Origin of the sequence: Micromonospora sp. AKA38 (genome assembly GCF_027925725.1) — a bacterium.
Lineage (GTDB): Bacteria > Actinomycetota > Actinomycetes > Mycobacteriales > Micromonosporaceae > Micromonospora.
This window is the reverse complement of the sequence record NZ_BNEI01000010.1, coordinates 115,343-171,605: the sequence shown is the minus strand read 5'-3', so window position 1 is coordinate 171,605 and position 56,263 is coordinate 115,343. Positions and strand designations below refer to the sequence as shown.

The 56,263-nt window shown below is 73.3% G+C and carries 55 protein-coding genes (2 of these 55 cut by a window edge); 39 read left to right on the top strand and 16 right to left on the bottom strand.

From position 1 onward, the window contains the following. On the top strand, positions 1-78 hold the 3' portion of the coding sequence (locus tag TPA0908_RS31250; protein WP_281944074.1) for a mannose-1-phosphate guanylyltransferase. It extends 1,014 nt beyond the left edge of the window; 78 of the gene's 1,092 nt are visible here — the last part of the coding sequence; the start codon falls outside the window, past its left edge; it ends in the stop codon at positions 76-78. A 25-nt stretch (positions 79-103) separates the two neighbouring features. On the opposite strand, the gene TPA0908_RS31245 is transcribed toward TPA0908_RS31250, so the two are convergent. Then, positions 104-682, bottom strand: a complete 579-nt coding sequence (locus TPA0908_RS31245) for an NUDIX hydrolase (RefSeq protein WP_374709285.1) — start codon at positions 680-682, stop codon at positions 104-106. A 39-nt stretch (positions 683-721) separates the two neighbouring features. On the opposite strand from TPA0908_RS31245, the gene TPA0908_RS31240 reads away from it, so the two are divergent. Beyond that, positions 722-1,762 carry a hypothetical protein gene (locus tag TPA0908_RS31240; RefSeq protein WP_281944072.1) on the top strand — a complete coding sequence of 347 codons (1,041 nt, stop codon included), beginning with the start codon at positions 722-724 and terminating at the stop codon, positions 1,760-1,762. Positions 1,763-1,968: 206 nt separating this feature from the next. Continuing rightward, positions 1,969-2,988 (top strand): ArsR/SmtB family transcription factor, encoded by a 1,020-nt coding sequence (locus TPA0908_RS31235; protein WP_281944070.1) that lies wholly within the window; start codon positions 1,969-1,971, stop codon positions 2,986-2,988. Between the two features lie 36 nt (positions 2,989-3,024). Here the strand turns inward: TPA0908_RS31235 and TPA0908_RS31230 are convergent, their stop codons facing one another. Further along, positions 3,025-4,110, bottom strand: a complete 1,086-nt coding sequence (locus TPA0908_RS31230; protein WP_281944068.1) for a coenzyme F420-0:L-glutamate ligase — start codon at positions 4,108-4,110, stop codon at positions 3,025-3,027. Beyond that, positions 4,107-5,108 carry a 2-phospho-L-lactate transferase gene (gene cofD / locus TPA0908_RS31225; protein ID WP_281944066.1) on the bottom strand — a complete coding sequence of 334 codons (1,002 nt, stop codon included), beginning with the start codon at positions 5,106-5,108 and terminating at the stop codon, positions 4,107-4,109. The genes TPA0908_RS31230 and cofD overlap by 4 nt, the downstream gene beginning before the upstream one ends. A gap of 99 nt (positions 5,109-5,207) precedes the next feature. On the opposite strand from cofD, the gene TPA0908_RS31220 reads away from it, so the two are divergent. The 6 genes from TPA0908_RS31220 (at position 5,208) to TPA0908_RS31195 (ending at position 11,845) form a co-directional block, all read left to right on the top strand. Next, positions 5,208-6,218: a hypothetical protein gene (locus TPA0908_RS31220; protein ID WP_281944064.1), complete on the top strand. Its 1,011-nt coding sequence runs from the start codon at positions 5,208-5,210 to the stop codon at positions 6,216-6,218. A gap of 132 nt (positions 6,219-6,350) precedes the next feature. Further along, entirely contained in the window at positions 6,351-8,864 is a 2,514-nt protein-coding gene (locus tag TPA0908_RS31215; RefSeq protein WP_281944062.1) for a bifunctional FO biosynthesis protein CofGH, read from the top strand. Positions 8,865-9,016: 152 nt separating this feature from the next. Further along, positions 9,017-9,307 (top strand): hypothetical protein, encoded by a 291-nt coding sequence (locus tag TPA0908_RS31210; protein WP_107157760.1) that lies wholly within the window; start codon positions 9,017-9,019, stop codon positions 9,305-9,307. 71 nt (positions 9,308-9,378) lie between these two features. Further along, the gene (locus TPA0908_RS31205; protein WP_281944060.1) at positions 9,379-10,776 is read left to right on the top strand and encodes a DUF4331 domain-containing protein; all 1,398 of its coding nucleotides are present in this window, start codon (positions 9,379-9,381) and stop codon (positions 10,774-10,776) included. Between the two features lie 14 nt (positions 10,777-10,790). Beyond that, complete coding sequence (locus TPA0908_RS31200) at positions 10,791-11,129, top strand: phospholipase (protein ID WP_281944058.1); 339 nt, start codon at positions 10,791-10,793, stop codon at positions 11,127-11,129. 455 nt (positions 11,130-11,584) lie between these two features. Next, positions 11,585-11,845 carry a WhiB family transcriptional regulator gene (locus TPA0908_RS31195; protein WP_013284161.1) on the top strand — a complete coding sequence of 87 codons (261 nt, stop codon included), beginning with the start codon at positions 11,585-11,587 and terminating at the stop codon, positions 11,843-11,845. Positions 11,846-11,914: 69 nt separating this feature from the next. Here TPA0908_RS31195 and TPA0908_RS31190 read toward each other — a convergent pair whose 3' ends face one another. Further along, positions 11,915-12,364 (bottom strand): metallopeptidase family protein, encoded by a 450-nt coding sequence (locus TPA0908_RS31190; RefSeq protein WP_107157758.1) that lies wholly within the window; start codon positions 12,362-12,364, stop codon positions 11,915-11,917. A gap of 155 nt (positions 12,365-12,519) precedes the next feature. Between TPA0908_RS31190 and TPA0908_RS31185 the strand changes: the two genes are divergently transcribed. Beyond that, positions 12,520-12,897, top strand: coding sequence for a DUF3499 domain-containing protein (locus TPA0908_RS31185; protein WP_107157757.1), 378 nt, complete (start codon positions 12,520-12,522; stop codon positions 12,895-12,897). 8 nt (positions 12,898-12,905) lie between these two features. Here TPA0908_RS31185 and TPA0908_RS31180 read toward each other — a convergent pair whose 3' ends face one another. Further along, on the bottom strand, positions 12,906-14,282 hold the full coding sequence (locus TPA0908_RS31180; RefSeq protein WP_281944051.1) for an NAD(P)/FAD-dependent oxidoreductase: 1,377 nt from the start codon (positions 14,280-14,282) through the stop codon (positions 12,906-12,908). 3 nt (positions 14,283-14,285) lie between these two features. Beyond that, a complete protein-coding gene (locus tag TPA0908_RS31175) occupies positions 14,286-15,632 on the bottom strand; it encodes an aspartate aminotransferase family protein (RefSeq protein ID WP_281944050.1) in 1,347 nt (448 codons plus the stop codon). 529 nt (positions 15,633-16,161) lie between these two features. Between TPA0908_RS31175 and TPA0908_RS31170 the strand changes: the two genes are divergently transcribed. After that, positions 16,162-16,905 (top strand): helix-turn-helix domain-containing protein, encoded by a 744-nt coding sequence (locus TPA0908_RS31170; RefSeq protein ID WP_281944196.1) that lies wholly within the window; start codon positions 16,162-16,164, stop codon positions 16,903-16,905. After that, entirely contained in the window at positions 16,896-17,093 is a 198-nt protein-coding gene (locus TPA0908_RS31165) for a DUF397 domain-containing protein (protein ID WP_281944049.1), read from the top strand. Before TPA0908_RS31170 ends, TPA0908_RS31165 begins: the two co-directional genes overlap by 10 nt. On the opposite strand, the gene TPA0908_RS31160 is transcribed toward TPA0908_RS31165, so the two are convergent. Next, on the bottom strand, positions 17,072-17,584 hold the full coding sequence (locus TPA0908_RS31160) for an Lrp/AsnC family transcriptional regulator (protein WP_281944047.1): 513 nt from the start codon (positions 17,582-17,584) through the stop codon (positions 17,072-17,074). The genes TPA0908_RS31165 and TPA0908_RS31160 overlap by 22 nt on opposite strands. A gap of 205 nt (positions 17,585-17,789) precedes the next feature. On the opposite strand from TPA0908_RS31160, the gene TPA0908_RS31155 reads away from it, so the two are divergent. The 9 genes from TPA0908_RS31155 (at position 17,790) to TPA0908_RS31115 (ending at position 26,237) form a co-directional block, all read left to right on the top strand. Then, positions 17,790-18,974, top strand: coding sequence for a polyamine ABC transporter substrate-binding protein (locus TPA0908_RS31155; RefSeq protein ID WP_281944046.1), 1,185 nt, complete (start codon positions 17,790-17,792; stop codon positions 18,972-18,974). Positions 18,975-18,979: 5 nt separating this feature from the next. After that, positions 18,980-20,134, top strand: a complete 1,155-nt coding sequence (locus TPA0908_RS31150) for an ABC transporter ATP-binding protein (RefSeq protein WP_281944044.1) — start codon at positions 18,980-18,982, stop codon at positions 20,132-20,134. Further along, the gene (locus tag TPA0908_RS31145) at positions 20,131-21,039 is read left to right on the top strand and encodes an ABC transporter permease (RefSeq protein ID WP_107157750.1); all 909 of its coding nucleotides are present in this window, start codon (positions 20,131-20,133) and stop codon (positions 21,037-21,039) included. Before TPA0908_RS31150 ends, TPA0908_RS31145 begins: the two co-directional genes overlap by 4 nt. Next, on the top strand, positions 21,036-21,866 hold the full coding sequence (locus TPA0908_RS31140) for an ABC transporter permease (RefSeq protein ID WP_281944041.1): 831 nt from the start codon (positions 21,036-21,038) through the stop codon (positions 21,864-21,866). Before TPA0908_RS31145 ends, TPA0908_RS31140 begins: the two co-directional genes overlap by 4 nt. Next, positions 21,863-23,284 (top strand): NAD(P)/FAD-dependent oxidoreductase, encoded by a 1,422-nt coding sequence (locus tag TPA0908_RS31135; RefSeq protein WP_281944039.1) that lies wholly within the window; start codon positions 21,863-21,865, stop codon positions 23,282-23,284. Before TPA0908_RS31140 ends, TPA0908_RS31135 begins: the two co-directional genes overlap by 4 nt. Then, on the top strand, positions 23,284-24,486 hold the full coding sequence (locus TPA0908_RS31130) for a saccharopine dehydrogenase family protein (RefSeq protein ID WP_281944037.1): 1,203 nt from the start codon (positions 23,284-23,286) through the stop codon (positions 24,484-24,486). Before TPA0908_RS31135 ends, TPA0908_RS31130 begins: the two co-directional genes overlap by 1 nt. Beyond that, the gene (gene speB / locus TPA0908_RS31125; protein WP_281944035.1) at positions 24,483-25,496 is read left to right on the top strand and encodes an agmatinase; all 1,014 of its coding nucleotides are present in this window, start codon (positions 24,483-24,485) and stop codon (positions 25,494-25,496) included. Before TPA0908_RS31130 ends, speB begins: the two co-directional genes overlap by 4 nt. Positions 25,497-25,758: 262 nt before the next feature. Beyond that, a complete protein-coding gene (locus TPA0908_RS31845) occupies positions 25,759-25,929 on the top strand; it encodes a type II toxin-antitoxin system RelE/ParE family toxin (protein WP_374709284.1) in 171 nt (56 codons plus the stop codon). After that, positions 25,926-26,237, top strand: coding sequence for a helix-turn-helix domain-containing protein (locus TPA0908_RS31115; RefSeq protein WP_281944033.1), 312 nt, complete (start codon positions 25,926-25,928; stop codon positions 26,235-26,237). The genes TPA0908_RS31845 and TPA0908_RS31115 overlap by 4 nt, the downstream gene beginning before the upstream one ends. 16 nt (positions 26,238-26,253) lie before the next feature. On the opposite strand, the gene TPA0908_RS31110 is transcribed toward TPA0908_RS31115, so the two are convergent. Further along, on the bottom strand, positions 26,254-26,712 hold the full coding sequence (locus TPA0908_RS31110) for a hypothetical protein (protein WP_281944031.1): 459 nt from the start codon (positions 26,710-26,712) through the stop codon (positions 26,254-26,256). Positions 26,713-26,920: 208 nt separating this feature from the next. Between TPA0908_RS31110 and TPA0908_RS31105 the strand changes: the two genes are divergently transcribed. Continuing rightward, a complete protein-coding gene (locus TPA0908_RS31105; RefSeq protein WP_281944029.1) occupies positions 26,921-27,580 on the top strand; it encodes an RlpA-like double-psi beta-barrel domain-containing protein in 660 nt (219 codons plus the stop codon). 79 nt (positions 27,581-27,659) lie between these two features. Here TPA0908_RS31105 and gabT read toward each other — a convergent pair whose 3' ends face one another. Then, complete coding sequence (gabT, locus tag TPA0908_RS31100; RefSeq protein WP_281944027.1) at positions 27,660-28,931, bottom strand: 4-aminobutyrate--2-oxoglutarate transaminase; 1,272 nt, start codon at positions 28,929-28,931, stop codon at positions 27,660-27,662. Between the two features lie 3 nt (positions 28,932-28,934). Next, complete coding sequence (locus tag TPA0908_RS31095) at positions 28,935-30,371, bottom strand: gamma-aminobutyraldehyde dehydrogenase (RefSeq protein WP_281944026.1); 1,437 nt, start codon at positions 30,369-30,371, stop codon at positions 28,935-28,937. A 142-nt stretch (positions 30,372-30,513) separates the two neighbouring features. Between TPA0908_RS31095 and TPA0908_RS31090 the strand changes: the two genes are divergently transcribed. Continuing rightward, positions 30,514-31,953: an aldehyde dehydrogenase family protein gene (locus tag TPA0908_RS31090; protein ID WP_281944024.1), complete on the top strand. Its 1,440-nt coding sequence runs from the start codon at positions 30,514-30,516 to the stop codon at positions 31,951-31,953. Between the two features lie 4 nt (positions 31,954-31,957). Here the strand turns inward: TPA0908_RS31090 and TPA0908_RS31085 are convergent, their stop codons facing one another. Then, the gene (locus TPA0908_RS31085) at positions 31,958-33,193 is read right to left on the bottom strand and encodes an SUKH-3 domain-containing protein (protein WP_374709283.1); all 1,236 of its coding nucleotides are present in this window, start codon (positions 33,191-33,193) and stop codon (positions 31,958-31,960) included. Between the two features lie 135 nt (positions 33,194-33,328). Between TPA0908_RS31085 and TPA0908_RS31080 the strand changes: the two genes are divergently transcribed. The 15 genes from TPA0908_RS31080 to efeB all read left to right on the top strand — a co-directional run bounded on the left by TPA0908_RS31080 (position 33,329) and on the right by efeB (position 50,414). After that, positions 33,329-33,685, top strand: a complete 357-nt coding sequence (locus TPA0908_RS31080; RefSeq protein ID WP_374709282.1) for a YbaB/EbfC family nucleoid-associated protein — start codon at positions 33,329-33,331, stop codon at positions 33,683-33,685. Between the two features lie 2 nt (positions 33,686-33,687). Then, entirely contained in the window at positions 33,688-34,044 is a 357-nt protein-coding gene (locus tag TPA0908_RS31075) for a hypothetical protein (protein ID WP_281944018.1), read from the top strand. Between the two features lie 24 nt (positions 34,045-34,068). Continuing rightward, a complete protein-coding gene (locus tag TPA0908_RS31070) occupies positions 34,069-38,313 on the top strand; it encodes a toxin glutamine deamidase domain-containing protein (protein ID WP_458575203.1) in 4,245 nt (1,414 codons plus the stop codon). Continuing rightward, complete coding sequence (locus TPA0908_RS31065) at positions 38,310-38,750, top strand: hypothetical protein (protein WP_281944014.1); 441 nt, start codon at positions 38,310-38,312, stop codon at positions 38,748-38,750. The genes TPA0908_RS31070 and TPA0908_RS31065 overlap by 4 nt, the downstream gene beginning before the upstream one ends. Positions 38,751-38,766: 16 nt before the next feature. Then, the gene (locus TPA0908_RS31060; RefSeq protein WP_281944013.1) at positions 38,767-39,333 is read left to right on the top strand and encodes a DinB family protein; all 567 of its coding nucleotides are present in this window, start codon (positions 38,767-38,769) and stop codon (positions 39,331-39,333) included. Positions 39,334-39,386: 53 nt separating this feature from the next. Then, positions 39,387-40,064 (top strand): deoxyribonuclease V, encoded by a 678-nt coding sequence (gene nfi / locus TPA0908_RS31055; protein WP_374709286.1) that lies wholly within the window; start codon positions 39,387-39,389, stop codon positions 40,062-40,064. A gap of 112 nt (positions 40,065-40,176) precedes the next feature. Next, positions 40,177-41,145 carry a hypothetical protein gene (locus tag TPA0908_RS31050; RefSeq protein ID WP_281944012.1) on the top strand — a complete coding sequence of 323 codons (969 nt, stop codon included), beginning with the start codon at positions 40,177-40,179 and terminating at the stop codon, positions 41,143-41,145. Between the two features lie 159 nt (positions 41,146-41,304). Further along, positions 41,305-41,511: a Trm112 family protein gene (locus tag TPA0908_RS31045; RefSeq protein WP_107157732.1), complete on the top strand. Its 207-nt coding sequence runs from the start codon at positions 41,305-41,307 to the stop codon at positions 41,509-41,511. Then, the gene (locus TPA0908_RS31040) at positions 41,508-42,704 is read left to right on the top strand and encodes an SIS domain-containing protein (RefSeq protein ID WP_107157731.1); all 1,197 of its coding nucleotides are present in this window, start codon (positions 41,508-41,510) and stop codon (positions 42,702-42,704) included. The genes TPA0908_RS31045 and TPA0908_RS31040 overlap by 4 nt, the downstream gene beginning before the upstream one ends. Positions 42,705-42,732: 28 nt before the next feature. Beyond that, on the top strand, positions 42,733-43,773 hold the full coding sequence (locus TPA0908_RS31035) for a cation diffusion facilitator family transporter (RefSeq protein ID WP_281944008.1): 1,041 nt from the start codon (positions 42,733-42,735) through the stop codon (positions 43,771-43,773). 3 nt (positions 43,774-43,776) lie between these two features. After that, a complete protein-coding gene (manA, locus tag TPA0908_RS31030; RefSeq protein ID WP_281944006.1) occupies positions 43,777-44,937 on the top strand; it encodes a mannose-6-phosphate isomerase, class I in 1,161 nt (386 codons plus the stop codon). Positions 44,938-45,211: 274 nt separating this feature from the next. Further along, on the top strand, positions 45,212-46,711 hold the full coding sequence (gene ahcY / locus TPA0908_RS31025) for an adenosylhomocysteinase (RefSeq protein WP_281944004.1): 1,500 nt from the start codon (positions 45,212-45,214) through the stop codon (positions 46,709-46,711). Positions 46,712-46,954: 243 nt separating this feature from the next. Further along, positions 46,955-47,935 carry an iron uptake transporter permease EfeU gene (gene efeU / locus TPA0908_RS31020; RefSeq protein WP_281944002.1) on the top strand — a complete coding sequence of 327 codons (981 nt, stop codon included), beginning with the start codon at positions 46,955-46,957 and terminating at the stop codon, positions 47,933-47,935. Between the two features lie 29 nt (positions 47,936-47,964). After that, a complete protein-coding gene (efeO, locus tag TPA0908_RS31015) occupies positions 47,965-49,095 on the top strand; it encodes an iron uptake system protein EfeO (RefSeq protein ID WP_281944000.1) in 1,131 nt (376 codons plus the stop codon). Next, the gene (efeB, locus tag TPA0908_RS31010; protein ID WP_281943998.1) at positions 49,092-50,414 is read left to right on the top strand and encodes an iron uptake transporter deferrochelatase/peroxidase subunit; all 1,323 of its coding nucleotides are present in this window, start codon (positions 49,092-49,094) and stop codon (positions 50,412-50,414) included. The genes efeO and efeB overlap by 4 nt, the downstream gene beginning before the upstream one ends. A 33-nt stretch (positions 50,415-50,447) precedes the next feature. Here the strand turns inward: efeB and TPA0908_RS31005 are convergent, their stop codons facing one another. Continuing rightward, positions 50,448-51,431: an RDD family protein gene (locus TPA0908_RS31005; protein WP_281943996.1), complete on the bottom strand. Its 984-nt coding sequence runs from the start codon at positions 51,429-51,431 to the stop codon at positions 50,448-50,450. On the opposite strand from TPA0908_RS31005, the gene TPA0908_RS31000 reads away from it, so the two are divergent. After that, entirely contained in the window at positions 51,402-52,364 is a 963-nt protein-coding gene (locus TPA0908_RS31000) for a stage II sporulation protein M (RefSeq protein WP_281943994.1), read from the top strand. The two genes, TPA0908_RS31005 and TPA0908_RS31000, sit on opposite strands and share 30 nt — an antisense overlap. 85 nt (positions 52,365-52,449) lie before the next feature. Here TPA0908_RS31000 and TPA0908_RS30995 read toward each other — a convergent pair whose 3' ends face one another. The 4 genes in view from TPA0908_RS30995 to TPA0908_RS30980 are tightly spaced (at most 11 nt apart) and all read right to left on the bottom strand, a layout consistent with a single transcriptional unit that may run on beyond the window. Next, positions 52,450-53,760, bottom strand: a complete 1,311-nt coding sequence (locus TPA0908_RS30995) for a DUF58 domain-containing protein (RefSeq protein ID WP_281943992.1) — start codon at positions 53,758-53,760, stop codon at positions 52,450-52,452. Next, positions 53,757-54,731: an AAA family ATPase gene (locus TPA0908_RS30990; protein WP_458575202.1), complete on the bottom strand. Its 975-nt coding sequence runs from the start codon at positions 54,729-54,731 to the stop codon at positions 53,757-53,759. Before TPA0908_RS30990 ends, TPA0908_RS30995 begins: the two co-directional genes overlap by 4 nt. A gap of 11 nt (positions 54,732-54,742) precedes the next feature. Further along, positions 54,743-56,035 (bottom strand): DUF4350 domain-containing protein, encoded by a 1,293-nt coding sequence (locus TPA0908_RS30985; RefSeq protein ID WP_281943988.1) that lies wholly within the window; start codon positions 56,033-56,035, stop codon positions 54,743-54,745. After that, positions 56,032-56,263 carry the final stretch of a DUF4129 domain-containing protein gene (locus tag TPA0908_RS30980; protein ID WP_281943986.1) on the bottom strand. The gene runs 410 nt beyond the window's last position, so only the last 232 of its 642 coding nucleotides appear in the window; its start codon lies off the right edge, out of view; it ends in the stop codon at positions 56,032-56,034. The genes TPA0908_RS30985 and TPA0908_RS30980 overlap by 4 nt, the downstream gene beginning before the upstream one ends.

The following is a 56,263-nucleotide window of genomic DNA, read 5'->3' as shown; positions in this document are numbered from 1 at the left end:
TGCCCCCGGGACCGGGCACAGGACGTGAAGAAGATCGTCGACCAGCTCAAGGAGCGCGGCGAGGAGGGCCTGGTCTGAGCCGCCGCGCCGCCGGCCCGTCCCGTCACCCGGTGGCGCGACGGGCCAGCGCCGCGAGCGCCGGCGCCACCAGTTGGGCGGTCCCGCCGGCCAGCGGTTCCGGCAGCCGGTCCGGTGGGAACCAGCCCAGCGCCTCGGACTCGTCGCTGACCCGTTCGACCGCGCCGGCCGGGGCGAACACGGCGTACCGGACGTCGTAGTGCAGGGAGCCGCCCTGGCAGGCGACCGGGTGGACGTCCACGTCGATCGGTTCCGGGTCCAGGGTCAGGCCGGTGATCCCGGACTCCTCGGTCGCCTCGCGCAGCGCCGCCGCCGCCAGCGTCCGGTCGCCGGGCTCGCAGTGCCCGCCGAGCTGCACCCACTTGCGGAACCTGCCGTGCAGGCAGAGCAGCACCCGGGCGCCGGTCGGGTCGAGGACCAACGCGCTGGCGGTGACGTGCCCGGGTCGGTGCGCGCGGCTCATCGCCACCGGCCCGGCGGCCAGCAGCGCCAGCGTCCGGTCCCGGTTGGCGGCGGCGGCCGGGCTGGTCGCCGTCCATCGGCTCAGCGTCGTCGTGGCGTCGGCGTGCAGGTCGGCGTACGCGGTGTGATCGGTGTCGGGCACCCGGACACTGTACGAGCGCGGCCTCCGTACCCTGACCCGGTGACCCTTCGACTCGTCGAGTTCCTGGTGGCCGGCAACGAGGCAAGCGACCTGCTGCCGGTCCGTTCGCCGACGCTGCTGCGGGCGTACGGCGCGCGGCGCGGCTTCTGGACCGTGCTGGACGAGGGGCCGGTCGAGCAGTGCCTGGCGCTGCTGCTGGAACGCGACGACGGTGAGTGGGTGGCGCACCACGTGCCCGCCGACGCGGGCCCGGAGAACGGCCGCACCGAGGACGGCGAGGCGCTCGCCCACCACGACGGCTGGGTGTACGTCTTCGGCTCGCACTTCGGGTCCAAGGCCGGGCCGTTGCGGCCCCGGCGCGCGTTCGTGGCCCGGTTCCGGGAGGACGACGCGGTGTCCGGGCCGCTCGCCGTGCACGTGGTACGCAACCGGTTCCGGCTGCACCGGGCGATCAACGACGCGCTCGTCGCCGCGCCGCTGGCCACGCTGCCGCCGGGCGAGCGGGTCCGGCAGCGGTTCGTGACGGAGACCGTGGCGCGGGGCACCGCCCGGGCCAAGGGCTGGGTGAGTCGGCTGGCCGAGGACGACCTGCCGCTGAACGTGGAGGCGGCGGCGTTCACGCCGGCCGGGACGGCGCTGCTCGGGCTGCGTTTCCCGGTGACCGCCGCCGGTGAGCCGATCTACGTGGAGCTGGCCGGGGTGGCGGGGATGTTCGACCGGACCGCGCCGAGCTGGCCCCGGGCGCTCGGGGCGTACGCGCTGACCGGGGTGACGCCGGCCGGCGCGCTGGCCGGCTTCCGCGCGATCACGCCGACAGACGACGGCGGCTACGCGGCGGTGATCGGGTCGATCGACGCGCTGGGCAAGGGTTCGGTGCTGCTCGACGACCACCCGCACGGCGGGAGGGTGACGTCCCGCCACGTGCGGTTCCGCCACTGTGCCGCGGACGACGCCCGGGTGGGCGCGGAGCTGGTGGCGGAGCTGGCCCCGTTCCATCACGTGGAAGGGCTGGCGGAAGAGGCGGGACGCTGCTATTACGTGACCGACGAGGACCACCGGGTGGCGCTCTGGATCGGATGAGCGAGGGCCGGACGGCACCCCTGCGGAACGAATCCGCAGACCCTCGTGGTGCCGTCCGGCCACGCCCGTCAGCCGGCGCCCGGGTCGACACTGCGCCCCGGCGTCGGCGGGCAAGGAAGAGTCTGCCGAACCGGCCGCCCTACCGTCGAGGTTTTTCACGTCACGCTTAAAGATGGAGATTACTGCCGGCGGGTAAAGTGCCAGGGGTGGCGGGCACCTCCGCCGTCCACCCGGGAGCGCTCTCCATGCTGAAGATTATTTTCTCGAGTGAGGACATTCTGCGGACCCGGGTCGCCCCGGCCGCGGACCCGCTCTGGGAACTGGTCCTCAGCCTGCACCTGCTTCAGGGGCGCGGCCGTGACCCCATGATGACCACCTGGCGGCGCGCCGTCGCGCAGGGGCTGCGGGCCGACAACAGCGCCGAGCGCTACCGGTTGCTCCTCGCGCTCAATCCACCGCGCGGCTACTTTCCCGACTTCCTCACGCCGTCCGCCAGCAAGGACGGCATCGAAGCGGGGTTGGAGGCGGTCCGCGGCACCCCGCGCGGCATGCTGCGCCGTGACCTGACCATGCTGGCCCCGGAGACCCCGCTGCCGCCCTCGGCGACCACGCTCGCCCGGGGCGAACCCGAGGTGTTGCAGAACCTCACCGACGCCATGGCGCGCTACCAGTCCCTGGCCGTCACGCCCTACTGGGCCCGGGTCCAGGCCGCCGTCGAGGCGGACCGGGCCCGCCGTGCCCGAGCCATGCTCGACGGTGGCGCCGAGGGGTTGCTCGCCAGCCTGCGACCCGCCATGCGGTGGGGCGGCGGGGTGCTCGAGGTGCTCGACTACCCGGACAGCCGGGAGCTGCACCTGGACGGCCGGGGGCTGCTGCTCGTCCCGTCCTTCTTTTGTTCCCGCACTCCGGTGGCGCTTGTCGATCCGACGTTGCCCCCGGTGCTGGTCTACCCGGTCGACCGGCTCGGCGGCCTCACGCCCGGCCTCGGCGCCGGGCAGAGCGAGGCGCTCGCCGCGCTGCTCGGCCGCACCCGCGCGGCGGTGCTCCAGGTCGCCGACGAGGGCTGCACCACCGGCGAGATGGCCCGGCGGCTGCGTATCTCCGCCGCCGCGGCCAGTCAGCACACCACCGTGCTGCGCAACGCCGGGCTGCTGGTCAGCCACCGGGACCGCAACACCGTGCTGCACACGCTGACCCCGCTGGGTCGCGCCGTCCTCGACGCCTGACCGCGCCGTCCTCGACGCCTGACCGCGCCGGGGCGGTCAGAGTGCCAGCGTGGCGCTGGCGGTGCTGCCCGCCGGCGGTGGCAGCAGCACCGACCCGATGCCCTCGGCGGCCAGCGCGGTGCGTAGGCGTTGCAGGTCCGCGCCGAACCGGACCAGGTCCGGCCGGTCGACAGGCGTCGGCGCCGCGCCGAGCAGTAGACCGGTGGCGGTGGCCGGCCAGTCGGGCACCGTGGCGGCGAACCCGGCGCGTACCTCGTCGTCGGTGACGTGGGTGAACACGGTGCCCGGGGCGACCACGTCGGCGACCGCGGCGATCGCCCGGTCCACCGCGGCCGGGTCGGGGGGCGTCGGGCCGGTCCCGTCGGGGAGCGTGGCCGCCGCCCGGAGGCCGGCGGCGTGCGCCTCGGCGGTGCCCAGCGAGAAGAGGTCCAGCGAGGCGTCCCGCACCAGCGCGCGGGCGCCCTCGTCGTCGTCCCGGGTCGTGCCGAGGTAACCGCGGACCACGGCGACGGGCACCTGGTCGCACTTGCCCTTGATCAGCTCACCGGCGGCGGCCAGTTCGTCGACCACCGCCATCTGGGTGAGCTGGAGTTCGTTGCCGTACGGGTCGACCTCGCCCCGGTGGTCGCGGATCGCCGGGATGCCGGCCACGCCGAGCGCCACGTCGGTCAGGCCGTTGCGCCACGGGCGGCCCATGGTGTCGCTGACGATGACCGCGACGTCCAGACCGTGCCGCTCGCGCAGCGCGGCCCGCAACGCCCGGGCGGACGCGTCCGGGTCGACCGGCAGCAGCACCAGGCGGGTCTTGTCCACGTTGGACGCGTCGATGCCGGCGGAGGCCATCACGAAGCCGTGGTGGGTCTGCACGATCCGGGTAGCGCCCCGGGTGGCGACCACCCGGGCGGTCTCGGCGGCCAGCACCCGGTCCCGCGCGGCGAGGCGCTCCGGACCGTCGGCGGGCACGTCGACCAGCCGGCCCTCCGCCTTCGACACGATCTTGCTGGTGACCACCAGCACGTCGCCGTCGCGCAGCCAGGGTGCCGCGCCGGCGATCAGCGCCGCCAGGTCGTCGCCCTCGGTCACGTGGCCGATGCCCGGCACCGGCAGGATCTCCAGCCTCACATCAACTCCATCGCGGCGCGCACCATCGCGGCGGTCGCCGCCTCGTCGGTCATCCGCAGCGGCGCGGCGCGGACGGTCACGCCCGGCACCACGGCGTCCTCGTCCTCCGGGGCGACCAGCCAGCCGTCGAGCAGCCCGCCGCCGGACCGGCTGCCGTAGAGGGCGCCCACCCCGGCCGCGCTGCACTCCACGCCGAGCACGGCCAGGCAGCGGTCGGCCATGCCGCGTACCGGCGCGCCGCCGATGATCGGCGACACCCCGATCACCGGGGCCGGACCACCGACCACCGCGTCGCGCAGACCGGGCACGGCCAGCACCGGGGCGACGCTGACCACCGGATTGCTCGGCGCGATCAGCACCACGTCCGCGGCGGCGATCGCCTCGACCACACCGGGTGCGGGCTTCGCCGCCTCCGCGCCGACGAAGACGAACTGCTCGGTCGGCACCTCGGCCCGGTACCGCACCCACCACTCCTGGAAGTGGACCGCCCGTCGCCCCTGCTCGTCGGCGACAGTGCCGGCGCTGTTCGCGACTGCGGGGCTCGCAAGCTCACTCCTCCCGCTCACGATCGCGTGCGTCTCCAGCCGCTCGTCGGTGGCCGGCAGCAGGCGTACGCCGGGCTGCCAGCGGGTGGCCAGCGCCTCGGTGACCTGGGACAGCGGGTAACCGGCGTTGAGCATGGAGGTGCGCACCAGGTGGGTGGCGAGGTCCTTGTCGCCGAGGCCGAACCAGCTCGGCTCCGCCCCGTACGCGGCCAGCTCGGTCTTCACCGTCCAGGTCTCACCGACCCGCCCCCAGCCACGCTCCGGATCGGCGCCGCCGCCCAGCGTGTAGAGCACGCTGTCCAGGTCGGGGCAGACCTTCAGCCCGTGCAGCAGCAGGTCGTCGCCGACGTTTACCACGGCGGTCACGTCGGCGCCGGTCTCCCGGGCGTACGCCCGGACGCCGAGCAGGAACCGGGCGCCCCCGATGCCGCCGGTCAGTACCACGATGCGCATGACGTCCATCCTTCCGCACGTGCCGCCGTGGATCGCCCGGTGGCCGGAGAGACTAGGCTCACGTCGCCAACTGTCCGCTTTCGTCCCCTGGGGGAGTCCGTGACCAGCCCCACCGAGCCCGCGTCCGGTGACGCCGCGCAGGCCAGCCAACTGACCAAGCCGCTGCGCGAACTGGCCGCGCTCGTTCTGCTCGGCGCGAACGCCGTATTGCTCTTCGTCGGCCTGCTGCGCCTGCTGGTGCCGGTCGACGACTACAGCACGTTCGGCGGTCGGGCCGGCAGCACCTACTTCACCTTCGTCGGGCTGGAGTCGACGGTCCTGCCGCTGCTGGCCGTGCTGCTCGCCACGCACATCCGTCCGGTGCTGCCGAAGGCGAAACTGATCACCCAGGTGGCGTTGATCGAGTTCGCCGTCTCCGCCGTCTTCGGTGCGCTGACGTTCCTGATCTGGCTGGTGAACCGGCTCGCCGACGGCGAGGTGCTTGACGCGTTCCTCGGGCTGCTCACCCGGGTGGCCTGGCTGGCCGTCTTCGCGATCGCCGGGTTCGTGGTGTTCAAGATCTGGCGCACGCTCTACTACGTGCCGAAGCCCAAGCCGCAGCCCGGCGTCTACGGTCAGGCCCAGCCGGGCTGGCCGCAGCAGCCCGGCCAGCCCGGCGGCTACCCCGCCCAGGGCGGCTACCCGCCGGCCGGGGTGCCGCCGCAGCCGGGCCAGGCCCCGGCGGGCTACCCGTCGGCGGGCGCGCCCCCGCAGCCCGGTTGGCCGCAGGCCGGTCCGTACGGCCAGCCGCAGTCGGCGCCGCCGTTCAACACCGCCCCGCCGCACGCCCCGCAGTCGGCCCCGCCGTTCGCCGGCCAGCAGTTCGGTGGGCCCCAGGCCGGCCCGCAGGCGGGGGGTCCGCAGTTCGGCGCCCCGCAGGCCGGCGCCCCGCAGTTCGGCGCCCCGCCGGCCGGTTCGGCGCCGTCGGCGCCGCCGTTCGGTCAGCCGCCGTCGGCCGACCCGACCCAGGCGATCCCGCGCCAGAGCGCCGAGCCGGGCCAGCCGGCGTCCCCGGCCGACGACGAGCGCACCCAGCGCTTCGACCGCGAGGACCCGAACCAGCCCCGGTGAGTCCCGGCGGCGGGCGGTGGATCCCATCGCCCGCCGCCGCGCCGCCGGAGGTGTCAGGAGGGGACCCTTCTCTACCCGAGGCGTTAAAAGGGGGCCCCGCCTTGCGTCGTCGGCAGCGCATAGGCTGGGCGGATGGTTGAGCGCAGCGAGTTCGTACCGACCGAGGCGAGCGTCCGGCGGGCGCTGGGCCGCGCCGCCACCGGTCGGGCGTTGGACGCGGACGAGGCGGCGGCCCTGCTCACCGCACGCGGCGCGGCGCTCGACGAGCTGTTCCGCATCGCCGGGGAGATCCGCGACGCCGGGCTGCGTGAGGCCGGCCGGCCGGGCGTGGTCACGTACTCCAAGAAGGTCTTCATCCCGCTGACCCGGCTCTGCCGGGACCGCTGCCACTACTGCACGTTCGCCACCGTGCCGCACCGGCTGCCCGCCGCCTACCTGGAGCGCGACGAGGTCCTCGCCATCGCCCGGGAGGGCGCGGCGCAGGGCTGCAAAGAGGCGCTGTTCACGCTCGGCGACCGGCCGGAGGAGCGCTGGCCGGCGGCCCGCGAGTGGCTGGACGAGCGGGGCTACGACTCCACGCTCGACTACCTGCGCGCCTGCGCGGTGGCGGTGCTGGAGGAGACCGGCCTGCTGCCGCACCTGAACCCGGGCGTGCTGTCCTGGTCGGAGTTGCAGCGGCTCAAGCCGGTCGCACCGAGCATGGGCATGATGCTGGAGACCACCGCGACCCGGCTCTGGTCGGAGCCGGGCGGCCCGCACTTCGGCTCGCCGGACAAGGAACCCGCGGTGCGGCTGCGGGTGCTCGACGACGCCGGTCGGGTCGGCGTGCCGTTCACCACCGGCATCCTGATCGGCATCGGCGAGCACCGGGCCGAGCGGGTCGACGCGTTGTTCGCGATCCGTCGCGCGATGCGGGAGTACGGCCACCTCCAGGAGGTGATCGTGCAGAACTTCCGCGCCAAGCCGGACACCGCGATGCGCGGCATGCCGGACGCGGAGCTGCACGACCTGGCCGCGACCGTGGCGGTGGCCCGGGTGCTGCTCGGCCCGAAGGCGCGCATCCAGGCCCCGCCGAACCTGATCGCCGGCGAGTACGACCTGCTGCTGCGCGCCGGCATCGACGACTGGGGCGGCGTCTCCCCGGTGACGCCGGACCACGTCAACCCGGAGCGGCCCTGGCCGCAGCTCGACGAGCTGGCCGCGCGGACCGCGGCCGCCGGGTTCACGCTGCGCGAGCGGTTGACCGTCTACCCGGAGTACGTGCGGGCCGGCGGGCCGTGGCTGGACCCGCGCCTGCTGCCGCACGTCACCGCGCTCGCCGAGCCGGCGACCGGGCTGGCGGTCGAGGCGGCCCGCCCGGTGGGGCGGCCCTGGCAGGAACCGGAGGAGGTCTTCGGCGGCCGGACCGACCTGCACGTCACCATCGACGTGACCGGGCGGACGGAGGACCGGCGCGGCGACTTCGACAGCGTCTACGGCGACTGGTCCGAGGTGGCGAACAAGGTCACCCGCCCGGTGCCCGGGACCGGCGGCGGGGACGCCGACCTGCGCGCCGGCCTGCGGCTGGCGGCGGACGACCCGGCCGCGCTGCTGACGCCGGCGCACGAGGCACAGGCGCTGGCGTTGTTCGGCGCGGACGGCCCGGCGCTGGACGAGTTGTGCCGGACCGCCGACGACGTGCGCCGGGACGCGGTCGGCGACGACGTGACCTACGTGGTCAACCGGAACATCAACTTCACGAACGTCTGCTACGTGGGCTGCCGGTTCTGTGCGTTCGCGCAGCGGGAGAGCGACGCCGACGCGTTCCGGCTCTCCCTGAAACAGGTCGCCGACCGGGCCGAGGAGGCGTGGACGGCCGGTGCCACCGAGGTCTGCCTCCAGGGTGGCATCGACCCGAAGATGCCGGTCACCGGCTACGCCGACATCGTCCGCGCGATCAAGGCGCGGGTGCCCGGGATGCACGTGCACGCGTTCTCCCCGATGGAGATCGTCACCGCCGCCGCGAAGGCCGGCGTGCCGGTGCGGGAGTGGCTGGGCATGCTGCGCGAGGCCGGGCTGGACACCATCCCGGGCACCGCCGCGGAGATCCTCGACGACGACGTGCGCTGGGTGCTCACCAAGGGCAAACTGCCGGCCGCCGCCTGGGTCGAGGTGGTCAGCACGGCCCACGAGCTGGGCATCCGGTCCAGCTCCACGATGATGTACGGGCACGTCGACCACCCCGGCCAGTGGCTGGCCCACCTGCGGGTGCTGGCCGGCGTGCAGGACCGTACCGGCGGGTTCACCGAGTTCGTGGCGCTGCCCTTCGTGCACACCAACGCGCCGATCTACCTGGCCGGCATCGCCCGGCCGGGGCCGACCTGGCGGGAGAACCGGGTGGTGCACGCGATGGCCCGGCTGCTGCTGCACGGCCGGATCGACAACATCCAGTGCTCCTGGGTGAAGCTCGGCGACGCCGGCACGGTGGAGATGCTGCGCGGCGGCTGCAACGACCTCGGCGGCACGCTGATGGAGGAGACCATCTCCCGGATGGCCGGCTCGGGCAACGGTTCGGCCCGTACCGAGGAGCAGTTGCGGTCGATCGCCACGGCGGCCGGCCGGCCGTTCCGCAAGCGGACGACCGCGTACGGTAACGCCCGCGCCTGACGTCGAACCTTTCGCCGCGCCGCGCCGTACCTGTGGGTGCCGGCGGCGGTTGCGGCGAGGACCGCCGCCGGTGACCCCCAGCCCGGGGATCCGGCGGCGTCCGGGTGCCCGGTCCCCGCGGCGCTGCGGCGCCGGTTGCGGAAAGGTTGCCGATGAGCACTGACGAGACCACCGACGCGCCGAAGCGGCGGCCCTGGCCGCGGCTGACCCGCCGGCAGACGCTGACCGCCGCCGCGAGCGCCACGCTGGGCGCGGCGGCGCTCACCGTGCCGGGCCTGTCCGCCGCGCAGAACGCCCCCACCGCGGGCCGGCGCGACGAGCCGATCGTGGTCCACCTGCGCGACGCCGCCACCGGCACGATGGACGTCTTCGTCGGCACGACCCGGGTCCAGGTGCGCGACCGTGGGCTGGCCGACCGTCTGGTGCGCGCCGCCCGCCGCTGACCCCGCTCCTCCCGGCGCGGGCTCCCGGCGCCGGTCCGACAGACGTTTCCCCGACGAAGGTGTGGTCCGCCATGTCCTCTCACCGCGAGGCCCCGGAGATCGCCAAGGATCCGGTCGCCGACAGTTCCGACCTGTACGCGTTCGTCAGCCCGACCCGGCCGGACACGGTCACGTTGATCGCCAACTACGTGCCGGTGCAGCTTCCCTCCGGCGGCCCCAACTTCTTCGAGTTCGGTGACGACGTCCGGTACGAGATCCACGTCGACAACGACGGCGACGGTTACCCGGACGTCACCTATCGTTTCGAATTCACCACCGAGATCACGAATCAGAACAGTTTTCTCTACAACACCGGGCCGATCGAGTCGCTTGACAGCAAGAACTGGAACCGGCGGCAGTTCTACAGGCTGACCCGGATCGCGGACGGCCGGGAGCACGTGCTGGCGAACAAGCTGCCCTGCCCGCCGTGCAACGTCGGCCCGCTGTCCACGCCGAACTACCAGAACCTGGTGAAGCAGGCGACGTTCAAGTTGTCCACCGGCGAGAAGGTGTTCGCCGGCCAGCGCGCCGACGGGTTCTTCGTCGACCTGGGCGCGGTGTTCGACCTGGGTACGCTGCGACCGTTCCAGCAGCTCCACGTGGCCGGCAAGAAGCTGTTCAAGACCGAGGGCGAGCCGGTCAACGCGTTGGACCGGCTGAACGTGCACAGCATCGCGGTCCAGGTGCCGTTGGGCAAGGTGCGCCGGAAGGCCGCCCGGTACGGCTACGCCGACCGCGCGTCGACGATCGGCGTCTGGACCACCGCGTCCCGGCAGCAGGTGCGGGTGCTCGGCGACCGGGTGTCCGCGGACACCGCCACCGGCCCCTTCGTCCAGGTGTCCCGGCTCGGCAACCCGTTGTTCAACGAGGTGATCGTGCCGATGTCGAAGAAGGACCTGTGGAACACGCTGCCGCCGTCGGAGGACAAGCGGTTCGCCGGGTTCGTCGAGCGCCCCGAGCTGGCCGCGCTGCTGCCGGTGCTCTATCCGGGTGTCTTTCCCAACCTGGACGCGTTGAACAAGGCGAAGAAGCCGCGCGCCGACCTGGTGGCGCTGCTGCTCACCGGCGTACCGGCCGGGCTGGTCGACGGCTTCGCGAACACCACCGGCGACACCCAGGCCGACATGCTGCGGCTGAACACGGCGATCCGGCCCAGCGCCCGGCCGGACCGTTTCGGGGTGCTCGGCGGCGACCTGGCGGGCTTCCCCAACGGCCGCCGGGTCACCGACGACGTGGTGACCATCGCGCTGCGCGCGATCGCCGGGTTGACCGTCCCGCTGGTCGACCGGACGTTCAAGCCGGACGCCGCGGCGGCAGCCGTCACGCCGGGTCTGGACGCGACGGACGTGACCGCGCCGTTCCTCGGTGACTTCCCGTTCCTCGGCACCCCGTACGACGGGTTCGGCAACCCGCCGGCGAAGCGGTCCTGAGGGGAGGGGGCGGCATGCACCGGCACCACGACCTCGGCCCGTCGTACCGCGGGACCGTGCTGCTCGACCTCGGCGGCGACACCGGCGCACTGATCATCCACACCGGCCGGGACCTGCACGGACGGGAGATCGAGATCAGCCGCGCGGACCGGGACGGCCCGCGTACCCACTCGGCGGTACGGGAGCGGCACGTCCTGGACGGGGTGTTCCACAGTGCCGTCTACCCGGACCTGGAGGCGGGCGTTTATACCGTCTGGTGGGACGATGACACATCGGCCGGCGCGATCTCCGTCACCGGCGGGGCGATCACCGAATTCGTCTGGCCGACCAGTTCACCACCGCGAACCGACTGACCGAACGCTCAGTGACCCACGCGCCCCGTCCACATGTTGGACGGGGCGCGGTCGGCGTTGGCGGGCTGGACGGGCGGTACCGCGCCGAGCGCGTTAACCTTTGCCCCACCATTAGTGATCTTGGGCGGCGGCCGACGGGGGCGTCCGGCCGGCCCGCCGGTGTTGCGCCACGGCAGAAAACTTGGGGCAACTCGCCGGGGAGGGCGTTACTCGCCCGGGGTCTGAATCGATAGGGCAGGTTGCGAGGCTACGGACGGCCGCAGCGGTCGCGCCGGACGTGTCGGGAGGGCGACTCCATTATCAAGTTTGGCTTGACGGCGCACGCATTACACGCGTGTAATTTGAATGGGGTTGTTCGCGCGGAACGCACTAATTGGGTCCGTACGGACAAGCACGCCTTTCGCGTGGGGGGTTGCAGCGGCGAATGACGCCGGTGCGCGACAAGGAGGCAATCGATGGACGGCCAGCTCGAGGTGGCCGACCTGCTCGGGAACGCGCCGGAGTGGCAGGAGCGGGCGCTCTGCTCGCAGACCGACCCGGAGGCGTTCTTTCCCGAGAAGGGCGGCTCGACCCGCGAGGCGAAGCGCATCTGCTCGCGGTGTGAAGTCAAGACGGAATGTCTGGAGTACGCGCTCGGCCACGACGAGCGGTTCGGGATCTGGGGCGGGCTCTCCGAACGGGAGCGGCGCAAGCTCAAGCGGCGGGTGGCCGCCTGACCCGACATGGACCGGGCGGTGGGGGCCGCCCGGGTCCGTGGGGTGCGCGGGGTGCGACGGGGCCGGCGATCAGGCCAGCTCGTCGGGGTCGACCCCGAGCAGGTTCGCCACCTGCTCGATGATCACGTCGTGCACGAGATCCGCGAGGTCCTCCCGGTCCATCGCGCGGAACTCCAACGGTCGCCGGTAGAGCACGATGCGCGGCGGCACCTCCTGCCGGCCGGGGCGACCCGGCAGCAGTCGGGCGAGCGGCACCTCGCCGTCCTCCAGCACGTCCGAGTCGTAGACGTTCAGATCCGGTGGGACGTCCTCGACGGCGAACTCCACCCCGGCCAGCTCCTTGGCGAACCGGCGTTCGAGCGTCTCCACGGTGTCGAGCACCAGGTCGTCGAAGACCTCGGCCTTGGTCCGGGCCAGCGGCACGGTGGCCGGCACCAGCCGCCCGCGCAGCCCGCGACCGTGCCGGTCGCGGTGGGTGCGCCGGCCCGAGCCGGGGCGGCTGTTCTGCGGGCTCGTCATGACGCACAGGGTAGCCCGGTGACCCGGCCGTCCCGCCGTCGCGCGGCGCGCCCGGCGCGCCGGTGCGCCGATCGGACGAATTGTGATCACCGTGACGGGCGTGTCGTAACGCGAAGCGGTGCGCCGGACCCGGTAATGGGGATACCCTGCCGCACGTGAGGTCACCACGGCGCTGCTCCCGTAACGGCTGCCCCCGGCAAGCGGTCGCCACATTGACCTATGTCTACAACGAGTCGACAGCGGTGGTGGGCCCGCTCGCGGCGTTCGCCGAACCGCACACGTACGACCTGTGTGAGCAGCACGCCCGCAGCCTGACCGCCCCGCGCGGCTGGGACGTGGTACGGCACGAGGGCGAGTTCGAGCCGCCGCCGCCCACCACCGACGACCTGGTCGCGCTGGCCGAGGCGGTCCGCGAGGCCGCCCGCCCGGCGCCGCCGCGTCCCCCCGAGGACCCCCACCCCAAGCCGAACTCCCAGCCTCCGCACCAGCAGGGCCGTCGCGGCCACCTCCGGGTGATCCCGCCCAACCACTGACCGTCGGGTCAGTGGCCCAGAAAACGGTTGAAGAGGGTGGCGCGGCGGGCCGGGCGATGGGTGCGGTTCTCGGTGGCGTCGGCCGACGACATGATCTTCAAGCCGGCGTTCATGGCCAGCCACCGCAGCGGCTCCGGCTCCCAGCGCGGCGAGCGGTGCCCGACCCAGGGCAACGCGGTCAGGTCGCTCGCCTCGCCCCGGATCAGGTCGGCAAGCGTACGGCCGGCCAGGTTGCTGGTGCCCACCCCGTCGCCGACGTACCCGCCGGCCCAGGCCAGCCCGGTGCGGCGGTCCAGCCCCACCGAGGCGGCCCAGTCCCGGGCCACACCGAGCGGGCCGCCCCAGGCGTGCGTCACCGGCACGTCCGGCCCGAGCGCGGGAAACAGCTCGCCGAGCGTGCGGCGCAACGCCGCGAACACCCGGGGCTCCCGGTCGAAGCCGGGGCGCACCCGGGAGCCGTAGTGGTAGGGGGCGCCCCGCCCGCCGAACGCCAGCCGACCGTCGGCGGTGCGCTGGCCGTACACGATGAGATGCCGGTGGTCGGCGAACGTCTCCCGGTCGGCCAGGCCGATCCGGGCCCAGGTCTCCGCCGGCAGCGGCGCGGTGGCCACCATCAGTGAGTACACCGGCGCGACCGCCCGCCGGTGCCCGGGCAGCCCCGGCGTGAAGCCCTCGGTGGCGCGGACCACCACCGGCGCCCGGACCACGCCCGCCGGGGTCACCGCCGCGCCGGGCCGCAGCGCGGTGACCGGGGTGCGTTCGAAGACGCGTACGCCCCGGCGCTCCACCGCCCGGGCCAGGCCCCGGACCAGCTTCGCCGGCTGCACGGTGGCGCAGTGCGGCGTGTACGTGCCGCCGCGTACCCCGTCGGCGGCGCAGCGGGCGGTGGCCTCGGCGGCGTCGAGCAGCACCAGGTCGTCGTCGGTGAGCCCGTGCGCGTGGGCCTGGGCGACCTCGGCGCGGGCCCGGTCGAGCTGCGCCCCGGTGCGGGCCAGTACCACGGTGCCGCCGGGCCGCCAGTCGCAGTCGATGCCCTCGGCGGCGGCCACCCGACCCACCTCGTGGACGGTGTCGTGCATGGCCCGCTGCATGGCCAGCGCCCGGTCCGGCCCGTGGCGTCGGGCCAGCGCCGGCAGCGAGGTGGGGAACAGCGCCGAGCACCAGCCGCCGTTACGGCCGGACGCGCCGTACCCGGCGATCTCCCGCTCCAGCACGACGACCCGCAGCGTCGGATCGGCCCGCGCCAGGTAGTACGCCGTCCACAGCCCGGTGTACCCGGCGCCCACGATCGCCACGTCGGCGTCCGTGTCGCCGGGCAGGCCGGGCCGTGGGGTCAGCGGCTCGTCCAGGTCGGACAGCCAGTGGGACAACTCCTGGTAGCGCACCGTCTACAGCCGGGACCACGCCTCGGTCAACACCGTGCGCAGGATCTGCTCGATCTCGTCGAACTGCTGTTGCTCGGCGATCAGCGGCGGGGCTAGCTGCACCACCGGGTCGCCCCGGTCGTCGGCCCGGCAGTAGAGCCCGGCCTGGAAGAGTGCGGTGGAGAGGAAGCCGCGCAGCAGCCGCTCGGACTCCGCCTCGTCGAACGTCTCCCGGGTCGTCTTGTCCTTGACCAGCTCGATGCCGTAGAAGTAGCCGTCGCCCCGGACGTCGCCGACGATCGGCAGGTCGGTCAGCTTCTCCAGGGTGGCCCGGAACGCGTCCTCGTTGGCCCGGACGTGCCCGACCAGGTCCTCCCGGGCGAACACCTCCAGGTTGGCCAGCGCCACCGCGCAGGAGACCGGGTGCCCGCCGAATGTCACGCCGTGGGCGAACATGCCGGTCTCGGTGAGGAACGGCTCCATCAGCCGGTCGCTGGCGATCATCGCGCCGAGCGGCGCGTAGCCGGAGGTGATGCCCTTGGCGGTGGTGATGATGTCCGGCTGGTAGCCGTACCGGGTGGCGCCGAAGTACTCGCCGAGCCGGCCCCAGGAGCAGATCACCTCGTCGCTGACCAGCAGCACGTCGTACGCGTCGCAGATCTCCCGCACCCGGGCGAAGTAGCCGGGCGGCGGCGGGAAGCAGCCGCCGGAGTTCTGCACCGGCTCCAGGAAGACCGCGGCGACCGTGTCCGGCCCCTCCCGTTCGATCGCCCGGCCGATCTCGTCGGCGGCCCACCGGCCGAACGCCTCGGCGTCGTCGCCGTGCTCCGGAGCGCGGTAGAAGTTGGTGTTCGGCACCTTGATCCCGCCGGGCACCAGCGGCTCGAAGTCGCTCTTGATGCCGGGCAGCCCGGTGATCGACAGTGCGCCCATCGAGGTGCCGTGGTAGGCGATGTAGCGGCTGACCACCTTGTGCTTGTTGGGCTGGCCGGTGCGCTTGAAGTAGGCGCGGGCCAGCTTCCAGGCCGCCTCGACGGCCTCGGAGCCGCCGGTGGTGAAGAAGATCCGGTTCAGGTCGCCGGGGGTCAGCGCGGCGATCTTCTCGGCCAACTCCACGGCGGTCGGGTGGGCGTACGACCAGAGCGGGAAGTAGGCCAGCTCGCCGGCCTGCTTGGCGGCGGCCTCGGCCAGCTCGGTCCGGCCGTGGCCGGCGTTGACGACGAAGAGCCCGGCGAGCCCGTCGAGGTAGCGGCGGCCCTGCGCGTCCCAGACGTACGCGCCCTCGCCCCGCACGATGGTCGGAACCTCGCCGGCGGAGTAGCTGGCCATCCGGGTGAAGTGCATCCAGAGGTGGTCGGTGGCGTTGGCCATGTCAGCCCCATCGGGTCTCGGGCCGGTCAGGGGTGACACCGGCCGCTCTGTCCACGGTTATCCCACAGTCGATACGGCCAAGGCAAGTGTTATCGGTGGCGCAGGAGGGTAGGCGCGACGAATTCGGCGCGCTGTGGGCTTCCACACAACGGAAACCGCACCCTCGTGATTCGTCGTCCCGGCGAACCCGGCGCGTCCGGGCGGCGAGTGCGCTCACCGGCTACCAACTTGAGCGCGTGGACGGTTCACCGTCGTGAGCCGTCCACGCCATCAAGTTCGTAGGGCCCGGCAGCCCCACCCCGCGCGGAGCGCCGCCCGTCCGGTCTCGGACAGCGGTCGAGGACGTTCGGGACGTCCGCCAACACGTCCCACCGCAACACGCCGGTGGACCGCAGACGTGCACACGCAGCGTGGCTATCGTGCGGCGCAGCGCATCGAGCGACGCGACGGTGAGCGGGGTGTCCCGCCGCCGGCCGTCGAGTGACGAGGGCGGAGGGGTCCGTTGGCGAACGAGGTGCTGCGGTTGGCGATGGCGGAGCGGGGCGAGACGGCCGAGTCGCTTGCCGCGAAGGTCCAGGTCGATCCGAAGACGGCGGCACGCTGGCTGACGGCCGACCGCATCCCGCATCCGCACAGCCGGGTCGCGGTCGCCGAGGTGCTGGGCCGCGAGGTCGCCGAGCTGTGGCCGGAGCCGTTCCGCCGCCGCGACCTGCCGTGGTTCCGCCCGTGGGCCGACCTGGAGCAGGACGCCACCTCGTTGCGATCGTATGAGCCGCTGCTCGTGCCGGGCCTGCTCCAGACCGAGGGGTACGCCCGCGCGGTGCTGGGCACCGGCGCGTTGCTGCCGCCCGCCGAGGTGGACGAGATCGTGGCGAGCCGGATCGCGCGTCAGCGCGTCCTCGACCGGGGCGACCCGCCGCAACTCGTCGTGGTGATCGACGAGGTGGTGCTGCGCCGGCCGGTCGGCGACGGGTCGGTGATGGCCGGGCAACTCCGGCATCTCGCGGCGGTCGCCGAGTGGGAGCACGTCCAGGTCCGGGTGATTCCGGCCGACAACCCGTGGCACACCGGGCTGGCCGGCCCGTTCGTGCTGGGCCGGCTGCCCGACGGGACGGAATTGGCGTATCTCGACAATCAGCTTCGCGGTCAGGTCGTGACCGATCCGGTCGACGTGGCTAGCCTGGGTCGGAGGTGGGAGAGCGTGACCGGCGAGGCGCTGCCCCGGCGGCGCTCGATGGAGCTGATCAGGGGAGTGGCGGAGACATGGACATGACCGGCGCCCGCTGGCGCACCGCGACCCGCAGCAGCAACAACGGCGGAAATTGTGTCGAGGTGGCCGACAACCTGCCCGGTCGGGTGCTGGTGCGCGACAGCAAGGACCGCGCCGGCGGCACGCTCAGCTTCACGCCGACCGCCTGGCGGGCCTTCGTCGGCCAGGCTCAGGCCGTGCCCCAGGTGTAGGTCTGCTTGCGCAGCTTGAGATAGACGAACGCCTCGGTCGACAGCACCCCGGGCACGCCGCGCAGCTTCTGGAGGATCTCCAGCAGGTGCGCGTCGTTGCGGCACACCACCTCGGCCAGCAGGTCGAACGAGCCGGCGGTGATCACCACGTAGTCGACCTCCTCGAACTCGGCGAGCCGGTCGGCCACCGGCTCCAGGTCGCCGTCGGTGCGCAGCCCGATCATGGCCTGCCGGGGGAAGCCGAGTTGGAGCGGATCGGTCACCGCAACGATCTGCATGACGCCGGCGTCGAGCAGGCGCTGCACGCGCTGGCGTACCGCCGCCTCGGAGAGGCCGACCGCCTTGCCGATGCTCGCGTACGGGCGGCGGCCGTCCTCCTGGAGCTGCTCGATGATCTGCTTGGCCACGTCGTCCAACAGAGCGTGATTGGAGCCCTCACGCACGGTGACGCGGCGGGTGCCGTTGCCGTTCTCCAGTTGCCGGTTGGCCATCGCCGCTCCCCATGTCCGATTCGCTGTGCAGAAGCGTAGTGCCCCGGCGCAGTCTGGCGTAATTCGTGGTCCTTAGCTATTCCCACAACGGAATCCCTTGTGAGAGAGGGTTCCTCATGTCAGGATCAGGCCTCCATCGCCACTGACCTCCCGCCGGCGAGCCACCCCCGTCCCGCCGCCGACGATGCCCCCAAGGAGTCGTCACATGCGTAGTCCCCTCCGGACGCTCACCCGGCGTGGTCTGCTCACCGGAACGCTCGGCTCGGCCGCGCTGCTCGCCACCGCGGGCACGCTTGCCGGCTGCGGCACGAAGGGCGCCCAGCAGACCGAGGCCGGCTGTAAGAGCGACGACGTGTCCGCCACCGAGAAGAAGCTGGCGTTCTCGAACTGGCCGCAGTACATGGACACCGACGAGAAGGACGAGTCGAAGCGCCCCACGCTCGACGCGTTCATCGCCAGCACCGGCGTCCAGGTGACCTACACCGAGGACGTCAACGACAACAACGAGTTCTTCGGCAAGGTGCAGAACCAGCTCGCCGGCTGTCAGAGCACCGGCCGGGACATCATGGTGCTCACCGACTGGATGGCCGCCCGGATGATCCGGCTCGGCTGGGTCCAGAAGCTGGACAAGGCGAAGATCGGAAATGTCGAGGCGAACCTGCTGCCGTCGCTGCGTGGCCGGTCCTTCGACAAGGACACCCAGCTCGCGATCCCATGGCAGTCCGGCCTCGCCGGTCTGGCCTACAACGCCAAGGTGGCCAAGGAGATCCGCACCGTCGACGAGCTGCTCACCCGCCCCGACCTCAAGGGCAAGGTGACCGCGCTGTCGGAGATGCGCGACACCATGGGCCTGCTGCTCCAGTCGAACGGCCACGACCCGGCCAACTTCACCCCGGCCCAGTTCGACGACGCGCTGAACAAGCTCAAGAAGGCCGTGGACAGCAAGCAGATCCGGCGCTTCACCGGCAACGACTACGCGCCCGACCTGGCCAAGGGTGACATCGCCGCGTGCATCGGCTGGTCCGGCGACGTGATCCAGCTCGGCTTCGAGGACTCCAAGATCAAGTTCGTGGTGCCGGAGTCCGGCGTGATGCTCTGGTCGGACAACATGCTGGTGCCGAACAAGGCCACCCACAAGGCCAACGCCGAGGCGCTGATGAACTACTACTACGACCCGGCGGTGGCGGCGAAGCTGGCCGCGTACGTCAACTACATCTGTCCGGTGCAGGGCGCGCAGGCCGAGATGGAGAAGATCGACCCGGACCTGGCGGGAAACCCGCTGATCTTCCCGGACGACGCGATGCTGGCGAAGTCGAAGGTCTTCATGGCCCTCGACGAGCAACGCGAGAAGGAGTACGAGACCAAGTTCCAGCAGGTCATCGGGGCGTGAGGCAGATGGCGCAGGAAACACCGGCCGGCGATCTGCGACTGGCCGACCTGACCAAGCGGTTCGGCGTCTTCACCGCCGTGGACGACCTCAGCCTCACCGTTCCGCAGGGCTCGTTCTTCGCCCTGCTCGGCGCGTCCGGCTGCGGCAAGACCACCACACTGCGGATGATCGCCGGGCTGGAGACACCGACCGGCGGGCAGGTGCTGCTCGGCGACCGGGACATCACCGGGCTGCGGCCGTACAAGCGGCCGGTCAACACCGTGTTCCAGAGCTACGCGCTCTTTCCGCACCTCGACATCCACGAGAACGTGGCGTTCGGGCTGCGCCGCCGGGGTATCCGCAAGGTGGGCGACCAGGTCGAGCGGATGCTCGCGTTGGTGCAGCTCCAGGGGTACGGCCGACGCCGGCCGGCCCAGCTCTCCGGCGGCCAGCAGCAGCGCGTCGCGCTGGCCCGGGCGCTCATCAACCACCCGCAGGTGCTGCTGCTCGACGAGCCGCTCGGCGCGCTCGACCTGAAACTGCGCCGGCAGATGCAGCTTGAGCTGAAGCGCATCCAGACCGAGGTCGGCATCACGTTCGTGCACGTCACCCACGACCAGGAGGAGGCCATGACGATGGCCGACACGGTCGCGGTGATGAACGCCGGCCGGATCGAGCAGCTCGGCGCGCCGGCTGACATCTACGAGTACCCGGCCACCGCGTTCGTGGCGAACTTCCTCGGCCAGTCCAACCTGCTCGCCGGTGAGGCCGGCGGCCACGCCGGGGACGACGTGCTGGTCACCGCGCACGGCGCGCGCTTCTCGGTGCCCGCCGGCCGGGCCCGGCTCGTCGACGGGCCGGCCTTCCTCGGCGTACGCCCGGAAAAGCTGCACCTGGTCGACGGCCCCGACGAGGTGCCCGCCGGCCACCAGCACGTCGGCGGCGTGGTCACCGACGCCTCCTACGTCGGGGTGAGCACCCAGTACCTGGTGCGCACCGCGTGGGGCAGCGAGCTGTCCGTGTTCGCGGCGAACAGCGGGCTGGGCGGTCGGCTCGCCACCGGCACGCCGGTGACCGCGCACTGGGACCCCCGGCACGCGTTCCTGCTGCCCCGGGCCGGCGGGGCGGACGACCAGACCACGCCGCTGCTCGACGAGCCGCCGGTCGGGGCGTTGCCGTGACCGCGCTGGCCCACGTCCCCACCTCCGCCGGGTCACCCGCGCCCCCGCCGGCGCGGCGCGGGCGGAACCGGCTGCTGCCGTACCTGCTGTTGCTGCCCGGCGCGGCCTGGCTGCTGGTCTTCTTCGCGCTGCCGCTGCTGCAACTCGCCGCCGCCAGCCTCTACGACCCGGCCGGCTCGCTCTCCACCGGGTACGCGATGACCTGGGCGGTCGGCAACTACCCGGACGCGTTGCAGGCGTACTGGCCGCAGTTCCTGCGGTCCTTCCTGTACTCGGCGATCGCGCTGGTGCTGGCGCTGCTGATGGGCTACCCGCTGGCGTACGCGATCGCGCAGAAGGCCGGCCGCTGGAAGAACCTGCTGCTGGTGGCCGTGGTCGCGCCGATGTTCACCAGCTTCCTGGTGCGCACGCTGGCCTGGAAGACCATCCTGTCGGACAACGGCGCGGTGGTCGGACTGCTGCGCGACGTGCACCTGCTCGGGCCGGACGGCCGGCTGCTGGCCACCCCGATCGCGGTGGTGCTCGGCCTGACGTACAACTTCCTGCCGTTCCTGGTGCTGCCGCTGTACGCGAGCCTGGAGCGGCTCGATCCCCGGCTGCTGGAGGCGGCGAGCGACCTGTACGCGAGCCCGCTGCGCGCGTTCGCCCGGGTCACGTTGCCGCTGTCGATGCCCGGCCTGATCGCCGGCACGCTGCTGTTCTTCATCCCGGCCACCGGCGACTACATCAACGCGGAGCTGCTCGGCACGCCGAACGAGTACATGATCGGCAACGTCATCGACTCGGCGTTCCTGGTCCGGCTCGACTATCCGCAGGGCGCGGCGCTGTCGTTCCTGCTGATGGCCGCGATCCTGGTGATCGTCTTCGCCTACCTGCGCCGGGCCGGCACGGAGGAGGTGCTGTGAACGCGCGACGCTGGCTCGCCGACCGGTGGGTGATGGGCGTGGCCCTGCTCGTGCTCGGCTACCTCACGCTGCCGATCCTGGTGGTCGCCGGGCTCTCCTTCAACCGCCCGTCCAGCCGGGTCTCCTACGACTTCAACGAGTTCACGCTGGACAACTGGGCCCGCCCCTGCGCCACCGCCGACATGTGCGACGCGGTGGTGCGCAGCATGGAGATCGGTCTGATCGCCACCGTGGTCTCCACCGTGCTCGGCACGCTGATGGCGTTCGCGCTGGTCCGGCACGGCTTCCGCGGCCGGTCCGGGATCAACGGCCTGATCTTCCTGCCGATGGCCACCCCGGAGCTGGTGATGGGCACCTCGTTGCTCGCGCTCTTCGTCGCCGCCGGCGTGCCGCAGGGCTTCTGGACCATCGTCATCGCGCACGTGATGTTCTGCGTGTCGTTCGTGGTGGTCACCGTGAAGGCCCGGCTCGCCGGCATGGACCGGCGGCTGGAGGAGGCCGCCATGGACCTGTACGCCAGCGAGTGGCAGACGTTCCGCCGGATCACGCTGCCGCTGGTGCTGCCCGGCATCGTCGCCGCCGCGCTGCTGGCGTTCTCACTCAGCTTCGACGACTTCATCATCACCAACTTCAACGCCGGCACCACCGTCACGTTCCCGATGTACGTCTGGGGCGCCGCCCAGCGGGGCATCCCGCCGCAGGTCAACGTCATCGGCACGGCCATGTTCGGAATAGCGTTGCTGCTGGTCGGGGCCAGCTCGCTGCGCGGCCGGCGGGCCCGCAAGGCGGCGCTCGCGGTGATCGCCACCCCGGCGGGCAGGCCATGACGCTCCCGCATACCGGCCGGGCGCTGGCCGACGCCGCGCCCGTGCCGTACTGGCTGGACCGCCCGACACGCCCCGACCCGCTGCCGCCGCTCACCGGCCCGGCGACCGCCGACCTGCTGGTGATCGGCGGCGGATACGCCGGGCTGTGGACCGCGCTGCTGGCCAAGGAGGCCGACCCGGACCGCGACGTGCTGCTGGTCGACGCCGGCACCTGTGGCTGGGCGGCGTCCGGGCGCAACGGCGGGTTCTGCGCCGCGTCGCTCACGCACGGGCTGGCCAACGGCGTCGAGCGGTTCCCCGACGAGATCGGCGAGCTGGAACGGCTCGGCCGGGAGAACCTGGACGCGATCGGCGCGACGATCGACAGGCACGGCATCGACTGCGACTTCGAACGCACCGGCGAACTGGCGGTGGCCGTCGCGCCGTACCAGCTCGACGGGCTCGCCGCCGACGCCGAGCTGGGCCGCCGGCACGGCCGCGACGTGCGGCTGCTCGACCGCGACGAGGTACGCGCCGAGGTGGCCTCGCCGACGTACCTCGGAGGGCTCTGGGACACCGACGGGACGGCGCTGCTCGACCCGGCGAAGCTCGCCTGGGGGCTGCGCCGGGCCGCGCTCGACCTCGGCGTCCGGATCCACGAGCACACCCGGGTCACCGGGCTGACCGCCGACGGCCCGGCGCTGCGCGCCACCACGGCCGGCGGCGCGGACGCCGCGCCCGGCGCGGTACGCGCGGCCCGGGTGGCGCTGGCCACCAACGCGTTCCCGCCGCTGCTGCGCCGACTGCGCGCCTGGACCGTGCCGGTCTACGACTACGCGCTGATGACCGAGCCGCTGACCGCCGCCCAGCGGGACGCGGTCGGCTGGCGCAACCGGCAGGGGCTGGCGGACACCGGCAACCAGTTCCACTACTACCGGCTCACCGCCGACAACCGGATCCTGTTCGGCGGCTACGACGCCGTCTACCACTACGGCAACCGGGTGGCCCCCGCGCTGGAACAACGCGAGGCCACGTTCCACACGCTGGCCGCGCACTTCCTCACCACGTTCCCGCAACTGGACGGGCTGCGGTTCAGCCACCGTTGGGGCGGCGTCATCGACACCTGCACCCGGTTCTGCGCGTTCTTCGGCACCGCCCACCAGGGGCGACTGGCGTACGCGGCCGGGTACACCGGGCTCGGCGTCGGCGCGACCCGGTTCGGCGCGCGGGTCACGCTCGACCTGCTCGCCGGCGCGGACACCCCGCTCACCCGACTCGACCTGGTCCGCCGCAAGCCGCTGCCGTTCCCGCCGGAGCCGATCCGGGCCGCCGGCATCAACCTCACCCGATGGTCGCTCGCCCGCGCCGACGCGCGGGACGGGCGGCGCAACCTCTGGCTCCGTACTCTCGACCGCTTTGGACTGGGGTTCGACTCCTGATGCGTATCCTGCTCGTCGGCGCCGGTGGCGTCGGCTCCGCCGCCGTATCCATCGCCGCCCGCCGTTCCTTCTTCGAGACCATGGTGGTCGCCGACCACGACCCGGCGCGCGCCGCCCGGGCGGTCGCCGGACACGGCGACCGGTTCGTGGCCGCCACCGTCGACGCCTCGGACGCCGACGCGGTCGCCGCGCTCTGCCGGGAACACCGGATCACCCACGTGTTCAACGCGGTCGACCCGCGCTTCGTCCTGCCGATCTTCGACGGGGCGTTCGCGGCCGGCGCCGACTACCTCGACATGGCCATGTCGCTGTCCCGGCCGCACCCCGACCGCCCCTACGCGGAGACCGGCGTCAAGCTCGGCGACGAGCAGTTCGCCGCCGCCGACCGCTGGGCCGCCGCCGGCCGGCTGGCGCTCTGCGGCATCGGCGTCGAGCCGGGCCTGTCCGACGTGTTCGCCCGCTACGCCGCCGACGAGCTGTTCACCGAGATCGACGAGATCGGGGTACGCGACGGCGCGAACCTCACCGTCGCCGGCTACGACTTCGCGCCGTCGTTCTCCATCTGGACCACCATCGAGGAGTGCCTCAACCCGCCGGTGGTCTGGGAGGCCGACCGCGGCTGGTTCACCACCGAGCCGTTCAGTGAGCCGGAGGTCTTCGACTTCCCGGCCGGCATCGGCCCGGTCGAGTGCGTCAACGTGGAGCACGAGGAGGTGCTGCTCATCCCGCGCTGGGTGAAGGCGAGGCGGGTCACCTTCAAGTACGGCCTCGGCGCGGAGTTCATCGAGGTGCTGCGCACGCTGCACAAGCTCGGCCTGGACTCGACCGCCCCGGTGCGGGTGCGTGGCGTCGACGTGGCGCCGCGCGACGTGGTGGCCGCCGCGCTGCCCGACCCGGCCACGCTCGGCGATCGGATGAGCGGCAAGACCTGCGCCGGCACGTACGTCACCGGCACCGGGCCGGACGGCCGGCCCCGCCGGGTCTACCTCTACCACGTGGTCGACAACGAGTGGTCGATGACCGAGTACGGGCACCAGGCGGTGGTCTGGCAGACCGCGGTCAACCCGGTCGTCGCGCTGGAGCTGCTGGCCACCGGCGCCTGGTCCGGCACGGGTGTGCTCGGCCCCGAGGCGCTGCCGCCGACGCCCTTCCTCGACCTGCTCACCGACTACGGTTCCCCCTGGGGGATGGAGGAACGATGACCCGCTACGGCCCGATGTACGGCCCCGACGTCACGTTCCTCGGCGTGCCGCCGTGCACGGTCGAGGAACCGGTCACCTACGCCGACGCCGACGTGGTGGTCATCGGCGCGCCGTTCGACGGCGGCACCTCGCACCGGCCGGGCACCCGGTTCGGGCCGTCCGCCATCCGGCAGGCCTGCTACCTGCCGCACGACGGCTCCCGCCCGTCGCTGGCGCTGCGCGTGGACGCGCTCAAGGACCTGTGCGTCTACGACGCCGGGGACGTGGAGATGTTCGGCGGCGACATCGAACGCTCGCTGGCCGCGCTGGAGACCGCCGTGCACGCGGTCGCCGCCGCCGGGGCGATCCCGGTGGTGCTCGGCGGCGACCACTCCATCGCGCTGCCGGACGCCACCGGCGTGGCCCGGCACCACGGGCTCGGCCGTGTCTCGCTCGTGCACTTCGACGCGCACGCCGACACCGGCGACGTCGAGTTCGGCTCGCTGCACGGGCACGGCCAGCCGATGCGCCGGCTCATCGAGTCCGGCGCGGTACGCGGCGACCGGTTCCTCCAGATCGGCCTGCGCGGCTACTGGCCCGGCCCGGACACGTTGGCCTGGATGGCGGAGCAGCGGATGCGCTCGTACGAGATGACCGAGATCGTGGCGCGCGGCCTGGACACCTGTCTCACCGAGGCGTTCGGCATCGCCACCGACGAGTGCGAGGGCGTGTTCCTCTCCGTCGACGTGGACGTGGTCGACCCCGGCATGGCCCCCGGCACCGGCACCCCCGAGCCCGGCGGGTTCACCTCCCGCGAGCTGCTCGACGCAGTCCGCCGGGTCTGCTACGAGCTGCCCGTGGTCGGCCTGGACGTGGTCGAGGTCGCCCCGCCGTACGACCACGCAGACATCACCGCCTACCTCGGCAACCGCGTCGTCCTTGAGGCCCTGTCCGCGATTGCCCGCCGCCGCCGCGACGCCGAGACGGGCACGACCTGGAACCCCACCCAACCCCTCCTCGACGCCCGCTGAACGTGGCCCATCCGGTTTAGCCCGAGCTATAGTTGTGCCATGGGCGCTGACAGGAAGCGGTGGTCGGTCCGGGTCACCGGTGAGGTCCGGCACTGGCTGCGCGACCTGCGGCACGACGACCCGGCGTCCTACGAGAGCGTGCGCGTGGCGGTGGACAAGCTGGCCGAGGTCGGGCCAGGGTTGGGGCGTCCTCTCGTGGACACGTTGCGCGGCAGCAGCCTGCGCAACCTCAAGGAGTTGCGGCCCCAGCTCCGGTCGCGACGTGGCGATCCGGGTGCTGTTCGTCCTCGACCCGTGGTCCCAGGCCGTACTCCTGGTCGCCGGCAACAAGGCGGGCGACTGGAGCCGCTGGTACCAACGGCACATCCCGGCGGCCGAGATCGCCTACAAGGCCTGGCTCGACAACGAACGTGAGCGAAGGGGGGAGTCGTGACGGAGTTCCACGACTGGGACGAGGTCCGCGCCGAACTCGGCGGCGACGACGAGGCGTACGCGCAGGAGCGCGCCCGGACCGAGGCCTGGGTGAGCGCCTTCCACCTGTCCGAGGAGCGCAAGCGGTTGGGGCTCACCCAGCGGCAGGTCGCCGAGATCATGGGGGTCACGCCGGGCCGGGTGAGTCAGATCGAGAACGGTGACCTCGACGTCAACGAGGTGGCCACGTTGAGCCGGTACGCCAACGCCCTCGGTGCCCGACTGCGGATCATCTTCGACTACGGCGACGACCTTCGGCAGATCGCCTGATGAGGGCCACCGGGGGTCAGTGACGCGGGCAGTGGGGGAGCAGGCGTAGGCGCTCGGTGGTCTCGGTGAGCGAGTTGGGCTCGACGACCAGGCGGGCGGTGGCGGTGGCGGGGCCGGGGCGGAAGGTGCCCGCGTCGGCGGGGACGGTCGCCGTCCAGGTGCCGGCCGTACGCTCGTCGGTGCACGCGCCGATCACGCCGAACCCGAAGCCGGTGACGTCGGTGCCCCGCACCCGCTGAGCCAGGTGCACCTCGATGTACGCCAGGCCGCGTTCGTCGCCGCAGTCGAACCGGCCCCGCACCGTGCCGGTGTGCGCGTGGACGTCGGCGGCGCCGAACCAGTTGACGGAGATCGCCGGGGCCGAGGCGGCCGGGCTCGGGGCGGCGAGCGCGGCGCCCGGTGCGAGTCCGAGGGCGGCGGCGGTGGCCAGCGTGGTGAGGCCGGCGGCGAGCAGGGATGGTCGGACCTGGTGCATGCGCGGCTCCTGGGACGAGGATCCGAAGTGGACGGCACCAGCATCCCACCCCCGCGAAGCCCACAAGCTGCAAGATCTTGGACAGGAAGGACGGCCCCCTGTTGACGCCTCCGGCACAGCAGGGCGCCCCGCTAACCGGCGGTCCGGCTGAACGGTCCGGGGCTGGCATCCGTATCAGGCGTCGAGGACACCGACGACGGGAGACAACGTGAGGGTGCAGCGCAAGCACGTGCTGGCGGCGACCGTGGCGGTGGTCGCCTCGGTGGGCCTCTCGGTCGGCACCGGAATGGGATTCGCGGAGACCACGCCGGCCGGGCGGTCCGCCTGCGTCGGGTCGGTGACGTTCTCGGCGGAAGGCGGGGCACCGGCCGCCACCAGCGACCGGTTCCCGGCGGGCACCCGGCTGCGGGTGACGAACCTGGACAACAACAAGAGCGCCACCGTGACCGTGGTCGGGCCGTCGGGCAGTTGCGTGCTGCTCAACGCCGCGGCCATGGACCTGGTCCGCGAGCCGGGCAAGAACGTCATCCGCCGCAACGTGGTGGAACGCCTCGACGGTGCCGCTCCCGCCCCCGGCGGCGGGCAGCCGGTCGAGACGCGGCCCGGCAACGCGCAGCCGATCGGCGGCAGCGTCTGCGCCGGAGCGATCACGTTCTCCGCCGAGGTCGGCGCGCCGGCCGCCACCAGCGGACAGTTCCCGGTCGGCACCCGGCTGCGGGTGACGAACCTGGACAACAACAAGAGCGCCACCGTGACCGTGGTCGGGCCGTCGGGCAGTTGCGTGCTGCTCAACGCCGCGGCCATGGACCTGGTCCGCGAGCCGGGCAAGAACGTCATCCGCCGCAACACGGTGCAGTTGCTGCGCTGACCACGAGGGGAGTGGAACACCACGGGCGGGACCTGGGGGGATCAGGCCCGTGGTGCTCCACGATCAGGGGGCGGCCGGGTCAGCCGAACGCGGCATCGAGAATGTCGAGGCCCCGGCCCAACTCGCCGTCGGCGATCACCAGCGGGGGCAGGAAACGCAGCACGTTGCCGTAGGTCCCGCAGGTCAGGGTGAGCAGCCCGGCCGCGTGGCAGGCCGCCGACAGCGCCGCCGTGGCGACCGGATCGGGGGTGGTCCCGCCCGGCTGCACGATCTCCACGGCGAGCATCGCGCCCCGGCCGCGTACCTCGGCGACCCGCGGGTCGCGGGCGGCGATCGCGTGCAGCCGCTCGCCCATCACCGCGCCGATCCGGCGCGCGGCGGCGGGCAGATCCAGCTCCCGCATCGTCTCCATCGCCGCGAGCGCGGCGGCGCAGGCGACCGGGTTGCCGCCGTACGTGCCGCCGAGACCACCGACGTGCACCGCGTCCATCAGCTCCGCCCGCCCGGTCACCGCCGCCAGCGGCAGCCCGCCGGCCATGCCCTTGGCGAGCGTGACCAGGTCCGGCTCGACGCCCTCGTGCTGGCAGGCGAACCAGTCGCCGGTGCGGCAGAAACCGGTCTGGATCTCGTCGGCGACGAAGACCGCCCCGGCCGCCGTCGCCCACTCGCGCAACGCCGGCAGGAACCCCTCGGCGGGTACGACGAAGCCGCCCTCGCCCTGGATCGGCTCGATCAGCAGCGCGGCCACGTTCTCCGCGCCCACCTGCTTCTCGATCATCTCGATCGACCGGGCCGCCGCGGTCGCCCCGTCGAGCCCGCCGTCGCGCAGCGGATACGACATCGGCACCCGGTAGACCTCCCCGGCGAACGGCCCGAACCGGTGCTTGTACGGCATGTTCTTCGCGGTCAACGCCATGGTCAGGTTGGTCCGACCGTGGTAAGCGTGGTCGAACACCACCACCGCCGGCCGCCCGGTCGCGTGCCGGGCGATCTTCACCGCGTTCTCCACCGCCTCGGCGCCGGAGTTGAACAGCGCCGACCGCTTCTCGAAGCCGCCCGGCGTCACTGCGTTGAGCTGCTCGCACACCGCCACGTACGACTCGTACGGCGCGACCATGAAACAGGTGTGGGTGAACCGCTCGACCTGGGCGCGGACCGCCTCGACCACCTTCGGGGCGGAGTTGCCCACGTTGGTGACCGCGATGCCGGCCGCGAAGTCGATCCACTCCCGCCCGTCCACGTCGGTGAGCGTGCCGCCGCCCGCCCGGTCGACGTACGCGTCGACGACGCTGCCCACGCCCCGGGCCACCGCCGACGCCCGGCGCTTGCGCAGCTCCTCGCTGGATGCCATGAATCAGCCCTCGATGTGGTGCATGACGTGCTTGATCCGGGTGTAGTCCTCCAGGCTGTAGACCGACAGGTCCTTGCCGTGGCCGGAGTGCTTGAAGCCGCCGTGCGGCATCTCCGACACGAACGGGATGTGCGTGTTCACCCAGACGCAGCCGAAGTCCAGCCGGCGGGTCATCCGCATGGCCCGGCCGTGGTCGCGGGTCCAGACCGAGGCGGACAGGCCGTACTCGACGCCGTTGGCCCAGCGCACCGCCTCGTCCTCGTCGGAGAACCGCTGCACGGTGATCACCGGCCCGAACACCTCGTCCTGGATGATCTCGTCGGCCTGCCGGACGCCGGAGACCACGGTCGGGGCGTAGAAGAAGCCCCGCTCGCCGACCCGGCTGCCGCCGGTGGTGACGTCCGCGTGATCCGGCAGGCGGTCCACGAAGCCGCTGACCCGGGCGAGCTGGTTGGCGTTGTTCAGCGGGCCGTAGAGCACGTCCGCGTCGTCCGGCCCGCCGGTGCGGGTGTTGCGGGCCTGCTCGGTGAGCGCGGCCACGAAGTCGTCGTGGATGCCCGGGCCGGTCAGCACCCGGGTCGCGGCCGTGCAGTCCTGGCCCGCGTTGAAGTAGCCGCCCACCGCGATCGCCTCGGCCGCCGCCGCCACGTCCGCGTCGTCGAAGATCACCACCGGGGCCTTGCCGCCCAGCTCCAGGTGGGTCCGCTTCAGGTCCGGCGCCGCCGCGGCGGCGACCTCCATGCCCGCCCGGGTCGAGCCGGTGATCGACACGAGCTGCGGGGTCGGGTGGGAGACCAGCGTACGACCGGTGTCCCGGTCGCCGCAGACCACGTTGAACACACCCGGCGGCAGGTGCTCGGCGGCGATCTCGGCCAGCAGCAGCGTCGACACCGGCGTGGTGTCCGACGGCTTCAGCACCACCGCGTTGCCCGCGGCGAGGGCCGGGGCGATCTTCCAGACCGCCATCATCAGCGGGTAGTTCCAGGGCGTCACCTGCGCGCAGACGCCGATCGGCTCGCGCCGCACGTACGACGTGTGGCCGGCCAGGTACTCACCCGCCGAACGCCCCTCCAGCAGGCGCGCCGCGCCGGCGAAGAACCGCAGCTCGTCCACGGCCGGGGGCAGCTCCTCGTCGGTGGTGAGCTGCCGGGGCTTGCCGGTGTTGCGCACCTCCGCGTCGACCAGGTCGGCGGCCCGGGCCTCCACCGCGTCGGCGAACTTCAGCATCGCCCGCTGCCGCTCCGCCGGGGTGGCGTCCCGCCAGCCCTCGAACGCGGTGGAGGCGGCCCGCATCGCCGCGTCCACGTCCGCCGGCCCGGACACCGGGGCGCGGGCGAACACCTCGCCGGTGCACGGGTCGACCAGATCGGCGTAGCCGCCGTCCACCGGGTCGACGTACTCGCCGTTGACGAAGTTGCGCAGCTGCTGCTGGTCGCTCATCTCAAGTCTCCGAGAGGGTGGCCGGAAGGAAGGTCAGCGGAGGTTCTCGCAATCTGACTGCCATCTTGGCTACTGAATTCGAGGCAGACAAGGGTTTGGGCAACTGTTTCCGCGCGAGCGTTCCTGGTCTACGCTGCCGGACGTGGAGCCGAGAGCCTTCTACGTCGCCGGCCGCCCCGCCCACGGCGAGGCAGAGCTGACCGTCACCCACCCGTACGACGGGCGGGCGGTGGGGCGTACCACGCTCGCCACTGCCGACCAGGTCGAAGCCGCCGTCGCGGGCGCCGCCCGGGTGGCCGCGGAGGCCGCGGCCCTGCCCGCGCACGTCCGCGCCGCCGCCCTGGACCATGTGTCCCGGCGGCTCGCCGAACGGGCCGACGAGGTCGCGGCGCTGATCACCGCCGAGAACGGCAAGCCGGTCAAGTGGGCGAAGGCCGAGGTCGGGCGCGCGATCTCGACCTTCCGCTGGGCCGCCGAGGAGGCCCGCCGCTTCTCCGGCGAGCTGCAACGTCTCGACACCGACCCGGCCGCCACCGGCCGGATCGCGCTGGTCCGGCGCGTGCCGCGCGGGCCGGTGCTCGGCATCACCCCATTCAACTTCCCGCTCAACCTGGTCGCCCACAAGGTCGCTCCGGCGCTCGCCGTCGGCGCCCCGATCGTGGTCAAACCGGCTCCGGCCACCCCGCTCACCGCGCTGCTGCTCGGCGAACTCCTCGCCGAGACCGACCTGCCCGACGGCATCTTCTCGGTGCTGCCGCTGCCCAACGAACGCGCCGCCGAACTGGTCGCCGACCCGCGCCTGCCGGTGGTCTCGTTCACCGGCTCCGGCCCGGTCGGCGCGGCCATCCGCCGCGCCGCCCCGGACAAGCACGTCACGCTGGAGCTGGGCGGCAACGCGGCGGCGGTGATCTGCGCCGACTGGTCGGCCGACGAGGACCTGACATTCGCCGCGCACCGCATCGCCACGTTCTCGAACTATCAGGCCGGGCAGTCGTGCATCGCGGTGCAGCGGGTCTACGTGCACGAACGGCTCCACGACGGCTTCCTGCCCCGGCTCGTCACCGCCGTCGAGGAACTGCGCACCGGCGACCCCCGCTCCGAGCTGACCGACGTCGGGCCGCTGGTGTCCGTCGAGGCGGCGCAGCGGGTGGAGGCGTGGGTGGACGAGGCGGTCGCCGCCGGGGCCACCATCGAGGTGGGCGGCCGGCGCGACGGCGCGACCTACCCGCCGACCGTGCTCAGCGGGGTGCCGGCCGACGCGAAGGTCTGCGCCGAGGAGGTGTTCGGGCCGGTGCTCGTGGTCGCCCCGGTCCCGGACGACCAGGCCGCGTTCGCCGCGGTCAACGACTCCGCGTACGGGTTGCAGGCCGGCGTCTTCACCCACCGGCTGGACGTGGCGTTCGCCGCCGCCCGGACACTGGAGGTCGGCGGCGTGATCGTCGGCGACGTGCCGTCGTACCGGGCCGACCAGATGCCGTACGGCGGGGTGAAGGGCTCGGGCGTCGGGCGGGAGGGGCTGCGCAGCGCGATGGACGACTACACCGAGCCGCGCGTCCTGGTGCTCACCGGGGTGGCGTTGTAGGCGGTCACCAGGTGCCGTCATCGCGGACCCGGGGGGCGGCACGGCCGAGCAGCAGCGTGGTGAGAGCGGCATCGACGTCCGCGCCGAGGAACCACTCGCCGGCCTGATCGAGCGCGAAGACCCGGCCGTGCTCGTCGACCGCGACGATGCTCTCCTGACGTTCGCTGCCCAACGGGAAGAGGCGGACACCCAGGACCGCGCCGAAGTCCGCGAGGGTGTCGGCGGTGTGCGCGACCTTGCGCGGACGCACGTCGAAGCGGGAGATCCACACCGCTTCGCCAGGGCCTTGCCGTGCGCTCACCAGCCCTGGAAAGGCGGTGAGCGTCGCCAGGGCGACGGGGAAGGAAGCATGGCTGTGCTGGGCCCCACGGACCCCGGTGACCTTGCGGACCGAGGCGGCGGCCGACACCTCGTCCCCGAAGTGCGGCCGCCAGCCGGCGACCACAAGCGCGTCCGCCACTTCGGACGGGAACCGTTCAGAATCGGGAGGAGTCTGCGGATCTGGGCGCCACTCCTCGGCGTACGCCAGCTCCGGCCAGGGCAGCACGTCGAAATGCACCAGGAACCGGATGCACGACTCGCATCGCAGGTCTGCCTGACCGCCCGCCGGATCACCGGACTCGCGGATGCGGAAGAACTCGATGCGGCTCACCCTCAACCACTGCCGGGCCTCGTCGAGCGTCAGCGGCGGTAGCCCTTCGGCGGCGCGACGGTGGTCGTGCTCGTGCAACGCGTCGGAGACGACGATCATCTCCGCGTGCCGATCGCCGCCCCGCACCAGGTGACCGGCGGGCAGTTCGTCGAGATAGGACCGGACGAGTGGATGGTGGTGCAGCTCGACGTCGCCCTTCGCGCCCTGCGCGACGTGCAGCCGGCCGTCCAGGGTGAGGTGCGCCGCCGCGCCGGGCGTAGGCAGCCGGGTCAGCTCGCGGAGCAACTGCCCGGCCGGGTCGACCGTACGGGGGGCGCGCGGCGCGGCCGGCCGGCGTTGCCGGTACATCTGCTCGACCGCCGACGCCGGCACCCGGGGCCAGGTGGAGACCTCGCCGGTCTCCTTGTCGATGACCGTGGTCGGCAGGTCGCCGGGCAGGGCCCGAGCCTCGTTGGACACAGTGGACAACACCATGTAACCCAGGTCGAACTCCTCGACCACCGGCGTGCAGGGAAAGCCGAGGCGGTCGGAGTCGCGCCGGGCCCAGACGGAGGCGATCTGCTCGGCCTGCTGTCGCTCGATCACCACCTGAAATTACCGGACCCCACGGATTCCGTGGCACCCGGTATGGTCGGCCCTACCCACGGTGACGGAAGGGGGGCGGTGGTGGCCGAGAGTGCCGATCGGGATGCGAACCGTGCGTTGCGAGCGAGGTTCGACGAGGTGTACGGCCAGTACCAACGACTGCGGTCCGGCCTGGACGAACTCCAGACCAGGCTGGCCGAGTTGCGGGTGACCGAACGCTCCGACGACGACCAGGTCACCGTCGTGGTCGGGGCGCGCGGCGAGCTGATCACCGTCGAGGTGAGTCCCGCCGTGTTCCACGACCGGGATGCCCGGGCGCTGAGCCGGAAGATCACCGAGACCGTGCTGCGTGCCTCCGCCGCCGCGTCCGCCGCCACCCGCGATCTGGTCTCCGGCTATCTGCCGCCCGGCTCGTCCTCGGTCGAGTTCCTGCGTACCCATGACTTCGGCGCGCTGCTCGGCCGGGCCGACGCCATGGCGTCACGCGGCGAGTGACCATGGCCGGGGAAGGGATCTGGCTGGACGCTGGCCGTGCCCGGCGCGGGGGCGGCGACCTGGCCGCGACCGGCAAGGCCGTCACGGCGGCCCGGCGCGAGACCGGCGATCCGATCGCCGCGGCGAGTGGCCGACGACCGTGGGGGCGCGACGACATCGGCGCCGCGTTCGACAAGCACTACCAGGGCTACGCCGAGACGCTGCTGCGGGCGTGGGAACTGCTCGGACGCTCGCTCGAAGGGCTCGGGTCGGACGTGGTCCGCTCGGTCACCGCGACCGTGGAGACCGATCTGAGCAACGCCCGTGACCTCGGGAAGATCCCGCACCAACGGCACAACCCGCATCGGCCCTGGCGCTGACCACCGGAGGATCCGCGCGTGAGCATGCTGCCCAGCCCGATCCCGCACCCGCTCGACTACTGCCCCTGGGACGTGCCCGGCTGGATCTACGAGGCGCTCGACTGGGTGGTCGGCGTGGAATGGCCGGAGGGCAACGAGCGCGCCGTCTGGGACCTGGCCGACCAGTGGTACTCCGTCGCCGGCGTCCTGGCCGGCCCGCGCGACGAGGCGACCACCGCCGCCGGTGAGGTGAAGAGCGGATACGGCGGCGTCGGTCTGGTGGCGCACGCGTTCGACACGGCCTGGGACAAGGTGGCGGGAGGCGAGGACGCGCCGCTGCACGCCCTCGTGGCGGCCACCGACGAGCTGGGGCGGCTCGTCGACTCCTGCGGCTGCGACATCGAGGGCGCGAAGCTGGAAGCCTGGATCGAGCTGGGCATCCTGGTCGTCGAACTGCTGTCCCTCGCGGTGGTCACCGTGCTCACGCTCGGCGCGGCGTCACCGGCGGCCGGCGCCGCGATCACCGCCACCCGGATCGCCGTGCAACAGATCTTCAAGCGGCTGGTGGCCCAGTTGGCCCGCAAGGCGGTCAAGGAAGGCCTGAAGGAGGCCGGCGAACGGGCCGCGAAGGAGGCCGTCAAGAGCGGCGCCCGGGGCCTCGCCCGCAAGGCCGTGCTCGCCGGCCTGGCGGAGGCCGGGCAGGAGGCGGGCACCAACCTGGCCACCCAGGCGTACCAGAACTCCACCGGCCGCCGGAACGGCCTCGACCTGACCGACGTGGGCGCGTCGGGGCTCGGTGGCTTCGCCGGCGGCGCGGTCGCGCCGCTCGCCGGTCTGGGCCGGCATGCGAGCGGACGGTTCGCGCAGGTCGGGGAACGCTTCGGGCGCGAGATGGCCGGCGAGAGCCTCGCCGAGACCGCAGCCGGGCTGGCCACCGGTCAGGGCCCGTCACTGGAAGACCTGGCTCGCGCCGCGGCGTCCGGCGTCAGCGGTTCCGTCACCGGGCAGACCGAGACGGCGCTGCATCACCGACTCGACGGGAAGCTGGGCGGCCTCACGGCCCCGCCGGTCGGCCTGGACCTGCCGCCGGTCGGCCCGGAGGTGTCATCCGGGCCGGGTCCGACCGGTTTCGTTCCGGACCATCGGTCCGCCGGGCCGCCGTCCGCGCAGAGTGATGAGCCGGTCGTGCACTCCCGGCCGGTTGCCGGCCCGCCTTCTTCGACCCCGCTGGCCGATGCCGTGACGGCGGCTCCGCACCTCGACCCGGTGGGCGTGGCACACCCGACGCCGGAACTGTCCACCCCGACGCTGCCCGCCCTGGGAAACGTCGATTCCGCCGTCGTGACAACCACCTCGACCACCACTCCGATGCTGTCCTCGGTGGCCGTCGACACGCCGAACCCCGGCTCCGCTCTTCCGGGGGCCGCCGACGCTTGGCGCGGCGCGGGCCCGACGCCGGCGATGACCGACACCCATGCTCCGGCTCCCACCACACCCGTGCAGGCGGCGGCCCCGACGACACTTTCGCCCCCGCCCGTCGACCATCCGTACCCGGCGATGCCGCCGTCACCGGATCGGATCACCGCCGGCGGGTTTGACGGGCATCTCGCCGCGCCGCCAGCTCCGCCGCCCCATCCCCAGGTCGCGCCGAACCCGGGAGCACCCGGCGTCGGCCCCGATCCCCGGCCGGTGCCGAACCCCCGCTTCCCGCTGCTGGAGACGGTGGGGCCGACGAGTCCGCCGCCGAGCGTCCTCAATCCGTACGACCCTCCGTCTTCCCACCGCGAAACTCCGCAGGAGCGGGCCACGCGTCTGATGTCGGAGCGGGAGGCCCTCGATCGACGCCGCTACCAGAGTTACCTGCGATCCCAGCGCAACTGGTTCGAGGACCGCCGACGTCAGACCCGGGCGGACTGGCTCAATGAACGCGCCGATTACCACGAGGAACGGGCGAGTGACTGGGCGGCGCAAGCCCTGGAGCTGCGCCGGTCGGGGCGGACGCTCGCCGCCGAGCGTTGGCACCGGGAAGCGCATGAGGCCGACCTGGAGGCGTCGGAGTTGCGCGCGGAGGCGCAGCACGTACTCAAAGGGAAGTTGGTTCCGGAACGGGTGATGGTCGAGGACGACCTCGACTTCTACCGGATCAACGACGACGTGGCGGACCTGGCCCTCGGCGCGGTGGAGACGGCCGACCACTCCGCGCTCACCGGCCACGGTCACCCGCCGCCGGTCGACCGGTCCCGCCCCTACGGCCGGCGCGGAGGACTCCGGCCTCCGCTCGCGCTGCACCAGACCGACCTCGAACGGCAGATGCCCCGCAACCCGGACGGCGGCGTCATCCGGACCGCCGATCCCCGGCGCGGCGACTGGTTCCGGCTGGCCAACGACGGTGGCCCGGCCGCCGACGCCACCCGCGGCATCAACTGCCTCGACTGCACGCTGTCCCTCTTCGAGACCTGGGTGCACGGTCGGCCACGGGTCGCCGCGCCGCGTACCTTCGACGGTTATCTCGCGGGCGACGTGCAGCGACCGGTCGGCGGCGAGATCGACGGCCCGCTGCGGGTCGAGGAGACGACCGGCGGCCGGTTCCAGAACCTGTGCCGGCCCGACCGCGCCGGGGTGACCGGCGCGGCCCGGCGGAGGTTGGTCGAGCGCGGCTACCGCGACCTGCACGCGCAACTGGCGTCGGGCGGTCACGGCAGCTACGCCTTCCTCATCACCAGTTTCGAGGGCGGCGGCTCGCACGCCTGGGTGGCGCTCAACCAGAACGGCACGGTGCTCTACCTCGACCCGCAGAGCGGGATGGTGGCGGGGCAGCCGCTCTACCGACACAGCGGCGTCCCGTTCGAGGGGAACGTGGTGGGGGTGGACGCCCTGGTCCTCGGCCCGGACGGCCGGCCGATGCCGCTTACCGGCCGGCCGCCCGGCGACTTCAACGTGCTGCCCGAGCCACGGCACCGTCCGGTGCAGCCACGACCGCCCGACCCGCTGCCGCGCGACCACGGGGGTACGCCCGACTTCAACCGCGTCCACCTGCTCGGCGAGTCCACCACCTTGCACCGCCCGCCCGGCAACGCGCCGCATGCCGAGCCGACGCCTGACCGGATACGCGACACGCACCGTGCGGCTCACGCGGACCGTATCGCCGCCGGGCTCTACGTGCGCGACGCGCTGGTGGCCAGCGCCAGCCTGGCTGACGCCTTCGCCGCCGGGGTGACCCCGGTCGAGTTGGCGCAGCACGCCGACGGGTCGACGTTGCGACGGCTCGTGCCAGGGCTGGACGAGGCCGCGGCCGGTGACCTGAAACGGCTGTTCAACGACGCCCGCGCGCAGCGGATGCTGGACCAGAGCTGGGAGGCCCCGCCGCGGCGGGAGGAACTGCTCGCCGAGGCGTTGGTGCGACAGCTCGCGGAGCGTCCCGACCTGGTGCGGATGATCCTGGCGACGCCGGAACTCGCCAACTCGCTGACCGCCAGGCCGGTGACCCTGCACCATCTCGCCAGCCACCAACAGGCCATCGACGTCCTGCAGGACGTGCTGAACGAGATAGCCGAGCAGGGAGCCGACGCACTTGTGGCGGTTCCGACGCGGCACCTTGAACCGACACCGTTGACCGATGCTCAGATGGAGATCAGCAAGTCCTTCGCCGTCAATGGTCCGGAAGCCGTGCAGCCGGGCTTCGATCGCGATCGCCTCAGTGACACTCGTTACCGGAAGCGGTATCTCGACGAGTTGTTCGAGATGGCGGTTGTTGCGCAGTCCGACGTCGATGCCTTGGGACTCCGGCTCGCCGCGGCCTCCGGCGGTGCCGCCGAATATCATCCACGCAGCAAGCCCAAGAATCGTGGGAGGGCTGAGGACAAGATCGAGGGCTACGGCGGCGATGCGTCACAGCTGACTGACCTGGCAGGCGGCTATGTCTCCTATCGTAAGTTGGACGACCTCTACGACGCACTGGCAGCCCTCAAGAACGATGCGCAACTCGATCTCGTGGAGTTCGATGACCGCTTCAGATCACCGCAGAGCGGTGGATATCGGGACGTGCAGATGTTCGTGCGAGCGTCAAACGGTCATATCGCCGAGCTCCGACTGCAGTTGGCCGCGTTGGACGAGGTGGCGACCTGGGAACATTCCCTCTTCGAGGTGCGGCGCGACCTCAATGCCGTTGCCAAGGAGGAAGGACGTAGCGTGACCGCGATGGAGTCGGCCATCCGCAGGGGCATCATCGACCGTCAGCGTGCATTCTTCTGGGCCGCTCTGCAGACGGCGTTGCACGGAGGGCGTGAATGACAGACGGATCCGAGGGTGTAGAACTCCCCGCCTACTACGACCATTACAAGACGCCGGTGAAGCTGGTCTCTACGCCTGATGGAGGGATCACCGCATGGCGGCTGGACAGAGCGACAGGCGGCTGGCGATCGGCCAATGACGTGATCGACGACGTCCTCTCGGCCATCGGCGGCGAGATTTCTGCTCGGACGCCCGCCGAGTTCGTCCAGCGCACCGAGGCCGCACGCGGTCGCTACCTCAAGGGCGACGGGCCCGTCTTCGCGCTCTACGAGACGGTGCGGGCGATCGACGAGCAGGCCACCGCCGAGAGGCGCGCGTACACACCGGAGGAAGCGGCACTTGTCGCGGGCATCCGGCGGCGGACCTTCGTGATGTTCGAGGAGCAGCTCCAACGGGCCGGGGACCCCGGTGCCGACCCCACCATCGCGGCCTCCTGATGGTCCCGTGCCGGCCATGAGCACCGATGCCGGGGCCGGTCCACGCCGGTTCGGCTGGGAGGACATGTTCGTCGCGCCGGACGAGGATCCCCGCGTCGACGGTCCGGGTGCGGACGAGCGGAGCGTCCTGGCCGGCGAGTTGAGGTACCACCGTCGCAGGCTGGAGTTGACGTGCGCCGGGCTCGACGCGGAGCAACTCGCCCGGCGGTCGGTGCCACCGTCGACGCTGTCGTTGCTCGGGCTGCTCCGTCATGCCGCCGAGCGTGAGCGGCACTGGTTCCGCCGCGTCATGGCCGGGAAGGACGTGTCGCGGATCTGGCCGACCGGTGACGTGGACGAGCCCTTCACCGGCGCCGTCGCCGATCGGGCGCTGGTCGCGCAGGCGTGGACGGCGTGGCGCCGTGAGGTGACGTTCGCCGAGCGGTTCGTGGCGGAGGCGCCGAACCTGGAGATCAGGGGGCATCGGGGTGACCGGATGGTCTCGCTGCGGGAGCTGCTGGTGCACGCGATCGGGGAGTACGCCCGGCACAACGGGCACGCCGACCTGCTGCGCGAGCGGATCGACGGTCGGGTGGGCCGGTGACGCGCGCCGACCCTGAGCGCCCCGGGAACCAGGCCGGGCCGCCGACGGCGGGGATTCCGTACCGGCCGCCGGCCGACGTGGCGGAGGCGCTGCGCGTACAGGAGGAGTTGCGGTCGCGGGTCGACCTGGTCGGGCCCGGTCCGAGCGCGCCCGCGACGGTGGCCGGGCTGGACGTCGCGTACGCGGAGAGCGGTGACCGGCTCGCGGCGGCCGTCACGGTGCTGGACGCGGCCACCCTGGCCGTGGTGGACGAGGCGGTGTGCGTGGGGCGGCCGGCGTTCCCGTACGTGCCGGGGTTGTTCGCCTTCCGGGAGATGCCGGCGCTGCTCACCGCGTTGGAGCGGCTGACCGTCCGCCCGGAGCTGCTGGTGTGCGACGGGCACGGGGTGGCGCACCCGCGCCGGTTCGGGCTGGCCTGCCACCTGGGGCTGGTGACCGGGCTGCCGGCGGTCGGGGTGGGCAAGACGCCGCTCGTCGGTTCGTGGACCGGGCCGGGCCCACGGCGCGGCGACCGGGCCGACCTGTGGGACGGCGGGGAGGTGGTCGGGCGGGTGCTGCGGACCCGGGACGGGGTCCGGCCGGTCTTCGTCAGCGTCGGGCACCGGATCGGGTTGGACGGGGCGGTGGAGCGGGTACTGGCTCTGACGCCCCGGTACCGGCTGCCGGAGACCACCCGGACGGCCGACCGGCTCTGCCGTCGGGCCCTCGCGGCGGGTGGCGACCGGAGCTGACCGGGACGCGTAACGCTGCACACATGTGGGGCGCTCGATGAGCGGGTGCCCGGGTGGCCCGGTAGTAACCTGACCGGCGGATCTCGTCCGGGACGGAAACGGTGAGGTGGGGATGTCGGTGAGGCGGCACGCGGCGCGTTGGGCCACGGCCGGTGCGATGCTGGGTGGCCTGGTGGTCGCCGTGGCGTCCCCGGCGCTGGCCGACGGCGACCGGGTCGGGCTGCGCTCGGCGGGCAGCTTCACGGCCGGCGGCTCGGCGGGCGCGGTGACGGTCGAGGTGCGCAAGCGCACCGAGGGGTGTGTGTCGTTGCGTACCACGCTCGGGTTGCGGCTGGACGGTCTGCGGGCCGATCAGGTCCGGGTGCAGGTGGCGTCCGGTGGCCGCTGGGTGGGGGTGCCGGTCGGCGGTGGTGGTGGCGTGGTGACCACCTCCCAGGTGGCGTCGGTCGAGCGGCCGCTGTGCAAGGGCAAGGGCGCGGCGGTGCGCTACCGGGTGTCCTTCCTGTCCGGCGCCGTGGGCGGGCGGCTGGAGATCGCCGGCGAGGCGAGTGCCGCGAACGGCCAGGTGCTCGGCCGGGCCGGCCGGTCGGCCCGGCTGGTGGGCGCGGAGCCGACGCCGAGCCCGAGCCCGACGCCCTCCCGCAAGCCGTCGCCGACCCCCACGCCCAGCACGGTCGCCGTCACGCCGCCGGAGACGGCGGGCACGTCGGCGGTGGTCGCCGCCGTCGAGCCGGCCGCCGGTGCCGCGGCCGACGATTCGTCCTTCGGAGGTTCCATGATCATGTGGTTCGGCATCGGGCTGGTCCTGGTCGGCGTCGCGCTGATCGTCCTGCTGGTGCGCCGCAGCCGCGCGGACCGGACGGACGACGGCCCGGTGGTCGAGCATCCCCCGGTCCCGCTGCCCCGCAGCAGCACCACCTACCGTTCCGGGGCGCCCGGGCCGGCCCCGACGGTGTATGGCGGCGGCGCCACGCCACCGCGCCCGACCGGCAACGTGTACGGGACGCCGCCCGCCGGGTCCCCGCCAGCGGCCCCTACGGACGGGGACGCCACCAGCCTGTTGCCCCGCATGCCGGACTGAGCCGGCCCCGACGGCTCCCGGGTTTACCGTGACCATGGGTGGACCCGGCCGGCCGGGTGTCGAACGGGGCCGGGTGCCGGGGCCGGTTCGCCGTTAAGATCGCGTGCGCCGGACGGCACCGCCGACCGGTGAGACCACATACGTGGAAGGAGCCGCGCCGTGGCCCTGGACCCGCAGTTGCTCGAGATTCTCGCCTGCCCGGACACACACCACGCCCCGCTCGACTACGACCCGCAGGCGCAGACGTTGACCTGCACCGAGTGCGGTCGCGTCTTCGAGGTCCGGGACGACGTCCCGGTGCTGCTCCTGGACGAGGCGCGGGGCGGTCCGGCGGCTGACGACGCGCGGGGCGGGTCGTCGCGGTGATGGACGGTACGGCCGGGGTGAGCGGGCACCGGCACGCGGACGAGGCACTGCTGGACGATCCGGCGCAGCTCGGCGAGCGGGATCCGGGTGGGATGCTGCGGTTCACCGCCTCCGCCGGCGCCCAGGTACGCGAGTCGGCGGCGTTGGCCGCCGAGGCGAACCTGTCCGTGCTGGCCGACGACGGGCGACCCCGGGCGGTGGTCATCGCCGGCATCGGCACCGCCGGGCGTACCGGGGACGTGCTGGCCACGGTCGCCGGGCCGCGCTGCCCGGTGCCGGTGATCCCGCACCGCAGCGCCGGCGTGCCCGGCTGGGTGGGCGCGGCGGACGTGGTCATCGCGGTGAGCGCCTCCGGCCGTAGCCCGGAGGCGTTGGGCGCGGCCGAGGCGGCGCACCGGCGCGGCGCCCGGCTGGTCGCGGTCGGCGCTCCGGATTCGCAACTCCAGTCGGTGGCGGAGCGGGCCCGTGCGCCGTTCATCCCGGTGCCGCGGCGGGCCCCGGCCCGGGCCAGCCTGTGGGCGCTCACCGTGCCGGTCCTGCTCGCCGCCCGTACGCTCGGCCTCGTGAAGGTCAACGAGGCGGATCTGGCCGAGACCGCGGCCCGGCTGGACGCCGACGCCGACCGGTGCCGGCCGACCGCCGAGTCGTTCGTCAATCCGGCGAAGTCCCTCGCGTTGGGGCTGGCCGGGTCGATCCCGATCGTGTGGGGTTCGTCCCCGCTGGCCACCGTGGCCGCCCGCCGGTTCGGTGACACGCTGTCCGCGAACTCCCGCTACCCGGTGGTGAGCGGTGCGCTGGGCGAGGCCGGCCGGGGCCGGGTGGGGCTGCTCGACGGCGTCTTCGGCGGGCTGGCCGAGGGCGAGCGGGACATCTTCGCCGACCCCGACGACTCCGACCCGGACGGCATCCGGCTGCGGCTGGTGCTGCTGCGCGACGGCGGCCTCAACGCCGACGACGACACCGACGAGCCGCTGGCGGTGGAGGAGCGCCGCGCGGACGCGGTGCAGACGCTCGCCGAGCGGCGCGGGGTGCGCTGCGACGTGGTGACCGCCGAGGGTGGTTCCGCGCTGGAGCGGCTCGCGTCGCTGGTGGCGGTGCCGGACTTCGCCTCGATCTACCTCGCCCTGGCACACGGGCTGGACCCGATGGCGGTTCCGGCCATCACGGAAATGAAGGAGCTGGCAAACCAGTGAGCATGTGCGGCATCGAGCGAGGCGGGGCATGAGCGCAAACGGGGGCACCAAGGCGATCGTCGCCGCCCTGGCGGCGAACCTCGGCATCGCCGTCACCAAGTTCATCGCGTTCCTGCTGACCGGCTCGTCGTCGATGCTGGCGGAGTCGATCCACTCGGTGGCCGACTCCGGCAACCAGGGCCTGCTGCTGATCGGCGGCCGGCGGGCCAAGCGGGAGGCCACGCCGCAGCATCCGTTCGGCTACGGCCGGGAGCGCTACATCTACGCGTTCATCGTGGCGATCGTGCTGTTCAGCCTCGGTGGCCTGTTCGCGCTCTACGAGGCGTACCACAAGGCGGCCGACCCGCACCCGATCACGGAGTGGCAGTGGGTGCCGGTGGTGGTGCTGCTCGCGGCGATCGTGATGGAGGGCTTCTCGTTCCGCACCGCGATCAAGGAGTCGAACCTGATCCGGGGCAAGCAGACCTGGGTCCGGTTCATCCGCCGGGCCAAGGCCCCGGAGCTGCCGGTGGTGCTGCTGGAGGACTTCGGCGCCCTGGTGGGTCTGGTCTTCGCGCTGTTCGGGGTCGGCATGACGCTGGCCACCGGCAACGGCATGTGGGACGCGGCCGGCACCGCGATGATCGGCGTGCTGCTGGTGATCATCGCGATCACGCTGGCGATCGAGACCAAGAGCCTGCTGCTCGGTGAGGGTGCCGAGCGCAGCGAGCTGGCCAAGATCGAGCAAGCCGTCACCGGCGGTCCGGAGGTCGAGCGGATCATCCACATGAAGACGCTCTACCTCGGCCCGGAGGAGCTGCTGGTGGCCGCGAAGATCGCGGTGCCGGCCTGCGAGAGCGCGGAGGAGTTGGCCCGGGGCATCAACGCGGTCGAGGCGCGGATCCGCCGCGAGGTGCCGATCGCCCGGGTGATCTACCTGGAGCCGGACATCTGGAGCGCGGCGGCGCAGCGGGCGGGCACCGGCCAGGCCGCCGACACCGCCGTGCCGGAGGCGGAGACGGAGACGGACGACGTGACCGCGCCGGAGGCGGCAAAGGCCGACGAGGTGGCCGGGCGGCCCGGGAGCTGACCGATGGAGTTGATGCAGGGCCGGATCCGGGACTACGCCTGGGGCTCGCGCACCGCGATCGCGCAGTTGCAGGGCCGGGCGGTGCCGAGCGACGGGCCGGAGGCCGAGCTGTGGCTGGGCGCCCACCCGGGAGCCCCGGCCACCGTCGACCGGGACGGCGGCCCGGTGAGTCTCACCGAGCTGTTGCTGGCCGAGCCGGGGCACTGGCTGGGTGAGCGCCTGGTCGGCCGGTTCGGCACCCGGCTGCCGTTCCTGCTGAAGGTGCTGGCCGCCGACGCGCCGCTGAGCCTCCAGGCGCATCCGGATGCCGAGCAGGCCCGCACCGGGCACGCGGCGGACACCGGGCGGGTCAACTACGTCGACCCGTACCACAAGCCGGAGCTGTTGGTGGCGCTCTCCGAGTTCGACGCGCTCTGCGGCTTCCGGGACCCGGCCGAGTCGGCGGCGGTGCTCGCCGGGTTCGGCGTACCCGCGTTGGCACCGGTGGTGGCCGCGTTGCGTGGCGGTCCGGCGGGGCTGCGGGAGGCCGTACGCGCGCTGTTGAGCTGGCCGGAGTCGGAGCGCGCCGGGCTGGTGGCGGCCGTGCTGGTGGCGGCGACCGCCGGGCCGGCGTCCCCGGACGCGGCGCTGGTCCGCACGCTCGCGGCCGGTTATCCGACCGACCCGGGTGTGGTGGTGGCGCTGCTGCTGAACCGGGTGCGGCTGGCGCCGGGCGAGGGCATCTGGATGCCGGCCGGCAACCTGCACGCCTACCTGCGCGGCACCGGCGTGGAGATCATGGCGGCGAGCGACAACGTGCTGCGCGGCGGGTTGACCTCGAAACGGATCGACGTGGACGAGTTGCTGCGGGTGCTCCGGTTCGAGGTGCTGGCCGATCCGGTGCTGCGGCCGGAGCCGGTGGCGCCCGGCGTGTCGACCTGGCCGGTGCCGGTGGAGGATTTCGCGTTGCACCGGGTGGTGGTGGGCGCCGCTTCGCCCGAGGTGCGGTTCACGTTGCCCGGCCCGCGGGTGGTGCTCTGCGGGGCCGGCAAGCTGACCGTGGACGACGGGGTGGGTGTGGTGACGTTGGCGGCGGGCCGGTCCGCGGTCGGCACCGCCGCCGGTGGCCCGCTGGTGCTCACCGGGGACGGCGAGGCGTTCGTGGCCACCTGCGGCCTGTCCTGAGCCCCGCGGCGCCGATTTCCCGGAACCGCTTGACGGGCCGGTCGCTCAGTGTGAGTCTTTGTGTACGCAGCGTTGTCGCGACGAACGTCCGGGAACGCGCGGGGATCCAAACCGGGGGGATGCACGGGGGTGGCCGGGCCGTGGGCGGAAAAGTCGTCCACGACCGTCCGCCCCCGTGCGCTGTTCGTCGCTCCTGCGCCAACCGGAGCCGGGTGAGCGGGCCCACGCGCGTAAGGTGGAAGGCTGCGCAGCCCTTCGTTCGACAGGAGCTTCCATGACCAGCACGCTTCCGGCGGCCCCCAGCGGCGCGCCGTCCGGCGCCCGGCCGAGCACCCTCGCCGAGGGCGACTACAAGGTGGCGGATCTGTCGCTCGCCGAGTTCGGGCGCAAGGAGATCCGGCTCGCCGAGCACGAGATGCCCGGCCTGATGGCGATCCGGCGCGAGTTCGCCGACGCCCAGCCGCTCGCCGGCGCCCGGATCACCGGGTCGCTGCACATGACCGTGCAGACCGCCGTCCTGATCGAGACCCTGGTCGCGCTCGGCGCGCAGGTCCGCTGGGCGTCCTGCAACATCTTCTCCACCCAGGACCACGCCGCCGCGGCCATCGTGGTCGGCGCCGAGGGCACCCCGGAGGCCCCGGCCGGCGTCCCCGTCTACGCCTGGAAGGGCGAGACGCTGGAGGAGTACTGGTGGTGCACCGAGCAGGTGCTCGCCTGGCCCGACGGGCAGGGCCCGAACATGATCCTCGACGACGGCGGCGACGCCACGCTGCTCGTGCACAAGGGCGCCGAGTTCGAGAAGGCCGGCGTCGTGCCGCCGGTCGAGTCCGCCGACTCCGAGGAGTACGCGGTCATCCTCCAGGTGCTGCACCGCTCGCTCGGCGAGGACAACCAGCGCTGGACCCGGATCGCCGCCGGCATCAAGGGCGTCACCGAGGAGACCACCACCGGCGTGCACCGGCTCTACGAGATGCACCGTGCCGGCACGCTGCTCTTCCCGGCCATCAACGTCAACGACTCGGTGACCAAGAGCAAGTTCGACAACAAGTACGGCTGCCGCCACTCGCTCATCGACGGCATCAACCGGGCCACCGACGTGCTGATCGGCGGCAAGATGGCCGTCGTGATGGGCTACGGCGACGTGGGCAAGGGCTGCGCCGAGTCGCTGCGTGGCCAGGGCGCCCGGGTCGTGGTGACCGAGGTCGACCCGATCTGCGCGCTCCAGGCCGCGATGGACGGTTACCAGGTCGCCACGCTTGACGACGTGGTCGAGCAGGCCGACATCTTCATCACCGCGACCGGCTGCTTCGACGTGATCACCAACGAGCACATGGCCCGGATGAAGCACCAGGCCATCGTGGGCAACATCGGCCACTTCGACAACGAGATCGACATGGCCGGCCTGGCCAAGCGCGGCGACGTGACCCGGGAGAACATCAAGCCGCAGGTCGACGTGTGGCGGTTCGACGACGGCCACGCCATCATCGTGCTCTCCGAGGGCCGCCTGCTGAACCTGGGCAACGCCACCGGGCACCCGAGCTTCGTGATGTCGAACTCGTTCGCCAACCAGACCATCGCCCAGATCGAGCTGTTCACCAAGACCGACGAGTACCCGATCGGCGTCTACGTGCTGCCCAAGCACCTGGACGAGAAGGTCGCCCGGCTGCACCTGGACGCGCTCGGCGCCAAGCTGACCACGCTGACCAAGGAGCAGGCCTCCTACCTGGGCGTCTCCCAGGAGGGTCCGTTCAAGTCGGAGCACTACCGCTACTGATCCCGCACCCGGGAGGGACCGGGGTCGGCCGCCGCGCGGCCGTCCCGGTCCCTTTTCGCGTCCGCGGGGACGAACGGGTCCTCCGGCCCTGTGCGATCCGGCCGGCCCGGGACGAGGCTGGGACGACGGTCGCGGCCGGCGGGGTGACGTTGCCGTGAACAACTTGACGCCGTGCCGGAACAGGAGCAAGGTATGGCTGCCCTAAGTTAACTGAGGCATGCCTGACCGACTACGGAGTTACGGATGTTCGCCACGTACCTGATCGGCCTGCGGGAGGGCCTGGAAGCGACCCTGGTGGTCAGCATCCTGGTCGCCTTCCTGGTGAAGTCGCAGCGGCGTGACCGGCTGCCCCAGGTCTGGGCCGGCGTCGGCCTGGCCGTGGTGCTCTCCGTCGTCTTCGGCTCGCTGATCCAGTACACCTCGACCTCGCTGCTGCGGACCTCCGAGTCGCGCGAGCTCTTCGAGGCGGTGACCTCGGTCGCCGCCGTCGTGTTCGTGACCTGGATGATCTTCTGGATGCGCCGGGCCGCCCGGTCCATCGCGGGCGAGCTGCGCGGCAAGCTCACCGAGGCGCTCGCCGTCGGGTCGCTGGCGGTCGCCGGCATGGCCTTCCTCGCGGTGGTCCGGGAGGGCCTGGAGACCGCGCTGATCTTCTACGCCGCGGCCGAGAGCGTGGCCGGCGGCACCGGCGCGGGCTCGCTGCTCGCCCTGGTCGGCGGCATCGCCACCGCCGTGGTGATCGGCTTCCTGCTCTACCGCAGCGCCCTGAAGATCAACCTGAGCCGCTTCTTCACCTGGACCGGCGCGCTGCTGATCCTGGTCGCCGCCGGCATCCTCAAGTACGGCGTGCACGACTTCCAGGAGGCCGGCGTGCTGCCCGGCCTGAACAACCAGGCCTTCGACATCTCCGCCACGCTCGACCCGAACGCCTGGTACGGCGCGCTGCTCGCCGGCATGTTCAACATCACCGCCGCGCCGACCGTGCTGGAACTGATCGCCTGGGTCGCGTACGCGGTGCCGGTGCTGGTGCTCTTCCTGCGCAAGCCGGCCGCGTCGGCCAAGCCTCCCGCCGCGCCGGCCGCCGACGCGCCGACCGCGGCCCCCGCCGCCGACGCGCCGACCGTGGCCTCGGCCGGGAACGCGCCGGCCGAGTCCACCGCGACCACCCCCGAGCCCGCGCCGGCCGCTGTCGACGCCGCCGCCGTCCCGTCCCCGCGCGCCTGACCGCCCGTTTCCGAGGAGATCCCGCACCGATGCGTACCACTCGATTCGTCGCGCCCGCCGCCGCCGGGTTGCTCGCCGTCGCCGGACTGGCCGGTTGCGGCGGTGCTGACGACGCCGGCGCGACCGCCGGCGGGCCGATCGCCGTCAAGGCGACGGACAGCGCCTGCGAGGTCGACAGCACCGAGATCGACGCCGGCCAGGTGACGTTCAAGGTGACCAACAACGGCTCCAAGGTCAACGAGTTCTACGTGTACGCCGCCGGTGACCGGGTGATGGGCGAGGTGGAGAACATCGCCCCCGGGCTGAGCCGGGAGCTGCGCGTCGAGCTGCCCGCCGGGACGTACGAGACCGCCTGCAAGCCGGGGATGAGCGGCCGGGGCATCCGGGGCGCGCTGAAGGTCAGCGGCACCGCCGCGAGCGTCGCGCCGGACGCCGCGCTCACCGAGGCCACCGCCAGCTACCAGCGCTACGTGCGCAGCCAGACCGCCGCGCTGCTGACCAGGACCGAGGAGTTCGTGGCCGCGGTCAAGGGCAACGACGTGGCCAAGGCCAAGGCGCTCTACCCGGTGGCCCGCACCTACTGGGAGCGGATCGAGCCGGTCGCGGAGAGCTTCGGCGACCTCGACCCGAAGATCGACGGTCGCGAGGAGGTGGTCGAGGAGGGCATGGAGTTCACCGGCTTCCACCGGATCGAGAAGGACCTCTGGACCACCGGCGACATCAGCAAGGACGGCCCGATCGCCGACCAGCTCCTGGTCGACGTCAAGGCGATCGTGGCCAAGGCCGACGCCGAGAAGCTCACCCCGCTCCAGCTCGCCAACGGTGCCAAGGCGCTGCTCGACGAGGTCGCCAGCGGCAAGATCACCGGCGAGGAGGAGCGGTACTCGCACACCGACCTCTGGGACTTCAACGCCAACCTGGAGGGCTCGAAGGCCGCCGTCGGCGCGCTGCGCCCGGCCCTGGAACAGCGCGCGCCCGACCTGGTCAAGCAGCTCGACGCCGAGTTCGCCAACGTGGAGGCCGCGCTCGGCAAGCACCGCGCCGGGGACGGCTGGAAGCTGCACACCCAGCTCAGCAAGACCGAGCTGAAGGAGCTGTCGGACAGCATCAACGCGCTGGCCGAGCCGGTCAGCAAGATCGCGGCGGCCGTCGCGCGATGAGCACCCCGGCCGGCGGTGACGCGACGAGCGAGCCGAACAGCAAGCAGCCCGGTCGCGGGATCTCCCGCCGGCGGGCGATGACGCTGGCCGGTGTCGGTGCGGCCGGCGTCGGCGCGGTGGCGGCCGGCGCGGGCGCGTTGATCGCCGGTGGCGGCCAGGCGTCGGCCACCGAGACGGCCGCCGGGGCGGTGCCGTTCCTCGGCGAGCACCAGGCGGGCATCACCACCGCGGCCCAGGACCGGCTGCACTTCGTCGCGTTCGACGTGGTCACCAAGGACCGGGACCGGCTGGTCGCGATGCTCCAGGAGTGGACCGCCGCCGCGGCCCGGATGACCGCCGGCAAGGACGCCGGGCTGATCGGTGCGGTCGGTGGCGTGCCGGAAGCCCCGCCGGACGACACCGGCGAGGCGCTCGGGCTGCCCCCGTCGCAGCTCACCGTCACGGTCGGGTTCGGCCCGTCGCTGTTCCGCGACGCCCAGGGCCGGGACCGGTTCGGCATCGCCGACCGCCGCCCCGCCGCGTTGGCCGACCTCCCGCACTTCGCCGGCGACGCGCTCAAGCCGGAGCTGTCCGGCGGCGACATCTGCGTCCAGGCCTGCGCCAACGATCCGCAGGTGGCGGTGCACGCCATCCGTAACCTGGCCCGGATCGGCATGGGCGTGGTCAGCGTCCGCTGGTCGCAGCTCGGGTTCGGGCGTACCTCGTCGACGTCGCGGGACCAGGCCACGCCACGCAACCTGTTCGGCTTCAAGGACGGCACCGCCAACCTCAAGGCCGAGGACGCAGACCTGCTCCGCGAGCAGCTCTGGGTGCAGCCCGGCGACGGCCCGGACTGGATGGCCGGCGGCTCCTACCTGGTCACCCGCAAGATCCGGATGCTGATCGAGACCTGGGACCGCAGCCCGCTGGCCGAGCAGGAGATGATCACCGGCCGGACCAAGGGCAGCGGTGCCCCGCTCGGCCGGCGCGACGAGTTCGACGAGCCGGACTTCGCCGCCAAGGGCGACGACGGCGAGCCGGTCATCGCGCCGACCGCGCACGTGCGGCTCGCCCACCCGGACCAGAACGGCGGCGCCCGCCTGCTGCGTCGCGGCTACAACTTCGTGGACGGCTCGGACGGGCTGGGCCGGCTCGACGCCGGGCTGTTCTTCATCGCCTACCAGCGGGACCCACGAAAGCAGTTCGTGCCGATCCAGACGCGGCTGGCCCGCAACGACGCGATGAACGAGTACCTCCGCCACGTCTCCAGCGGCCTGTTCGCCTGCCCGCCGGGCGTCCGCGACGCCGCCGACTGGTGGGGCCGGGCACTGTTCTCCTGAGCCGGCCCGGTCTCCTGAGCCGGCCCGCCGCGCTCAACGGCGTACCGGATCGGGCCCGGCGGGTTCCGGCGCGGCCCGCCGCAGCGGAACGCCGGGCGACGCGGCCGGGGTCGGGGCCAGCTCCGGCCAGAGCGCGCCGCTGACCGTGCGGGCCCGGCCCAGCCGGTACCCGGCCCGTCGCCTGCGCTCGGCCAGCACGGCGGCCAGGTACGCCCACTCCGGCGCGGTCCACGGCGGCGGCGGTGACGTCACCGCGGCCACCTCCGCCCACAGCTCCCGGCCCAGCCGCACCCGGTCCGCGGCGGCGAGCTGGGGAAGCCGGTCCACGTACTGCCGGACGGCCAGGGCCAGCCCGTCGTCCACCCGGGTCAGGTCCAGCGTGCCCGCCCAGGCGAGCAACGGCGGCACGGCCGGCGGCAACGGCCGCCACACCGACGCGCCCCGGGTGTGCACCACGAGCGTGCCGGCCACCAGGTCGCCCAACCGTCGGCCGCGCGGGTCGGTGAGCATCACCGTAACGGTCGCCGCCCAGCTCAGCAGCGGCAGCACCAGGCCGGGCCACTCCACCGCGACGCCCACCAGCGCCCGGGCCAGCGACTGCCCGACCCCGACCGGCCCGCCGTCGGCCCGTACCACCCGCAGTCCCACCGCCAGCTTGCCCACCGTCCGGCCGCCGGCGAACCGCTCCATCACCACCGGGTAGCCGACCAGCACCAGCACCAGCAGCACGACCTGGAGACCGCCGGCCAGCGCGGCGTCCATCAGGTCCGGCGGCATCGCGAGCACCAGCATGGACAGCGCCGCACCGAGCACCAGCGCCAGGCCGAGCTGGACGATCAGGTCGATCAGCAGCGCGAGCACGCGGGAACCCAGCCGGGCGGCCCGGACGTCCAGCTCCACCGCCTCGCCGCTGACCAGACCGGCGTCGGCCCACCGGGAGGGCGGGGGAGGTTGCGCGCGCACCCCGACAGTGAACACCATGAACGAGTGGATCTCGACGCGTACGTGGCGGAGCACGGTGTGCAGTGGCGGCGGCTGGAGCAGTTGACCGGCCGGCGTCGGCTGGACGCGGCCGAGGTCGACGAGCTGGTCTCGCTCTACCAGCGCACCGCCACCCACCTGTCCGTGCTGCGCAGCCGCGCCCCCGAGCCGGCGCTCCTCGGTCACCTGTCCCACCTGGTCCTGGCCGCCCGCGCCCGGATCATCGGCCGGCCCCGGCCGTCCTGGGCGGCGGTACGCCGGTTCCTGCTGGCCGACCTGCCGGCCGCCCTCTACCGGGCCTGGCCCTGGTGGTGCGGCGTCGCCACCGGCTTCAGCGCGTTGAGCGTCTTCCTCATCTGGTTCGTCGCCGGCCATCCGGACACCGCCGCCGCGTTCATCGGCGCCGAGTCGGCCCGGCAGCTCGTCGACTCCGGCTTCGCCGGCTACTACACCGAGTTCGCCGCGCCGACGTTCGCGTTCCACCTGTGGACGCACAACGCCTGGTTGGCGGCCCAGTGCCTGGCCGCCGGCGTGCTGGTGGTGCCGGTGTTCTGGCTGCTGTGGCAGAACGCGCTGAACATCGGCGTGGTGGGCGGCGTGATGGTCTCCTACGACCGGGCGGACGTCTTCTTCGGCCTGATCACGCCGCACGGCCTGCTGGAGCTGACCGGCATCTACGTCGCCGCCGGGGTCGGGCTGCGCACCGCCTGGGCGTGGATCGCCCCGCCCGCGCACCTCGGGCGCGGCCGGGCGGTCGCCGAGGCGGGGCGGTCGGCCATGGTGGTCGCGGTCGGCCTGGTCGGGCTGTTCGCCGTCTCCGCGCTGCTGGAGGCGTTCGTCACCCCGGCGCCGGTGCCGACAGCCGTGCGGGTCGCGGCCGGCGCCACCGTCTGGGCGGCCTTCCTGGCGTACGCGCTCATCCTGGGCCGCCGCGCCGCCGCGTCCGCCCCGCGCCCCCTCCGCCCCTGACCGCGGATTCACGGAAACAGTGGCTGTGGAGCCCCCGAGAGCCACTGTTTCCGTGAATCAGGGCGGAGGAGCCCGGGGGTGGGGGTCAGAGCTGGCCGAGGGACTTCAGGTGTAGGTAGGTGTCGGCCACGGTGGAGGCCAGTCGGTCGGCGGGGACGTCCACCACTGTCACGCCGTGGCGGGACAGCGCGGCCCGCACCCGGTCCCGCTCGGCCAGCGCCCGCCACGCCGACGCGGCCGCGTACGGGTCGTCCGGGCCGACCGGGGTGGCGGTGGCGAGCCCGGCCAGCACCGGATCGTGGGTGGCCGCCAGCACCACCCGGTGCCGGGCGGCCAGCCGCGGCAGCACCGGCAGCAGCCCCTCCCCGAGCGCGCCCGCGTCCAGCGCGGTGAAGAGCACCAGCAGGCTGCGCTGCCGCTCCCGGCGCAGCAGCTCACCGGCGACCAGCTCGAAGTCCGTCTCGACAAGCGCCGGCTGGAGCGGCGCCATCGCCTCGACCAACCGGGTGAGCAGCGCCGGCCGGTTGCCGCCGGTCACCCGGGCCCGGACGGCGGTGTCCACGGCGAGCAGGTCCACCCGGTCACCGGCGCGGGCGGCCAGCGCGGTGAGCAGCAGCGCCGCGTCGATCGCGGTGTCCAGCCGGGGTTCGTCGCCGAGCCGGACCGCCGAGGTGCGGCCGGTGTCCAGCACGCAGACGAGCCGCCGGTCCCGCTCCGGTCGCCAGGTGCGCACCAGCACGTCGGCGCGGCGCGCGCTGGCCCGCCAGTCGATCGACCGGACGTCGTCGCCGACGGCGTACTCGCGCAGGGTGTCGAACTCGGTGCCGTGGCCGCGTCCCCGGGTCACCTGGACGCCGTCGATGACCCGCAGCCGGGCCAGCTTCTCCGGCAGGTGCCGGCGCGAGTCGAAGCGGGGCAGCACGCGCAGCGTCCACGGTGGCGTGCCGGGCCGTTCGGCGCGCTGCCGGAAGCCCAGACGCATCGGCCCCAGCGAGCGGACGGTCAACGCCACCGCCGGCCGGTCGCCGCGCCGGGTCGGGGTGAGGCGGACCGGCAGCGTGGCCGTGCCGCCGGGCGGGACCGTGAGCGTCTCCCGCGGCGACCGCCCGGGACGCGCCCCGGCGGACGGCACCCACGCGTCGCGGACCTGGGCGTGCAGCGTCCGGTCGGTGGGGTTGGCCAGGTGCAGGGTGACCGTGGCGGTGCCGCCGAGCCGGACGGTCCGGTCGCCGGCGCGGGTGGCGGTGAGGGCGTGCGGCGGGGCGGCGAGCGCCCGGTCCAGGGCGACCAGCAGCAGCACCGTCGCGGTCAGCACGGCGACGCCGAGGAACGGCGCCGGCCAGGCCGGCAGCGTTCCGGCGCCGGCCGCGAGCAGCAGGCCCGCCCGCCAGGTCATCGCGGCGTCGGCACGGTGGCCAGCACCGAGTCGAGCACGGCGTCGGCGGTCACGCCCTCCAGCTCCACCTCGGGTCGCGGCCGGAGCCGGTGCCGCAGCGTCGGTCGGGCCACCGCCTTCACGTCGTCCGGCGTGACGTGGTCGCGGCCGGCCAGCCAGGCCCACGCCTTGGCGGTGGCGAGCAGCGCGGTCGCGCCCCGGGGCGAGGCGCCCAGCTCCAGCGCGGGCGCGGCCCGGGTGGCGCGGCAGAGGTCCACGACGTAGCCGAGCACCGGCTCGGCCACGTGCACGGCGTGCGCCTGCGCGCGGGCGGCGGCCAGGTCGGCCGCGCCGGCCACCGGGCGTACGCCGGCGGCGCGCAGGTCGCGTGGGTCGAACCCGGCGTGGTGCGCGCGGAGCACACCCAGTTCCTCGTCCCGCCCCGGCAGCGGCACGGTCAGCTTGAGCAGGAAGCGGTCGAGCTGCGCCTCGGGCAGCGGGTAGGTGCCCTCGTACTCGACCGGGTTCTGGGTGGCCGCGACGATGAACGGCTCGGGCAGCGGGCGGCGCTCGCCCTCGACGGTGACCTGCCGTTCCTCCATCACCTCCAGCAGCGCGGACTGCGTCTTCGGCGGGGTGCGGTTGATCTCGTCGGCGAGGAGCAGGTTGGTGAAGACCGGCCCCTCGCGGAACGTGAACGCGGCGGTGTGCGGGTCGAAGATCAGCGAACCGGTGACGTCGCCGGGCATCAGGTCGGGGGTGAACTGCACCCGTTTGGCGTCCAGGTCGAGCGCGGCGGCGAGCGTGCGCACCAGCAGCGTCTTGGCCACCCCCGGGACGCCCTCCAGCAGCACGTGCCCCCGGCAGAGCAGCGCGATGACCAGTCCGGTGACCACCGCGTCCTGGCCGACCACGGCCTTGGCCACCTCGGCGCGCAGCCGGTGCAGGGCGGCGCGGGCGTCGGACGGGGCGGTGGGCGACGCGGCGGCGATGACGGGTCCGGTCACCGGGGTTCTCCTTCGCTCGGGGGCGGGGCCAGGGTACGGGTCAGCGTGTCCAGCGCCCGGGCCAGCTCCAGCAGCTCCCGGTCGTCGTCCGGGGCGGGGCCGTGCAGCAGCCCGGCCACCCGCTCCGGGTCGTCGCCGGTCGCCGCCGCGACCCGGGCCGCCACCTCGTCGTCCGGGGTGTCGGGCGGCAGGTTGAGCCGGGGCAGGACGCGGTCCCGGGCGGCGGCGCGCAGCGTCGCGGCGACGGTGTCCCGGGCACCGGCCCGCCGGTAGAGGCGGGCCCGGCCGCGGACGGTCTCGGCGGCGCGGACGGTCACCGGCAGCGGCTCCGTCACCGGTGGCCCGAGCCGGCGGGCCCGCCAGAGCACCACCAGCAGCCCGGCCAGCGCGAGCTGCGCCAGGATCGCCCAGAACCAGGCCGGGAACGCGGACCACAGCGGGTTGTCGGCGCGCCGCGGTGGGTCCGCCCGGTCGGGGCGCTCGGCGGTGCGGCGGGGCGTCGGCGGAGCCTCGGTCTCGGTGGTCCGCGACGCGCCGGTCCCGGTCGGGGCCGGAGCCGGGGCGGGCAGGTCCAGCCAGACCAGCGGACGACCGGTGGCGCCGAGCAGGCCGGTGGCGAGGTCCCGGTTGCCCCACTCGTCGATCCGGTCGTTGCGGAACGGGTCGCTGGCGCCCACCAGCACCACCTCGGTGCCGGCCGGGATCCGGAGCAGCGCGCCGCCGTAGCAGCGGTCGGCGCGCTCCGGCCCGGCGTACCGCTGGTGGTCGACCGCGGCGGTGCCGGCGCGGACCGCCTCGGGCAGCCGGCACTCCACGCCCCCGGCGTCCGGCGGCAGCGCCCGGGTGGCCCACCGGCGACCGGCCGGCTCGACCGACGTGCCCAGCTCGGCCAGCACCCGGCGGGACGGCTCGACAAGCACCAGCCGGCTGCCGGGCGGCAGCGCGGTCAGCCCGGTGAGCGTGTCCGGGTGCACCAGGTCGGGTGCGGGCACGAAGAGCGTGCTCGGCGCCGCACGGGCGGCCCGCAGCGCCCCGGCGGTGTCGGTCTCCCGGCGCAGCGGCACGCCCTGCGCGCGTAGCTCCTCGGCGAGCCGGCTGCCGCCGTCGTCGTCGCCGGCGACGGGGGAGAGGAAGCCGCGCTCGTCCGGGTCGGGCTGGTCCACCGCGTGCAGCACCACGGTGGCCCCGATCAGCAGCGCGGCCAGCCCGAGCGGGACGACGGTGCGGTGCCACCGGCGGCGGGACGCCGGCGGGGCCGCGGGCCGGGCCGGGGCGGGGGCGACGGTCACCACGCGTCCTCCTCGCCGGTCAGTTCGCGGCGCAGTTCGGCGGCGAGCGCGCGCATCCGTTGGTCGTGGCCGGCGGTGGCGGGACGCTGGGCGTACCAGAGGTCCGAGAAGATCATGCCGGCGGCGTGCAGGGTGGGCCGTACCGCCGGGCGGGTCCGGGCCGCCGCCTCGGTCAGCTCGGTGACGGTGAGCCCGGCCCGTGGCTCCACCACCTGCCGGGTGACCAGG

Excerpts from the sequence above, each read along its gene's own strand:
- cofD (WP_281944066.1), bottom strand. The coding sequence starts at position 5,108 with ATGCGCATCGTGGTACTGACCGGCGGCATCGGGGGCGCCCGGTTCCTG.
- TPA0908_RS31215 (WP_281944062.1), top strand. The coding sequence starts at position 6,351 with ATGGTTGAGCGCAGCGAGTTCGTACCGACCGAGGCGAGCGTCCGGCGG.
- TPA0908_RS31210 (WP_107157760.1), top strand. The coding sequence starts at position 9,017 with ATGAGCACTGACGAGACCACCGACGCGCCGAAGCGGCGGCCCTGGCCG.
- TPA0908_RS31205 (WP_281944060.1), top strand. The coding sequence starts at position 9,379 with ATGTCCTCTCACCGCGAGGCCCCGGAGATCGCCAAGGATCCGGTCGCC.
- TPA0908_RS31200 (WP_281944058.1), top strand. The coding sequence starts at position 10,791 with ATGCACCGGCACCACGACCTCGGCCCGTCGTACCGCGGGACCGTGCTG.
- TPA0908_RS31195 (WP_013284161.1), top strand. The coding sequence starts at position 11,585 with ATGGACGGCCAGCTCGAGGTGGCCGACCTGCTCGGGAACGCGCCGGAG.
- TPA0908_RS31190 (WP_107157758.1), bottom strand. The coding sequence starts at position 12,364 with ATGACGAGCCCGCAGAACAGCCGCCCCGGCTCGGGCCGGCGCACCCAC.
- TPA0908_RS31175 (WP_281944050.1), bottom strand. The coding sequence starts at position 15,632 with ATGGCCAACGCCACCGACCACCTCTGGATGCACTTCACCCGGATGGCC.
- TPA0908_RS31170 (WP_281944196.1), top strand. The coding sequence starts at position 16,162 with ATGGCGGAGCGGGGCGAGACGGCCGAGTCGCTTGCCGCGAAGGTCCAG.
- TPA0908_RS31165 (WP_281944049.1), top strand. The coding sequence starts at position 16,896 with ATGGACATGACCGGCGCCCGCTGGCGCACCGCGACCCGCAGCAGCAAC.
- TPA0908_RS31160 (WP_281944047.1), bottom strand. The coding sequence starts at position 17,584 with ATGGCCAACCGGCAACTGGAGAACGGCAACGGCACCCGCCGCGTCACC.
- TPA0908_RS31155 (WP_281944046.1), top strand. The coding sequence starts at position 17,790 with ATGCGTAGTCCCCTCCGGACGCTCACCCGGCGTGGTCTGCTCACCGGA.
- TPA0908_RS31150 (WP_281944044.1), top strand. The coding sequence starts at position 18,980 with ATGGCGCAGGAAACACCGGCCGGCGATCTGCGACTGGCCGACCTGACC.
- TPA0908_RS31135 (WP_281944039.1), top strand. The coding sequence starts at position 21,863 with ATGACGCTCCCGCATACCGGCCGGGCGCTGGCCGACGCCGCGCCCGTG.
- TPA0908_RS31130 (WP_281944037.1), top strand. The coding sequence starts at position 23,284 with ATGCGTATCCTGCTCGTCGGCGCCGGTGGCGTCGGCTCCGCCGCCGTA.
- speB (WP_281944035.1), top strand. The coding sequence starts at position 24,483 with ATGACCCGCTACGGCCCGATGTACGGCCCCGACGTCACGTTCCTCGGC.
- TPA0908_RS31110 (WP_281944031.1), bottom strand. The coding sequence starts at position 26,712 with ATGCACCAGGTCCGACCATCCCTGCTCGCCGCCGGCCTCACCACGCTG.
- gabT (WP_281944027.1), bottom strand. The coding sequence starts at position 28,931 with ATGGCATCCAGCGAGGAGCTGCGCAAGCGCCGGGCGTCGGCGGTGGCC.
- TPA0908_RS31095 (WP_281944026.1), bottom strand. The coding sequence starts at position 30,371 with ATGAGCGACCAGCAGCAGCTGCGCAACTTCGTCAACGGCGAGTACGTC.
- TPA0908_RS31075 (WP_281944018.1), top strand. The coding sequence starts at position 33,688 with ATGGCCGGGGAAGGGATCTGGCTGGACGCTGGCCGTGCCCGGCGCGGG.
- TPA0908_RS31070 (WP_458575203.1), top strand. The coding sequence starts at position 34,069 with ATGCTGCCCAGCCCGATCCCGCACCCGCTCGACTACTGCCCCTGGGAC.
- TPA0908_RS31065 (WP_281944014.1), top strand. The coding sequence starts at position 38,310 with ATGACAGACGGATCCGAGGGTGTAGAACTCCCCGCCTACTACGACCAT.
- TPA0908_RS31060 (WP_281944013.1), top strand. The coding sequence starts at position 38,767 with ATGAGCACCGATGCCGGGGCCGGTCCACGCCGGTTCGGCTGGGAGGAC.
- TPA0908_RS31050 (WP_281944012.1), top strand. The coding sequence starts at position 40,177 with ATGTCGGTGAGGCGGCACGCGGCGCGTTGGGCCACGGCCGGTGCGATG.
- TPA0908_RS31035 (WP_281944008.1), top strand. The coding sequence starts at position 42,733 with ATGAGCGCAAACGGGGGCACCAAGGCGATCGTCGCCGCCCTGGCGGCG.
- manA (WP_281944006.1), top strand. The coding sequence starts at position 43,777 with ATGGAGTTGATGCAGGGCCGGATCCGGGACTACGCCTGGGGCTCGCGC.
- ahcY (WP_281944004.1), top strand. The coding sequence starts at position 45,212 with ATGACCAGCACGCTTCCGGCGGCCCCCAGCGGCGCGCCGTCCGGCGCC.
- efeU (WP_281944002.1), top strand. The coding sequence starts at position 46,955 with ATGTTCGCCACGTACCTGATCGGCCTGCGGGAGGGCCTGGAAGCGACC.
- efeO (WP_281944000.1), top strand. The coding sequence starts at position 47,965 with ATGCGTACCACTCGATTCGTCGCGCCCGCCGCCGCCGGGTTGCTCGCC.
- efeB (WP_281943998.1), top strand. The coding sequence starts at position 49,092 with ATGAGCACCCCGGCCGGCGGTGACGCGACGAGCGAGCCGAACAGCAAG.
- TPA0908_RS30995 (WP_281943992.1), bottom strand. The coding sequence starts at position 53,760 with ATGACCTGGCGGGCGGGCCTGCTGCTCGCGGCCGGCGCCGGAACGCTG.